The sequence below is a fragment of the Paenibacillus rhizolycopersici genome (assembly GCF_014947195.2).
Classification (GTDB): Bacteria; Bacillota; Bacilli; order Paenibacillales; family Paenibacillaceae; genus Fontibacillus; species Fontibacillus rhizolycopersici.
In genome coordinates, this window is sequence record NZ_JADCNN020000022.1 from 1 (window position 1) to 57,671 (window position 57,671).

The window sequence follows — 57,671 nt, forward strand, 5'->3', positions numbered from 1 at the left end:
AAACACCCCAAAAAGTGAAGCGAGGCTTCGAAGAGTATTCCTAATACTTTTCGGGGACCCCGATAAACCAAGTAAGGGCTAACACGCAAATACGTTTCGTATCCAGTTTTCAGGGAGCAAGCATGGATCTGAAGTGACTCAAGTAGTTACTTCAGTGAAGTAGGCTCACGGCATTTGGCGATGCTGTTTCCTGTTACATATTTTTACCCGTTTGGTGGCGATGGCGGAGAGGTTCCACGCGTACCCATCCCGAACACGACCGTTAAGCCCTCCAGCGCCGATGGTACTTGGACCGAAGGGTCCTGGGAGAGTAGGACGCCGCCAAGCAATCCAAAAAGAGCACTACCGTTCATTCGGTAGTGCTCTTTTTGGATTTGTAAATAAACGCACTGAAGCAATTAAAACGAGGGATATTTACGTAAGAAATATTATGTCAACTTTGACCCCTTCATCCTTAGGCTTTCACCGCTTGAATGACCGCGGAGATGAGATAATCCTCAAGTTTCACCCCAGGCACCCACTTTTTGATGAAGGTTTTTGAATCGTCCTTTGGTTGGATGCTGATGTTGGTGAAGCCGCATTGGACTAGCATCTTCTCCAGTTCCGGGATTGAGGAAGCGCCGGATATACACCCGGCATACAGATCTTCAAGATCATTCTTGATCTCGGGAGGTAGTTCCGCTGTCGTAACGACATCCGAGATGGCGAGACGCCCGCCAGGGAGCAGCACCCGATAGGCTTCCCGGAAGACCTGTTCTTTGTCGGGGGAGAGGTTAATGACGCAGTTGGAGATGATCACATTGACGGTTTGATCGGCAACCGGTAAGTTTTCAATTTCGCCTAACCGGAAGTCCACATTCGCAAACCCGCCTTTAAGCGCGTTTTGGCGGGCACGGCTTACCATTTCCGGTGTCATATCCACACCGATGACCTTTCCCGACTCTCCGACTTGCCGCGAGGCGAGAAAACAATCGAAACCACCGCCGCTCCCCAAATCAAGGACGACCTCTCCCGGAGTTAGTTGAGCGATCGCTTGCGGATTTCCGCAACCAAGACCTAAATTGGCGCCATCGGGTACGGCGTTTAATTCCTCGCCGGAATAACCCAAACTGGCCGAGATATCTTTGAAATCGGTAGGGGTACTACAACAACCGGCGGTATTCGGAGAACAGCAGCTCGATTCAGTGGTGCTGGGCTCGGATACTTGCTGAACCGCAACTTGCCGATAACGCTGGCGGACGTTTTGACGGATTTCGTCATGGGTTAATTTGGTCATTGTTATTCCTCCTTAGGTTAACTAGCAGCAAACGGTACAGCAAGAATCGCTTCTTACCTGACGAATACGAAACGACTCGGAAATTCGAGTGAGCCAGCGTTTTTTCGGTGGTTTTGGTACAATCCACATCCAGGCTTCACGATTAATTTTTTGGAGCTCTGACGCTTGTAATTTCATTAACACTTCAGCGGTATACACTTCACTCAACACGGTCATCCCTCACTTCTAATTTGATATTTGCAAGTAAAAGTTTACATGACTATCCGTATGGATGGGGAGGTTGATCAAACAATAACGACATTCACACCTTTGTTAAGACATTGTCGCTTTGTTTATCCAATTCCTGCCTTGTTATAGTTATACTCCGTTAACTTGCAAAATGCAAATAAAATTTTGTGATACTTAACAAATAAGCAATTGATTATATAATTATATTCGATTAAGATTGAATAAGGATCATTAACATGAATAAGAGGAGGTGCATTCTAGTGGATGCGGATCAAACGATCGATGATATGGCTGAGACATTTAAGTTGCTTGGCGATAAAACTAGACTAACGATAATGGCATTTCTGAAAGAACGTGAGCTTTGCGTCTGTAATATAGTTGATTTAATTCAAATGTCGCAGCCCAGCGTCAGCCAACATTTGCGAAAAATGAAGGCAGGAGGATTGGTCACGGAAGTTCGCCGCGGAAAGTGGACCTACTACTCCCTAAGATTAACGGAGAAGCCGTACGTCGAAGAACTGCTTAAGCACCTGCCATCCCAGGCATCGAAGGTGAAGCAGTTATTGGATTGTGAATCGGCATCCTCTTGCGATGATTAGTTTACCAATGATACAAGGATGGTGAGAAGTTTGTCAGGCAAACAAACACGAAGATTATCTTTTCTTGATCGATACTTGACGATATGGATTTTTGCTTCAATGGCCATGGGGCTTCTACTTGGAAGGTTTGTACCGAGTTTTTCTGAGTATCTTTCTCGCTTGCAAGTGGGAACAACCTCGATCCCGATCGCCATCGGGCTGATCGTCATGATGTATCCTCCATTGGCTAAGGTGAAATACGAGAAATTGGGCCGCGTCTTTAAGGATGGGAAGGTGTTACTCCTTTCCTTACTGCAAAACTGGGTTATCGGACCAATCCTGATGTTCCTCTTGGCGATTCTGCTGCTTAGTGACATGCCGGAGTATATGGTGGGCTTAATCATGATTGGCCTGGCTAGATGTATCGCGATGGTACTAGTATGGAGCGATTTAGCTAAAGGTGACCCGGAATATACCGCTGGATTGGTCGCGTTTAACTCGATTTTTCAAATTTTGTTTTACTCGGTATTCTCTTACGTATTTATCACGGTTCTCCCCGAATGGTTTGGTATTCAAGGCGCCCGAGTGGATGTGTCAATGGGAGAGATTGCTCGCAGCGTATTGATTTATCTAGGAATTCCGTTTGCGGCCGGGCTGTTGTCTCGGGTTATAGGGATTCGCTGGAAAGGAAAGGAGAAATATGAACAGGAGTTTGTGCCCAGAATCAGCCCGTTAGCCCTCATTGCCTTATTATTCACGATTGTGCTGATGTTCTCATTGAAGGCCGATCTGATGATGAAACTGCCTTTAGACGTGGTTCGCATTGCCATCCCAATGATCATTTATTTCGTGGTCATGTTCCTTTTGTCGTTCTTTCTGTCCAAAAAAGCGGGTACGACTTACCCCGTTGCCACTTCGTTGTCTTTCACGGCGGCGAGCAACAATTTCGAACTAGCCATTGCCGTGGCCATCGGCGTTTTCGGTATTGATTCCGGTGTTGCATTTGCAGCGGTCATCGGGCCGCTTGTGGAAGTGCCTGTATTGATAGCGCTAGTGAATGTTGCTTTGCGTTTCAAACGGAAGCATTTCGATTCGTTCTCGGCTAAACCTAATTAAGATGCTAAAGGAGATGTTCTGATCCAATGGAGAAAAAAACGATTTATTTCTTGTGTACCGGTAATTCCTGTCGAAGTCAAATGGCCGAAGGTTGGGCGAAGAATTATTTACCGGAAGGTTGGGAGGTTTATAGCGCCGGGATCGAGGCGCATGGTTTGAATCCGAATGCGGTTAAGGCTATGACCGAGGTTGGCATTGATATCTCGGAGCAAACTTCGGATCTAATCGATATGGAACGCTTGAACCATGCGGATATGGTCGTCACGCTGTGTGGAGACGCTGCGGACCGCTGTCCGATGACACCGCCTCAGGTTCGCCGCGAGCACTGGGGATTTGACGATCCGGCAAAAGCCACGGGAACAGATGAAGAGAAGTGGGCGGTATTCCAGCGCGTCCGTGATCAAATTGGCGAGCGGATTCAGCGTTTTGCAGCTGAAGAAGCGAATGAATAGGATATTTCATTATAATCCAGACCGGCCGTTTCGCGAATCGCCGGATTTATATTTGTGTTATTGGGGAAAAGAAAAGTGCGCTCCACTTCATTCCTTTGGTCCAGGTGTCCGTGACATCTATAAAATCCACTTTATCCATTCGGGACGGGGGATTGTAAAGGTTGAGGGTGAAACCTACGAGTTGACCGGAGGACAGGCGTTTATCGCGTATCCCGAGCGGGTTATATTCTATCAAGCCGATGAAAGTGACCCCTGGACGTATTCCTGGATCGGCTTCCGTGGAGATCAAGTGGCGGAAGTTTTAGACCGAACCCGGTTAAGTCCGGCATTCCCCGTGTTTCCAATGGACACACGATTGATGCCTCAATTATACGATTTGCTGGGGGATGCGGAGGATACAGCCGCCACCCGCGATTTACGCCTTCAAGCGTTGCTGCACGAATTTTTAACGTTGTTAGTGGAGCTTGTCCCTGCATCCGGAAGTTCTAACGCTGCAAGCACACAAGCAAAAGATGCGTATATCCATCACTGCCTTGATTTCCTGCATAGTCATTATAGCGAAGAGATTACCGTTGGCCAGTTAGCCGCGATCGTAGGGCTAGACCGGAAATATTTATCATCACTGTTTAAGCAGGTTACAGGAATGCCGCCGCAGCAATATCTGTTGAATTACCGGATGGAGAAGGCCTGCTTTTTGCTGGAGAAGGCCCACTATTCAATCGCCGAAGTTGCGCGCTCGGTCGGATATCAAGATGCTTTGCTATTCTCCAAAATGTTCAAGAAAAAGAGGGGTGTCTCACCTACCGATTATCGTGGGAAATTGCAATAATCAGACATTATGCCATAGGAATCATCCGTGTTGATATAGGTGTGCCGCTCCCGGTGTATTATATTGAACATATAAAACACTAAAGGAGGACAAACATTCATGTATCAAGCAGCTGACAACAGATACGAAACGATGACATATAACCGTTCGGGACGGAGCGGATTGAAGTTACCGGCCGTCTCACTCGGCCTATGGCATAATTTCGGCGGGATCGATGTGCTCGAGAATGGGCGTGCCATGCTGCACCGAGCATTCGATTTAGGGATCACGCATTTCGATCTGGCCAACAATTATGGACCGCCGGCAGGCTCTGCCGAGGAAACGTTTGGACGGGTGCTTCGCGAGGATCTTCGTCCCTATCGCGACGAGATGATCATTTCTACCAAAGCGGGTTATTACATGTGGCCAGGACCCTATGGAGAATGGGGTTCGAAAAAATATCTGGTCTCAAGCCTGGATCAAAGCTTGAAGCGGATGGGACTGGAATATGTTGATATTTTCTACCATCATCGTCCGGATCCAAACACGCCGCTGGAAGAAACGATGGCCGCACTCGACCTCATCGTACGCCAAGGGAAAGCGCTATATGTGGGACTGTCCAACTATCGTCCGGAAGAGACGCGGGAGGCGTCACGGATCCTGAAACAATTGGGTACACCAGCCGTCATCCATCAGCCAAACTATTCGATGATGAACCGCTGGATTGAGGAGGGGCTGCAGGATGTACTGGAGGAAGAAGGCATCGGCTCGATCGTGTTCTCCCCACTCGAGAAAGGTATTTTGACCGACCGTTATTTGAACGGAATTGCACCGGACTCCCGTGCTGCCGGACCTAGTGTATTCCTTCGTCCGGAGGACTTGAATGAGGAACGGATCACGAAAATCAAGCAGTTGAATGAATTGGCAGCCACAAGAGGACAGAAGCTATCGCAGATGGCCTTGAGTTGGGTGTTGCGTGGAGGTAGAGTGACCTCCGCACTGATTGGCGCCAGCAAGGTGAGCCAAATCGAAGATGCGGTTGGCGCTTTGACCAATCCGACGTTTACGTCGGAGGAGCTTCGTCGAATTGACGAGATTTTAGGGTTTTAAGAAATTTCAGCACACAAGCGTCGCCCGAAGGAGATTCGGGACGGCGCTTTTTTTTCTACTAAATTTCCCCGCCGTATTGAGCTTTGCCCCGATTAACCAGTATAATATGTCGAGTGTACCCTTTTTGCTTAAATCGAGAGTTACCAACCATATTTCCTATAGAAAAGGTGTTAAAATTCAATGAGTATTTTAAACGTAGAACGGTTAAGTCACGGTTTTGGGGATCGGGCCATCTTTAATGACGTGTCCTTCCGCCTGTTGAAAGGTGAGCATATCGGACTAGTCGGAGCCAATGGCGAGGGCAAATCGACGTTCATGAACATTATTACGGGGAAGCTGCAGCCAGACGAAGGCAAAGTCGAATGGGCTAGACGCACGCGTGTCGGTTATCTGGACCAACATGCGGTGTTGGAGAAAGGGATGACAATCCGCGACGTGCTGCGCGGAGCCTTCCAATACCTGTTTGACTTGGAACAGGAAATGAACGATATGTATGGCAAAATGGGCGAGGTGTCGCCGGAAGAACTGGAGCAGTTGCTCGAAGACGTGGGCACGATACAGGATACGCTCACGAATCAGGACTTTTACCTGATCGATGCGAAGATCGATGAAACGGCCCGTGGCTTGGGATTAACCGATATCGGACTCGATAAGGATGTCAATGACCTCAGCGGGGGGCAGCGGACCAAAGTGCTGCTGGCCAAGCTTCTGCTTGAGAAGCCTGACATTCTGTTGCTTGACGAGCCAACCAACTATTTGGATGAACAACATATCGAATGGTTAAAGCGATATTTACAGGAATATGAGAACGCATTTATCCTGATTTCGCACGACATCCCGTTCCTGAATAGCGTCATTAACTTGATTTACCATATGGAAAATCAAGAGCTGAACCGCTACGTTGGCGACTATGATAATTTTCTGCAGGTGTACGAGGCGAAAAAGCTACAGTTGGAGTCCGCCTACAAACGCCAGCAGCAAGAGATCGCTGACCTTAAGGACTTTGTGGCGCGCAACAAAGCCAGCGTGGCGACACGCAACATGGCGATGTCGCGGCAGAAGAAGCTCGATAAGATGGATATCATCGAGCTGGCAAAGGAGAAGCCGAAACCACAATTTAACTTCAAAGATGCCCGGACATCCGGCAAGCTGATCTTTGAGACAACGGATCTGGTGATCGGGTACGATTCACCGTTATCGAGACCGCTCAATCTGCGGATGGAACGCGGGCAAAAAATCGCCCTTGTCGGTGCAAACGGGATCGGTAAAACGACGCTCCTGCGCAGCATCCTGGGTCAAATCCCGGCGATCTCCGGCTCGGCACGCCTCGGCGATTTACTGGAGATCGGCTACTTCGAGCAGGAAATGAAGGAAGCTAACTACAATACGTGTATTGAGGAGATCTGGAACGAGTTCCCTTCATATACGCAGTTTGAGGTACGTGCCGCCCTAGCCAAATGCGGTCTGACAACCAAACATATCGAGAGCAAGGTTGCCGTGCTGAGTGGCGGCGAGAAAGCAAAAGTTCGGTTATGCAAACTGATTAACCGGGAAACCAATCTGCTGGTGCTCGACGAACCTACGAACCATTTGGACGTTGATGCAAAGGATGAGCTGAAACGTGCCCTGCAAGCCTACAAGGGCAGTATTCTGTTGATTTCTCACGAACCGGAATTCTATCGCGATGTCGTCACAGAGACGTGGAACTGCGAATCGTGGACTACGAAAATGCTGTAGGAGATTTTGTATATGGATGCAAACTAGTAATAAAAATGTCCTGTGTTAATTCATAGGGCATTTTTGTTGTGGGCGGCCGATCTAATTTAGCTTTATGGCCTCTTTGCATGATTATCCCGTTTAATCAGGAGCAGACAGAGCAATACTTCCACATTTGAACAAAGGTATATCTATTCCCAAATCAAGAAGATGAATACTAGATTTGATTTTCACTACATGCTGAGTGAACGGGATAAGAGTGAAAAGGCGCTCAAAGGGTAACTGGGAAAGGGACTCTGTCATTCATTGCCGCGAAATCAGTTGTTGGTTATAATAGTTAGGTAGATTATTAAGAAAGTGGGAACAGTATGGGCCGCAAATGGAACAATATTAAAGAGAAGAAAGCTTCGAAAGACGCCAATACCAGCCGGATCTACGCGAAATTCGGCGTCGAAATTTATGTTGCCGCCAAGAAAGGCGAACCGGATCCGGAATCGAACCGCGCTTTGAAGGTCGTTCTGGAACGGGCAAAAACGTACAATGTACCTAAGGCGATCATTGACCGCGCCCTCGATAAGGCCAAGGGCAGTTCGGACGAAGTATACCAGGAGTTGCGTTACGAAGGCTTTGGGCCGAACGGCTCCATGGTGATTGTAGATACATTGACGAATAACGTGAACCGTACCGCACCGGAAGTACGTTCCGCTTTCAACAAGAATGGCGGGAACATGGGCGTAAGCGGATCGGTTTCTTATATGTTTGACGCGACAGCGGTCATCGGGATGGAAGGCAAGACCATCGATGAAGTGTTTGAAATCCTGATGGAAGCCGATCTCGAGGTGCGTGATATCGTCGAGGAGGACGAGGCGGTCATCGTTTATGCCGAGCCGGATCAATTCCATTCCGTTCAGGAAGCGCTCAAAAACGCCGGAATCACGGAGTTTACGGTTGCGGAATTGACCATGCTGGCGCAAAACTACGTTACTCTACCGGCGGATGCCGAAGCGCAATTTGAGAAACTGATTGACGCGCTGGAGGACTTAGAAGACGTGCAGCAAGTGTATCATAACGTGGAATTTGCTGAGTAATTGAATATGGACAAAGGGGCTGAATAGGATGAAATCCTTTCAGCCCTTATGTTTGATACTTCGGCATTCATTCGCGTATTTGCAACCTTTATTCGGCTAACTTGATGCAATACTCTGTGTATTATTAACATATATAAAGAAGTAAATGAATTCAACAAAGAAGGTTTGTACTTTGCAAGAAAATGAAACGAGTCGTATCTTGTCCGTTTGGTTTAATTTTAAGTTTCGCCTGCTTGCTGGCGGAATCGCGGTGGGGCTAGCAGCAGGAATCGTCGTTGTATTGTACCGTTATGTACTTGAGAAAACTTTGGAACTTATTTTGGGTTTGTACGATTTTCTCAATCATCATCTGTTGCTGATTCCTGTTTGGGCCTTATTTCTGATAGGGGCTGGTTGGTTGACGGGAAAGCTAGTAAACATGCAGCCGATGATTTCCGGCAGCGGTATCCCGCAAGTGAAAGGAATTTTGCAGAACAAGCTGCAAATGAACTGGTGGAAAACGTTATTAGCAAAATTTCTTGGGGGGACGCTAAGCATCGGTACTGGTTTGTCCCTGGGCAGAGAGGGTCCTTCGATCCAAATCGGGGCTAGTGTCGGACAGGGAATTAGCGAATGGCTGCGTCGTTCGAAAACCGAAACACATATGCTGATAACTTGCGGGGCAAGCGCAGGGCTAGCCGCGGCTTTTAACGCTCCGATCGCTGGGGTCATTTTTGCCTTGGAAGAAGTCCATATGAATTTTTCTCCTTTAATTATGATCGCTGCGTTAGGCTCCTCGCTGGTTGCTGATTTTGTATCCAAGGAGTTTTTTGGTTTAAATCCAATCTTCCATTTTTCGTCGATTAGCACTCTGCCGCTTAATCAGTATCTTCACCTAATCCTATTGGGTTTTGTTGTGGGAATCGCAGGGATGGGGTTTAACAAAGCAATCTACGTTTTTCAGGATTTATATCGAAAAATGAATCGTGTACCGGCTGAATATCGTCCTATACTCCCCTTTCTCATCTCCGGTGTACTTGGCTTAAGCCTGCCACAGGTTCTTGGGGGTGGGAATCATCTGGTCAATGAGATGATCTCTGGCAACTTCCCACTTCGGTTTTTGATCATCATCTTTGTTGTGAAATTTCTATTTACCATGTTTAGTTATGGCTCTTCGGCTCCTGGAGGCATTTTTCTACCAATGCTGGTCATTGGCGGGATGATCGGCGTGCTGTACTGCAAAGCTGTGAATGGAATAACCGGAGGGGCTCTTAGTGAAAGCGGGTTTCTAATCCTGGCCATGGCTGGCTATTTTACGGCCAGCGTGAGGGCACCCATCACCGGTATTATCCTAATTACGGAGATGACAGGTTCCTTTACCAATCTGCTTTCGACAGGCGTGGTATGTCTTGTTGCTTATATGACGGCGGAAATGTTTCGTTCGCACCCCATTTATGAGGTATTGCTCAGTCGGTTTCTACGTCAGGATAGAAGGGAAGAAGACAGAACACCATCGGAGAAAATCATTATGGAATTTCCTATTCATAAAGGTTCATCGTTGGATGGACTACAAATTAAGGAATTCCATTGGCCCGGCCATTGCCTCATTGTTTCCGTAAAGAGAGGTTCTCAGGAATTGATACCCGCTGGGGATATTACTATACAAGCTGGAGATTATTTAACGGTATTAACGGATGATAAGTACGCCTCGACGGTTCGGCAAAGGTTGCATCAGGTGTCCGTTTCAACCGTCTTCTAAGCTCCTTAAAATTACATTATAGAATAGGAAATTGTTAGGAAGGTGCTTATTATGACAAGCTGGAATTTAACCGGACTGCGGACGGAGCAAGCCTTGTCCCGTTACTCGACCTATGAAATCGGGGGAGAGGCCCGCTTCGTTGGAACGCCTCGATCGCAAGAACAACTACGGGAGCTGCTTGAGCAGGCGTATCGCCGCGGTATAGAGCCGACTTTTTTTGGCGGGGGCTCAAATATGCTGTTTCCCGATCGGCCTGACCCCGATGCCTTATTTCTCACGACTCGGGAAATGGTAGATTTCAAGCTCGAGGGGGACCGATTGGTTGTTTCGTCGGGAATGCCGATGTCGATGTTGGCCGTGATTGGATATGGACTGGGGATTTCCGATTTTGATTTTGCCTTTTTGCTGCCGGGAACGGTTGGCGGCGGAGTTTACATGAATGCCAAGTACTTTGACCGCCATATCAGCGATACGTTGGTCAACGTTCATTATGTTGATTTACAGCGGCCGAGCGGGATCCAAACCCTAGGGCGGGAAGCCTGCGGATTTGGGTATAAACAATCCGTATTTCAAGACAACTCCAGCAACTGGTTGATCGTCGGAGCGGAGTTTAAGTTGAGCTCGATTAGCCGAGAAGCTGTGTCGTTGTTGGCGTTACCGGAATGGATTGCTCTTCGGGAAGGGAAGCTTCCACCCACTCGGTTACCTGAATTTGCTTTGCACTTCATCGGTTGGTTGGAAGATAAAGAAGGGGAAAAGGGAGAAGACTCGGCATTAGCCCCGTTGCGAAAGGTCGTACAGGATCGTGTAGGGAAAATGCATTTTACTTATCCTTCCTGCGGGTCGGTGTTCAAAAACGATTATACCGTTGGCGAGCCGATCGGCAAACTGGCAGACCGACTTCATTTGAGAGGTGTTCAACGGGGCAATGCCCGAATTTCGCCCGTTCACGGCAATGTGATTCAAAATATAGGAGGGGCGAAAGCAGCGGACGTGATCGAGTTAATTCATCACGTACAGGATGCCTTTGATCGACATTATGGTTTTGTTCCTGAGCCGGAAGTTGTCGTTATCGAAGGGAAGTCTTCTTCGTACCGGCGTTAAAACTTCAAAGCCCGTCTCCGGCAGTTGCCGGGACGGGCTTGTTTAAGCTTATTGGGATTTATAAGGTTACCGCTACCGGGATTTGATTAGTATAACCTAATCTCCGGGAGATTTCGTTGGCTGCTTGCTGCACGTCCTTCACGAGCTCGGCGATGCGCCCCTCCTCGAACTGAACCTCTAACCCGGCAGCGCTGAGTGCTGCAATGATTTGCCCGGTATGATCGAAGATCGGTGCACTTAACTCGGCAGTGTAGTTCTCCAATTCGGACCGACTGAAGCAGTAACCATCCTGCCGAGAACGTTCCAGGATCTTGCGCAGCTTGGTTTTGTCAGTGATCGTGCCGGTGGCGATGAGTTGCAACTCAGTGGCATCCAGGTACTCCTCGCGCTCTGCCTCAGGCATAAAAGCTAAAATAATACGTGATGACGCTCCGGCGTACAATGGGGCTTTTCGGCCGATTTTGGTAAACAGTCGCACGGGGTGATCCGTATCCAGTTTTTCAATATAAATACATTCGTCGCCGTCGCGCAGCACCAAATGGATGGCCTCCTGGATCTCGTCCCGTAACTGCTGCATGACAGGCAATGCGACATGTCGGATGTCCAAACGTTCCGCGACCAGATTGCCGTATTGAAGAAAGAGTAATCCTAGGGAGTAAGAGCCTTCCGTATCTTTTTTTAAGAACCCCATCTCTTCCAAGGAGCCGATCATACGTAGAACCGAAGTTTTAGGAATTCCCGATAACTTGGCCATCTCGCTGATATTCAGCTTAGGATAGGTCAGGAATAATTGGAGTAGATCCATTGACCTGACCACGGTTTTGTTCTTGTGTTTATTGGTGGTTTGCACGTTATGCCTCCTGCATGGCCTCTAGTTCATTCTGTATTAGTATACAACGAATGGAAGAAAGTTGAAAACCAGCAAACGGTTACGGAAATTTATGCTTGATTTTTGTCTAATTCCTACTATAATGATCGTATATATGGGCATTCGAAATTCGGTAACTGCGTTCCGAAATTCGGAACCTCAACGAAAATCGATTCAATTTTTTAATGAAAAAATCTTGATTTTTATGGAATTCTACCTAACAATGATTTTAAGTAAAAGTTTCGCAATTCGGGATTTAAAGTCCGAAATTCGGATGGGAGGACGAACATGACTTACTCGCAGTCACCCGAAGAAATTCCCATCACTCCACTCGGAGATTCGGCGTTGATCGTGAAGTTCGGTGATTCGATTCTTAAAGACACTCATCTCAAGGTCAGACAGTTGGCAGAACATCTGGATCAGCATCCTTTTTCTTGGATGGTCGAGGTGGTTCCGACATTTACTTCGGTAACGATTTACTATGACGTGATGAAGTTGCTTGCAGAAACCGTGGAACAAGAGGATCACGTTCGTATCGTGAATCCGTTCCAGCTGGCCGCGGCGAGCGTGTCTGAGTTTCTTCTCACACTGCGTGACGTTAATGCATCACCAGCCAGAATCGTTGAAATTCCCGTCTGTTATGGCGGGGACTTCGGGCCGGATTTAGAAACGGTTGCCTCCAGCAACGGACTCACGCCTCAAGAGGTGGTCGAGATTCATCGTTCAGCGGACTATCTGGTTTATATGCTTGGGTTTGCTCCCGGTTTTGCTTACTTAGGAGGGATGTCCGAGCGGATCGCAACCCCGCGGCGGGAAACGCCCCGCTTGTCTATTCCGGCCGGAACCGTCGGAATTGCCGGAGATCAGACCGGCGTTTATCCGATTGATACCCCGGGAGGCTGGCAGTTAATCGGCAAAACTCCGATCGAGTTATTCAAGCCGCAGCAAATGCCGCCAACCTTACTGCAAGCTGGAGATATTGTCCGCTTCTATCCGATCAGCCGTGAACAATTTGAGGCATGGGAGGAGAAAGTGCGATGAGCCTCTTGATCGAAAAACCCGGCTTGTTAACCACGGTTCAGGATCTAGGAAGGTTTGGCGTCCAGAAATTCGGCGTGATTGTGAGTGGAGCAATGGATGCCTTCGCATTACGTATTGCGAATTTGTTGGTCGGCAATGAGGAAGAGGTGGCCGGACTTGAAATCACGTTGCTGGGTCCGGTGATCCGATTCGAGCAAACGGCACTGATCTCGCTCTGCGGCGGCGATCTGTCGCCCAAGTTGAATGGGGTGCCTATTCCGTTGTGGAGAACGGTGCTGGTGCCTAAGGGCAGCTCGCTGACATTTGGTCCGATGAAACTCGGCTGCCGCGCTTACCTGGCAGTAGGAGGTGGGATCGATGTTCCGGCTCGTATGAACAGCCGTTCTACTTATCTAAGGGCAGGCATCGGAGGTTATGAGGGTCGCGCACTTACTGCAGGCGATCGGTTGACGTTGGGGGAAATGACTTTGCGCGGCTCCCATTTGTTTGGCTCACTCGCCAGGGAGGCGAGCAACGAAACCGGCGCCGTTAGCCGTTGGGCCGTATTTCCGGAGATGCTTCCCAAATATGCGGCGAATCCCATCGTACAGCTGATTCCTGGGGAGGAATACGAGTTGTTTCAAGAACAAAGCCACCACGATTTATGGCATGAGGAATTTGCGGTTTTACCGCAGTCCGACCGGATGGGTTACCGTTTTAAAGGCCGAGCATTGCAGTTGAATCATTCGAAAGAGATGATTTCCTCGGCCGTGACGATGGGAACTGTGCAGGTACCCCCTGATGGGAACCCGATCATTTTGATGGCTGATCGCCAAACAACCGGAGGATATCCTAAAATTGCGCAAGTCGCAAGCGTGGATTTACCGCTGTTAGCCCAAACCAACTTAGGTGCACGGGTTCGATTTCGGGAGGTCACCCTGCAAGAAGCGCAACGGCAATTGATTAACCGGGAAAACGCGATTCAAACGCTGCGGAAAGGTCTGGATCAGTTGGAGACTTCCGTACGTAAATTCGGATCGGGCGACTTGGACTGGCATGCATAAACAGACAGCAGGATTGGAAAATTCAGTATGGAGGAAGTTAACTATGGAGAACAAAAGCCATCCAAAACTCGAGATTCGGGATTTGCGTGTGGAATATGAGTCCAAGGGTCAGCGCACCGTCGCTTTGGAGGATGTCCAGCTCAAGGTGGAGGACGGCGAATTCGTGTCCGTTGTTGGCCCAAGCGGTTGCGGCAAATCGACCTTGCTGAAGGTTGTTTCCGGGCTGCTCAAGCCGGCCGCCGGGAGTGCTTATCTGGATGGTCAGGCAATCCAAGGCGTGCCGAGCCAAGTCGGAATGGTATTTCAAAATGATGCACTGCTCCCATGGAAAAGCGTTATCGACAATGTCCGCCTCCCGCTGGAGATCAAGGCACTTTCCAAAGACGAGCAATTATCCGAAGCCAATCGGCTGCTGAAAATGGTCGGACTCGAAGGTTTCGGCGCTTACCATCCGAAAGAATTGTCCGGCGGGATGCGCAAGCGGGTCGCATTGGCGCGAACCTTCGCTTACGACCCTGAGATTTATTTAATGGACGAGCCATTTGGACCGCTGGATGCCCAGACCCGAGTGAAGATCGGGGAAGAGTTTTTGCAATTGTGGGAAAATGTCGGGAAAAGCGTGCTGTTCATCACTCACGATATCGAAGAGGCGATTGCGCTTTCCGACCGGGTCATCGTGATGACCTCCCGGCCGGGACGGATCAAAGCAGAGTTTAAAGTGAATCTGGAGCGGCCGCGTCCTTTTTACGACATCCGCTTCGATCCTCAGTTTAAGGAGCTGCAGAAAGAAATTTGGGCCCAAATGTCAGACGGGGAATAGAGAGAGGAGGATACCACCATGGCACCAAAAACAACGACATCATCGGCCAGCTCTCCTTCCTCTAAGGCAGGGCGGGGGAATCGCAGCGCGGCCGTGTGGATCGGCAGATTGGTCGTATTTATCGTTCTTATCGGATTATGGGAGTTGCTCTCGGGCACGGCGTTTAATTCTTTTTGGCTGAGCAAGCCGTCCTTGATCATGAAGCGAATCATTGAGATGACCGCAAGTGGGGATCTATGGTTCCATATGAGCATCACGCTTCAGGAATCCATCGTCGGTCTCATTATCGGGATGCTCGGAGGGACGTTGCTGGGGATTCTGCTCGCGTTTAGCGGTATTTTTCAAAAGTGGGTCTACCCTTACATTATGGCCTTGTACAGCTTACCTCGGGTATCGCTGGCTCCTTTGTTTATCGTCTGGTTCGGGATCGGAATGACCTCGAAAATTCTGATGGTCGTGGCGATGGTCATCTTTGTCGCTTTCTACAATGCTTACGAAGGCGTGCGCAACATCGACAAAGACTTGATGGATATGATGAGCACCTTTAAAGCCAAATGGACGCATAAGCTCCGCTGGGTGGTGCTGCCATCGATTACCGTATGGATTCTGACGAGCTTGCGTCTGAACATCGGCATGGCTCTAATCGGGTCCGTTATCGCCGAGTTGGTTGGTTCCAACCGGGGGCTTGGCTATTACATCACGTATTCGTCCAACATGCTGGATACGACGGGGATTTTTACAGGCTTGGTCCTCATCATGATCATCGCTGTCGTGTTGGAACAGATCATCGTGCAAGTCGAACGGCGATTGCTGAAATATCGTTAAGGGATGAACTCCAATTTATTTAATGAGATGAAGTAAATTCGGAGAAGCCATAAAGCTAGAAAGATAGCTAACCATTCAAGGAGGGGAATCTTATGAAAAAAACAAAAACAATACTGGCTTCGCTATTGGTCCTGACGATCGCTTTGCTCAGCGCTTGCGGAAACAACAATGCGGCCGCACCAACGGAAAATAATGGTGGTGCTGCCGGCAACGCCAATCAGCCGGAAAACGTCAAGATCCGCGTAGGTCTGGTCGGCGGCGGCATGACTCCGATTATTGCACAAATCGGCATTAACGATGGTTCCTATGAGAAAGCCGGAATTACAATCGAAAAACAAAGCTTTACGTCGGGTGCCGATATGGTGCAAGCCTTGGTCGGCGGCAGCTTGGACATCGTATTGGGTTCTTACGAGCATGTGTTAAGACAGCAAAAGAACGGTCTTGGCGTTAAAGCCTACGGCGAAATTTACAATGGAGTCGGCTATTCGCTGGTTGTGAAGAAGGATGCCCCGTTCCAATCGCTTGAAGATTTGAAGGGAACGACGTTGGCCGTTACCAAGGTGGGCAGCTTGTCCGACACCGGGCTGCGCGAAGGCTTGAAAACCGCCAATATCGATGCGGACAAAGAAGTGCAAATCATCAACGGCGGCAGCGGCGCTACCATGTTGGCAGCGATCGAAAGCGGCAAAGCTGCCGGCGGCATGGTTTCCGAACCGACGATTTCCCAGATGGTAGCGACCGGAAATTATCGGGTGCTGTACGATCCGCCGTATGATTTTGCCGGGATTACCGTCATGGCAAAAACGGATTGGGTCGACAAAAATCAGGATGCCATGAAGCGGTTCCTTCAGGTCAGCAATGAAGTGAACGAGCGTGTGCAGAAGGATCCGGCCTCCGCAGTAGAAGCCATGCTGAAAGAGTTTGACCAAATTCCGGCCGATGTCATGGAGACCGCGGTGAAAAACCAACTGGCTAAAGTACCGGCAGGACTCAAGGTATCCGAAGAGGGCGCGAAAAACGTAACGAATACCCAAATCGAAGCGGGCGTCCTTGAAAAAGAAATTCCGTTTGCCGATACGGTAGACCTCTCATTGCTTCCTTAAGCTAGATCTATAGATCGGGTGAATCGCGAGGATTTTCGGTTCGCCCGATTCATTTCACGACCGACGATACTACGGAAAGAAGGCGATCCGCACATGGCTAAAGATTTAAGAACCTATCTCGGGCAATTGAACCAATTCGATTCAAATAGTATCAAGCTCGTCGACACGGAGGTGGATCCGCGGTTTGGTATCACCGCATATGCAGCGGCACTGGCGGAGAAAGGCGATTACCCCGCTTTGCTGTTCAATAAGGTGAAGGGAGCTCAGATGGCGTGCGTTTCCAATCTGTTGACCTCCTACGAACGTATCGCTCTATATCTGGGATGTGAGGTACAGGACATTCCGCGGGTATACGGCGAGAAATTGCAGCAGCCAATTGAACCGGTGGTCGTGGACCGCGCCGCTGCCAGAGTCAAAGAGAACGTCATCGAAGAAGCGGACGTCGATCTGGCCAAACTGCCGATCCCGGTGCACAACGAGATGGACGGCGGGCCGTATTTATCGGCCGGTGTGATGATCATCCGCGACCCCGAATCCGGGTTGATTAATGCCGGAATTTATCGTCACCAAATCTTCAATGAGCGTGATATGGGCGTTTGGTTCCTTGGCGCACACCATGGCGGACTGATCTATAAGAAGTACAAAAAGCAAGGTAAACCGGCTCCCATTGCGATTGCTCTTGGACATCATCCCGGCTTTATTATGGGCGCCGTATCCCGGGTTCAAGGCATCGGGGGCGAATATGAAGCGGCTGGCGCGTTGATGGGTGAACCGCTGGAGCTCGTGCAGGCGGATACCTCCGATTTGCTCGTGCCGGCACATGCCGAGATCATCCTCGAAGGCGAAATTTTGCCGGATAACGACCACAGCGAGGGGCCGTTCGGGGAATGGCCAGGCCATTATCTCGGCGGAGGATCGGTGCCGACCATTCGCATCAAACGCATTACCTATCGGAATCACGCCATATTCCAGGATATTGTCGCCTCCGGACGGGAGCATTTAGTTGTGGGCGGGGTTCCGCGGTCGGGCAGTATTTATCAAACGGTGAAGAAAATCGTGCCGGGTCTCAAAACGGTTAACGTTCCTTTTTACAGCCGAATGAACTGTTATCTCTCGATTCTGAAGGAAAAGGATGCGGATGTGAAAAAAGCGGCTTTTGCGGCACTCAATACCGAACCGGAGAATTTGCGTCATATCGTGGTCGTGGATGAGGACATCGACGTCTTTAACGGAGAAGAGGTGGCGTGGGCGATTGGTACGCGGTTCGATGCGGAACGCGATTTGCTGGTCATCCCGCGCTGGAACGGTCCGGGCGGATTGCTGCCGACCAACTGGGAGTACAATGCGGAAGGCAAAAATACGCCGCGCATGTCCAGCGCCGTGATTGTCGATGCCACGAAACCGGCGCCGCCGGTCGTCTTTCCAAAGCGTGCCGTCGTTCCTAAGGATAAGGTAGAACTGGCCGATCTGGCTTCGCTCCGCGAGCTGAATTCGGACGAGAAAAACAATTGGCAAATTTAATGCATGTTAGCCTCAACCGGCCGGGGACGGATCTAAGGATCTTAAAATTTCCACGGGCCGCTTGAGGCTGGCTTGTTTCTTCATTTCCATGATGATTTATGCCATGAACTATTTGTGAGAGGAGCATCAACATGAATAACGTAGTGGATTTGAACTGTGATATGGGGGAAAGCTTTGGCGCTTATAAGCTGGGCAGAGACAGCGAGGTTCTGAAATTCGTGACTTCGGCAAACATCGCTTGCGGGTTTCATGCGGGTGACCCAGCGACGATGCGCCAAACCGTCAAGTTGGCCTTGGATCACGGGGTCGCTCTGGGAGCGCATCCCGGCTTGCAGGATTTAGTTGGCTTCGGGCGTCGCGATATGGACCTGTCCCCACAGGAGGCTTACGACATCGTGGTTTATCAGATCGGTGCGCTATGGGGATTCGTACGCGCGCAAGGGGCGAAGCTGCAGCACGTGAAAGCGCATGGTTCCCTTTATAATATGGCGGCTCGGAACGCCGGTTTGGCTGAGGCTATTGCTGAAGCGGTCTACAAAGTAGATCCGGAGTTGATTTTGTTTGGCCTTGCGGGCAGTGAGTTGATCCAAGCCGGGAAGAAAGCAAGTTTACGTACAGCCAGCGAAGTGTTCTCCGACCGTACCTACCAATCTGACGGTTCGCTTACCTCGCGTCGTTCACCGGATGCCTTAATCACAGATGAAGAACAATCGGTGAAGCAGGTGATCCGTATGGTCGCTGAAGGTAAAGTATTGTCGCAGCAAAACGTCGATGTGGCCATTCAAGCCGATACGATTTGCATTCACGGCGACGGCATCCATGCGTTGGAGTTTGCCGGTAAGATCCGCAGCTCCTTATCTGCTGCAGGGATTACGGTGCAATCGGCAGGGATCACGCTGGGGCAACAAGCATAAGCGCAAAAGGAGGAGACAGCAGGATGGGACCATTGCATTTGCAAACCGATGTGCTCGTTGTCGGTTCCGGCGCCGCCGGATTGATGGCAGCAAGAGCGGCGGCTGATGAAGGCGCACGTGTGATTTTGACCGATAAGAGCTTGATTAGCCGGGGCGGGGCCACGATTTTAGCCCAGATGACCGTGGCTGTTGCATTAGGCGAAGCAGAAGAGGATAACCCGGAGGTCCACTTCGAGGACACGATGAAAGGGAGCCGGGGATTGGCGGATCCGAACATCGTCCGCGCCGTTGTGGAACGGGGGCCGGAAGTGATCCTTGAAGCGGAAGGTTATGGCGTGAAGTGGGCCCGGACGCCGGATGGCAAACGTTCACAGGCTTTTGCTCCGGGGCATTCTAAGGCCCGCTGCGTGTATGTTGATATTTTGAATACGGGTGGCGCAACGGCAGCTGGCTTAAAGAAGGCGATCTGGAAGGACGAGAAGATCCAGCGCCTCAAAAACGTGATGATCACGAAAGTCGTAGTCGAGGAAGGCCGGGCGGTTGGCGCGATCGGCTTCGAGATGGAGGCGTATCGTCCGATCAGTATTGCTGCTTCGTCGGTTATTTTGGCTACGGGCGGATTGACGGAGGTCTATGAACGGAATAGCGCGTCCGCGAACATGACCGGTGACGGATTTGTGCTGGCGGCTGAGGCGGGAGCCGAGGTGCGTGACATGGAGATGGTTCAGTTCTTCCCGATCGCCCATCTGTTTCCGCCGCTTGTCGGCATCGATCCGATTATGTGGGATCCGTTCCGCTACAAGTTGGGCGGGCGTCTGCTGAACGGGCAGATGGAAGAATTCATGGACAAGTACAACGGGGAAGTCGCAGGCAAGTATACGGCGGCGCGCGATCAAACGACGCTGGCGATCTTCCGCGAGGTGGAAGCCGGGCGCGGGACGCCGCATGGCGGGGCTTACCTCGACTTCACGATGGTGCCCGAGGAAAAACTGAAGGAAGCGTTTGGCCCGGTCATCGATATTTTGCGGAACCAGGGCGTCGATTTGACCAAAGATATGGTGGAAGTCGCCCCAATGGCCCACTTCATGCTGGGCGGTGTACGTGTGGATGAAGCGATGCACACGCGGGTACCGGGATTGCTGGCGTCGGGCGAGCTGATCTACGGGATGCATGGCGCTAATCGCTTATCCGGGAATGCGATCACGGAAGCGCTGGTAACGGGACGCATCGCGGGCGAAACGGCTGCACGGGAAAAACGCAACGAGCTGGATGAGGCGGCAGTACGGCGGGCGTTTGACCGGGAGATGGAGCGATTGACCCAATTTTGGCACCCCGTACCGGTGGATCGGGATACCGCTTCGCTTCAAACGTTTAAGCGTAAGCTGCAACAGATCATGTGGAAAGGCGCCGGCCCGCTGCGTACCGAGAGTGGCCTGCAGGAAGCGCTGGAGGATCTTCGTGCGCTGCGTGAGGAGCTTAACAGCATTTCATTAGCGAAACAGGACAAATTTGCTTTGTCTCTGTTCGAGAAGCTGGAGGCCGCCAACATGCTGAAGGTCAGCGAGGCGATTGTGCTCGGCGCGCTGGAGCGGAAGGAAACCCGCGGCGCGCATGTGCGGCTGGACTATGACGATACGCTTACCCAGCCGTCCAGCTACAGTTATGTCTTGAATGAGGCGGGGGAATGGGTCGTTTCTGAAATTCAGCTGCCGGTTGGCGTGTAAGTGGAGCGGACGAGCCTTAAGCGAGTTGGGTAAGTCGAGTAAGTCTGGTAAGTCGGTAACGAAAGAAGGGAGACAGTTCACATGGCAGTTGTTACATTAAACGTAGTTCGCGGCGATGCCGAAAGCGGCGCTTCCCTGGAGAAATTTGAGGTTCCGTTCCGAGACGGCATGAGCTTGCTGGACGCGATTTTTTGGATTCGGGAGCATAAGGACCCGTCCTTCTCGGTGCGTTATTCCTGCCGGTCCGCGAACGCCTGCAAAGAATGCTCGGCGTTTGTTGACGGTAAACCCGGATACTTGTGCAGCATTCGCGCCGTCCCGGACAGCGAAGTCAAGATCGAGCCGCTGACCGGCCGTCCGTGGATCAAGGATTTGGCGACGGCGCTGGAGTAGAGACAACTATATTCACATGAAGGAGGGGCAATTATGGCCTGGCTACAGCCCCGCAGTTTAGACGAAGCGCTTGAGCAGCTTCGGGAGCGCAGTCCCCGCATCGTGTGCGGGGGAACCGATTTGTTCGTGAACGCGCAGCGCAAATCGTACGAGTCGGAGCATACCGACTGGCTCGACATCCGGCGCGTGCCGGAGCTGCATTTGACCCGCCGGACCGAGGCGGGTCTTGAGATCGGCGCCGCGGTGACGTCGGCCGAAATTTGGGGCAGCGACGTGTTCAGCGTCGTGCCCGCACTGCAACAGGCCGCCCGCATCGTCGGCGGCTGGCAGATCCAAAACCGCGCATCGCTGGGCGGCAACGTGGCGAACGCCTCCCCGGCAGCCGATATGGTCGTTCCGCTCGTGGCTTACCGAGCGGAAGTCCGGCTGGCCGGGGCGGACGGCATCCGCAGCGTGCCGATCGCGGACTTCATTTCCGGGCCGAAGACGACCCAGCTTCGCGAACGCGAGCTTATCGCGTCGTTGTTCATCCCGGCCCGAATGCTGGAGGTGCCGCAAGTGTTTCTGCGGCATGATCAGCGCGCGGCAACCGACATCTCGATCGTCTCCGTCGCCTTGCTGCTGCAAGGCAAAGGGAGCGAGATCGAGTGGGGGACCGCCGCGGTGGGCGCAGCGGCGCCCAAGCCCTTCGTGCTGGGCGCGGAGGACGAGCAGCGGTGGAGCGGCGAACTCACCTCCGCCAAGTTGGATGAGCTCAGCGATTTGTACACCCGGCGCAGCTCACCGATCACCGACGTGCGCGCCAGTGCGGATTACCGCCGCGCATTAGTTGGAACCTATATTAAACGGGCCGCGAACGCTCTGCTCGCAAACGGCCTGTAACGAGGGGGAGGGTATCAATGATGACGGGAACTAAATTGACGGTGGCGATGTCGGAAAGCGACCGCACCTTAAGACTACTAAACGGTGTTAAACCACTGACTGGTTTTGAACTGGACGTTCAGCAGGAGTCGATCGAAGAGATTTTTGTAAAGCAAATTTCACAGGCCTCCTATGATGTATCCGAGCTTTCACTCGCCTCTTACCTGATCGCCAAAGGCGGCGGAGATACGCGGTTAACGGCGATTCCAGCATTTCTTTCACGGTCGTTCCGGCACAACGCGATTTATGTGCGCTCGGACAGTCCATACACGCATCCCTCCGAACTGAAGGGAAAACGGTTTGGCTTTCCGGAGTTTCAAATGACGGCTGCCGTATGGGTACGGGGCATGTTCCGGCACGAATGGGGCATTGCCAATGAGGAGATGGAGTGGTTTACGTTCCGTCCGGAGCGCGTACCTGTGGACATTCCGGCGACCTTGACGGAAGGCGATATTTTTGAGGCATTGGCCGAAGGCAAGGTGGATGCGATCATGACGGCTCGTCGGCCTCCGGCCAAGCTGTTCCCCGCTTCGGGCGAAGGCGGCGTATTACGCCGGTTGTTCCCCGATGTCTGGAACGTGGAGCGGGAGTATTACGGGCGCACGGGGATTTTTCCGATTATGCACTTGGTTTCTCTGAAGGCGGAAACGGTCGAGCAATTCCCCGAGCTGCCAAAGCAGCTGTACGAGCTTATGCGGGAAATCAAGGACGAAGGCATCGCCGGGTTGCTGGAGACGATTCGCAACGCAACCTCCAACCCGTTCGTTTGGGAATCCGTCGAGCAATCGGCCAAGCTGATGAACGGCGATATGTGGCCGTACGGCGTTAGCGCCAACTGGGCGCAAATCGAGACGTTTATTACTTATCTGCAGGAAGACGGCCTGCTTGATCGCAGCTTCACGCCGAAGCCGCAAGAGGTCTTCCATTCCTCCGTACAAAACACATAAGCATAAGCAAGGAAAGAAGGTGCTGCCAGATGAACGGCGGACTTAACCATAACCCTAGCATGACGTTAACAATCAATGGCGAGGAAGTGACCTGGAACGGCGAAGCTACAGCTAGCCTGGCGGATGTCATCCGCGAAGGGCAAGGCCTGACGGGGACGAAAATCGGTTGCCGGACCGGCGAATGCGGAGCCTGTACGGTGCTGCTTGACGGTCAACCGGTCGTCTCCTGCTTGGTTCCGGCCGCTTCGGCGCAAGGACAAACGATCGAAACGATCGAGGGCTTGGCTCGGCATGCCGAATTTCGGGAGTTGGAACAGGCGATGCAGGAGTACGGCGGCGTGCAATGCGGCTTTTGTACCCCGGGGGTCATGATGACGACTTGGGCCTGGCTGCAAAATCCCGCTTTATTCGGCGGCGACATTGGAGCGGCGCTGAAGAACAATCTGTGCCGGTGTACCGGTTACCGCGGCATCATTGAAGCGGCGGAGCACGTTCTGGCCTCGAAAGGAGCCGTGCGATGACGATGAACCGCATGCAGCAGCCAAGCAAATCGACGGACGCCAAGGTCATGAATCCAGCCGACCCGAATCAGTCGAGCAAGCAGGTCAATCCGGCGTTAAAGCAGAAGCCGCTGGATCTGAAGTCGAAGCTGGAAGGGCAAACCCGTTACCTTCACGACATGAATTTTCCCGGCCAGTTGATCGGGGCGATTTATCGCAGCCCTTACGCGCATGCGCGGATCAAACGGATAAACGTGGAGAAAGCGCGCCATGTGGAAGGCGTACATGCCGTCATTACCGCGGACGATGTGCCGAACCACAAGTATGGACCAACCAAATTCAAGGACTGGAACATCCTTGCCAAGGATCGCGTGCTCTTCATCGGCGATGAAATTGCCGCGGTTGCTGCGGAAACGAAAGAAGCCGCCGAGCAGGCGCTGGCGCTGATTGAGGTCGAGTTAGAGCCGCTGGAGGGGGTCTTTGATCCAGAGGCCGCGATGGTTTCAGGAGCTCCGCAGATCCACGAGGAGGTGGAGCTCAACCGGCCGATGAAAGTGGATGTTGCGCGCGGCGACCTGGAGGAAGGCAAGAAGAAAGCGGCGATCGTCAAAGGCGGACGTTACGTGTCCAACCGGATCTATCAAGGGCATTTGGAGCCGGTCGGAGCGATCGCGTTTTGGTCGGAGGAGGAGGGCATCACCATTTGGGCGCCTTCTCATATTCCGTACCGGGCACGGGAAGCCTATGCCGCCGGGTTTGGTTTGCCGGAGGATAAGGTGCGGATTATCGTACCGCCGATTGGGGGGTCTTTTGGCGCGAAATACGTCCTGAAGGTTCATGTGATTGCCGCGGCGCTGGCGATGGTGACGGGACGGCATGTGAAGATCATTTTGGACCGCTATGAAGATATGATTACCGCCCATCCCCGCGTACCGCTGACCTTCGATATTGAAATCGGCGCGGATGCGGAAGGGAACTTCGTATACAAAGACTTGACGGTGTACGCGGATGCGGGGGCTCGGGTTTATTGGAGTCCAAACGTAATCGCAACGGCCTGCACTCGGGCTGACAACATCTATCATTTCCACAACGTGAAGTCGACGGGTTATCTGGTATACACGAACAATAGTCCAACTACGTGCATGCGCGGATTCGGTAATGCGGAGATGTTATTCGCAGTGGAGAGCGTCATTGATGAAATCGCGCTGGAGATGGGGATGGACCCAGCCGAGCTGCGTCTTAAGAACATCGTCCACTCCGGGGATACGACGCTGCACGGTTATCGTCTGGACACCTGCAATTTGGATGAGTGCATCGAAAAGGTCAAGGAATTGTCCGGCTGGAATCGGCGGAAGGAGTTGCCACCTTACCGGGGGCTCGGCCTTGCGGTGGCCAATCACGTCTCGGGCTTTCGCGCCATCGATCCGCGCTTTGACGGCTCGACGGCGGTGATTCGCGTCAAACCGGGCGGATTTGTGGAGGTGGAAACCGGCGAAATTGAGCTTGGCCAAGGGATGACATTGACCTACGCTCGAATCGCCAGCCGTGTGCTGGGGATCCCCGAAGACGAGATCCTGGTGAAATCCGGCGATACGGGACGGTATCCGTTTGGCATCGGGACGCTAGCGTCTCGAAGTACGGTGATGGGCGGGAATGCGGTGCAAAAAGCGGCGGAATCCTTGCTGCGTGAAATTCAGCAGTTGGCGGTTCAGGCGCTTGGCGAAGGAGCGGTGTTTGAGGAAGGTGTCGTGAAGCACGATGGGAAGACATTTGCGCTTGGCGATGTCGTCGATTGGTTCCGTGCCCGCCATGCCGGCGAGGAGCTGACCGTCAAGGAGACTTACGTACCGGATACGGAGCTGCCGGATGCCACTTATTTTGGGCACCCCTCGCCCAACTATCCGTTTGCCGCTCATGTGGCCGAGGTTGAGGTGGATCCAGACACCGGTCGAACGAAAGTGGTCGGTTACTGGGCCGTGCATGACTCAGGGACCATCCTACACGAGACGATGGCCAAAAGCCAAGTGCTAGGCGCCGTGGCTCAAGGCATCGGTTGGGTCACGATGGAGGATCTGATCGTACAGGAAGGTAAAGTGATGAATCCATCGATGATGGATTATCGGATGCCGGGAGCTAAGGATATGCCCGATGTGCAGGTACATTTCGTACAGGAAGCGGATCCCCATGGCCCGTTCGGCGCCAAATCGCTGGGCGAGGTGGCACTGGACCCGGTTCCGGGCGCGATCGCCAACGCGATCGCCCATGCGACGGGGCGGCGCGGCCAGGTGCTGCCGCTGTCGGCGGAGCGGGTGTGGATGTCGCTGCAATCGCAAGGTTAGAGTTTGCTGGAGGAAATGTTGTAATAAGTACAACATTTTTAGGCGAGAAACCCGTGCAGAGGGAATAATGCTGCAGAAACTGCAACAAATTTGAGCTTGTTTCTCGAAAATCACGGAATTTGTTGCACTTTAGTCAGCATTTGCGCCCGGGGGTTACTTCACCCATCGAAAATGTTGACCTTTATGCAACTTTATAGCCTCTATGAAGAAGGCCGGTTCTGAAGGGGAACAACGGACAAGAACGAAGACAGGAGATGACGAGAACATGGAGGAGCTAAGCCGTGAGCTGAAAGCGTGCCTATCGGAGAGCCGGGCTTGCGTCGTCGCCACTATCGTCGATGTGGACGGTTCGGCTTATCGCCGAGAAGGAGCGCGCTGCCTCATCCATGTCGATGGTGAGGTAACGGGCATCTTAAGCGGCGGGTGCATCGAAGAAGACCTGCGCGAGCATGCGCAAGAGGTACTTCGGACGCTCGAGCCGCGCAAGCTGTTCTACGACTTCCGCATCGGGGAAGACGAGGTATGGGGAATCGGCCTCGGGTGCAACGGGGCGATCACGGTGTGGCTCGAGCCGTTTGATCCGGTCCGTTCGCCGCACGCGGCGGACCGGATCCTCGGCGATTTGCGGCGGCGCGTGGAGACGCGCGAGCCGTACGTGGTGGCGACGGTGATCGGTTCCTCCGATCCCGCCGCCGTGCCGCCGGGCGCGCGCCGGACGCTCGCCGCCGCGGCGGAGGAAGCCGGCCTGCTGGGCGCGGGCCGGCGGGCCGGGCTGGTGCGACTCCCCGAGGGCAGCACGCAGCTGGAGCTGCTGCTGGAGCGGGTCGCACCGCGCCCGGAGCTGGTCATCGTCGGCGTCGGCGACGATGCGCGCTTGCTCTGCAGCCTGGCTCGCCGGCTGCAGTGGCGCGTGACCGTCGCGTACCATGCGACGGACAAGGCAACGCGGGAGCGGTTCCCCGCAGCGGACGAGCTGCGGGTAATCCCACGTTATGCGTTCGAACAAGTCGACGTGAAAGGGAAATACGTCGTCGTCATGTCCCATAATCTTGATCTGGACCGGGAGGCGGTCCACCGGATGTTAACGCCGGAGGTCGCCTATCTCGGACTAGTCGGTTCTCGTTACCGGTTGGAGAAGATCCTGGAGCCGAATTCGAACGGAGGCGGGTCGGACGGCAGCATAGACCCCCAGTTGCTGGCGAAGTTGTATTCCCCAGTGGGCCTGGACATCGGCGCGGAAACGCCCGAGGAGATCGCGATGAGCATCCTGGCGGAAATGACCGCCGTCAAAAACGGCCGCAGCGGGGGATTTCTACGCGATCGTAAAGCAGCAGGAAGCGGAGCTCGCACCCCAACCGCCACCCCTTCACAGTCTTCGTTCCTTGACGAGCCGATCTTCCCGGAGTCTTGTCGTGTGTGAACGCGCAGCAGATAAAAGGGACATTTGGGCGCTGATTCTGGCCGGCGGCGCTTCTCGGCGGATGGGACAACCTAAGCTGTTGCTGCCAGCACCGCACGGAAATCTGCTTAAGCAAACGGTGCATCAGGCGCTGGGGGCCGGGAATGTTCGGGTGGCCGTCATAGCCCCCAAGGACGGACCGCTTCGACGCGAGCACGTCGATGGTTTGCCCGTTGAATGGTTGACAACGACGCGTGCCGACCGGGGGCTAGGTGCCTCACTAGCGGCGGGAATCCGGCAGCTGGAAGAGTGCCATTCGCCGTCGGCGGTCTTGATCCTGCTGGGAGATCAGCCGGGAATTTCGCCGGAGGCCATACGACAGGTGGCTGAAGCGTTCATCCATACCGGCGCCGGGATCGTTCAATCGCGTTATGACGATCGTCCGGCCCATCCCGTATTGTTTGCCGCCCAGTTGTTCCCCAAATTGATGGCTTTGGACGGTGACGCCGGTGCCAAGGAGCTGCTGCACCTCTATCAAGATCACCTTTACAGTGTGAGAATTCCAGGTAAAGCGCCTCGCGATATCGATACCCCCGAAGAGTACGAGCGGTACCGGTTAACCGTATTTTCCAAAGTTGACTTTGAGGAAGAGACACGGTATCCTTAGGCCATCCAAGCGTGAGGGGGACGGGACATGCCGCTAAAATACCGTATCGATTCGGAACGAGTCCAGATCCGTGAGACGGCAAACGATGTGGACGTGGAGTTCGAATTGACATTTCTTCAAGAGGAACCGCTATTATCTAACATGCGGGAAGTGCAGAAAAGGTTCGAAGATAACGATGTCTATACCGATGTCTTGTTTTACTTGAACCAGGATCAGGAGCGTCAATATAAGATCATCGTACGCAAAGATTATTACGAGGATTTCCTGCTTGCGTTATTGAAATATCGAATCCTGGAAGGGCTTGAGTGGACGGAATAAAAAATAATCCGTACGGGTGTCATCTTACACCTGTACGGATTTTTTATGGATTACGTGGATCGGACCTGCTCGCGTCGCACCGCCCGTCGTGCGGACCAAAACCGCCAGCCCGTCAGGAGCGCGGCTACTAGACAGATGGAAGCGGAAGTCATAAATACGACATGCATTCCGGTTAGAAATAAATCGGGGCGATCCGGCACCAATCCGGTCACCCGGCGGCCTGCCCGGCTGCTCATGACGCTGAACAGCGTAGTGGTTGCGACCGTAATGCCAACGACCATCCCGATGTTGCGGACGAGCGAGTTGATGCTGCCGGCGATGCCCAGCTGGGTTTTCGGAATCTTCGACATCACGAGCGAGTTGTTCGGCGATTGAAACAAGCCACTGCCGAGACCCAGCATGGCGATCCATACGCCGACTAGCGCGATGGGACTGCTGTCATGCAGCCGGGCTAACCCGATCTGCGCGATGACCATCACGATCAGCCCAGCGAACGTCAGCAACTCGGAGCCGATCTTGTCGGATAACGCGCCGCTGAGCGGTGCCACGATGACCATAACGATCGGGAATAACATCATCAAGAATCCGGCATGGGAAGGCGAGAGGTTTAAAATGCTTTGCGTATAAAACGGCGCAATGATGTTAAAGCAGAAATTGGCTACAAATACTAAGAATCCGGTCAGGATACTTAAGCTGAACAACGGATTGCGGAATAAGGTAAGCTGGAGCATCGGGGCTTCACTGCGTTTCTCGACCCAGAGAAACACGATGAACACGATGGCGGCCAGAGCGAGCGCGCCGATGATCCGAATATCCTGGTATCCGATCTGCTGACCCAGCAGCAGGCCGGAGAACAGAGCGAGGATAAAGACCGGAAACAGCAGGCTGCCGGCTTTATCGATATTCACCTTCAATTTGGTACGATCCGCAGGGAGCATTCTCCAGCCGATGCCAATAGCAATGAGACCGACAGGAAGGTTCACCCAAAAGATATATTCCCAGCCTAAACTCGATACAATGACGCCTCCCAGGCTCGGACCGGCGATACTGCCAAGGGAGACGAAGGTGCCGATAAGCCCAAGCGCTTTCCCCCGCTCATTGGCCGGGAAGATATCGGTCACAATCCCTTGGCTGTTGGCCATGGTCATCGATGCTCCAAGCGCCTGCAGAAGACGAGATCCGACGAGAAGCGGCAAGCTGAAGCTAAAGCCGCATAGCAGGGAACCTACGGTAAAGATCACCATTCCCCATTTGAACACCTTGATTTTCCCAACGATATCTCCCAGCTTCCCAAAGAAGAGAATGGCAGCGCAAATCATCATTAAATACGCCGTAACGACCCATTCCGCCTGGGCCACGCTCAGCTTCATCTCCTTGGAGATCACGGGCAAGGCAATGTTAACGATACTGCCGTCGAGAGTCGACATAAAGGTAAATAAATTCAGCACGATCAGGATCAGCCAACGTTTCCGCTGGATGTCCGGGTCTTCCTGATATGAAGTCATCCGAAGGTCAGAACTCTTGGAAGACATGGCACTACACCTCACTTTATCTAGATCCGAATCACTTTGTTGCGACCGCAACTAATTTGAGCATCATCAGTTTACTCCAATTTAGTTGCGAGCGCAACTGATATCGGGTAAAATTTGCGTAAACCAGATCATCGCAAAGAGGTGCAGGGGAATGAACAACCCTTCCGTTGGCAAATTGATCGCGTATCTTCAGCGGATCAATCAAAAAGAGCTGGCCACGTTATTGAAGCCGTACGAAATCGGCGGCGGTGGGAATCACAGCTACTTGTTGGCCATATTAACGACTCCCGGTTTAAACCAAGACCAACTAACGAGTCAGATGAAATTTGACAAGGCGACCACGACCCGCTGCGTCAAGCAATTGGAGGAGGCCGGGTTCATTGAACGCCGGGTAGACGAGCATGATCGCAGGTCGATCCTGTTATATCCTACGGAAAAGGGCCGGGATTTCGAGCCCACGCTTCGGCAAATCTTGGCGGATTTTAACCGTCGGTTGACGGCTGAGTTAAGCGAAGCGGAGAAACATCAGCTTGAGGCATTGCTTACGAAAATTTACGCAAGCAAGCAAAAAGGACATTAGGGACAATAGGCCCTTTAAGAGAATCTATTGTCCACGAAACGATTGATGATGAAATGAAGTGATATCCCGAAAGAGCGATTTACCGTCGTCTCTCAAAGTGAAATGGTCACTTAAAGGGAGATATAAAGCCCGGTAAGGTTCGGGAACCCAGATATATTGATGGACATAGGATGTGGCGATAAATCCGCAATGAATCCAAAATCGCAGTCGCTCCCGGTTCATCTCCGTGTCCTCCGCTTCGGTCTCGATCACGATGGCCTCGGCTTGGTGTTCCCGCTCTGCATAGTCGCGGATCTGTGAGAAAAAGAGGCGACCGAGTCCTTGCCCCCTTTGATCTTGACGGACCGCCATGTAATCAAGGATCATGCGTTTGCGGCCTTTCCCGCCGCAGAAGCCGGTGACAGCCATCGCAACCGCTTCGCCTTCTTGAAGTCCCGCATGCAAGCTCGCGATCCCCCGATCCAGCATGCTCCGCAGCACTTTCTCCGGCTTGGCCCCGTGCGGAAATGCCTCTCGATAAATCGGTCTAAGCTTGTCCCACCAAACCTCATCCCATTCTGTTAAGGTGTTGAATGTCCATGGCATGCCGTGTCCTCCATATGTGATTCCGTCGATTTATTTCTATTTTAACCGCTTTTTCATCTTTCAGGACATATGTCCTTTTCAAACGGCAGAAGATATCCTTTAATAAGGTATTGACATAAAGGATCGGAAGATCCATTAAGAGGAGAGAGAGAATGAGGGGATTGCTATTTGCGTTTTTGGCCGGGGCGTTCATCACCCTACAGGGGGTGGCCAATACCCGAATCAGTGCGGACATCGGCACTTGGCCGGCGGCGGCGCTGACCCAGTTTACCGGCTTTGTGGCGGCGCTGCTGATTTGGCTGTTCGTCCGCGATGGAGGGTTTACAGATTTGCGGCGAGTTCGTCCGCTGTATGTCAGCGGCGGTGCCTTGGCGGCGATCATTATTTTTACTAACGTTACGGCGATTCAGCAAGTTGGGGTGACCTTGACCATTTCCGCGGTATTGATCGCTCAGCTGTGCATGACCTTCTTCATCGATAGCATGGGATGGTTTGGCGTGCCAAAGCAAAAAATGCGTCTGCCGCAATTTATTGGTATCGGCATGATGATTGCAGGCGTCGTCATTCTTAAGTTTTAGTAGATTCGGGCCTCGGGGAGAGAACGGTCATGAAAGAAATTGCGGATCCGGCTTTATTGGCCGATTATATGGACATGTACAAACTCCGTAGTGTGTTTCCCGAAGCGCTGCTGCCTTACTTGACGCTTTATGGATATGATCAAGGTGAACTGATCTGCACGCAGGGGGAACCCTCTCATTCGTTGTACGTACTGGTCCGAGGGAAAATCAAAATTTTCAATACGTCTCCGGAAGGCCGCACATTGGTCATCTCCTTCAAAAATCCGCTAGAAGTTGTAGGGGATGTCGAATTCATCCGGAATGGAGACATCATTAATACGGTTGAAGCGGTGTCCCCGGTCCATATGATCGGGGTGGAATATCGCTGGTTGCATAAATACAGTGCGGATCATTCGCCGCTGCTGCATTTTTTGCTGGATATCATCACGAAGAAATTCTATATGAAATCCAGTTCGATGAGCTTTAATTTGCTGTATCCGGTTGAGATTCGCCTGGCGAGCTATCTCTTGTCTGTTTCTTATGACGAAGCGGATGCTCTGTTCCTGGGGAAGCTTGGGACGTCCGATCTGGCCGATGCGGCCAACTTGATTGGCACCAGCTATCGGCATTTAAACCGGGTGCTCCAGAAATTTGCGGAGCTAGGCTTGATTGAGCGAAGCCGGCAGGGGATTACGGTGACGGACCGAGAAGGCCTTCGTAATCTGGTCAGCCGGAATATTTACGAATAGGGGGCAATCTAGGTGCTGTTGGGAATATTGTTTGCGTTAACCGCAGGCGCACTGGTTGGGATGCAAAACGTGTTTAATACCAAAGTCAATGAACAGACGGGAAATTGGACGACGACGACCCTGGTGCTAGGTTTGGGGTTCGCCGCTTCCTTTGGGATCGGCTTGATTGTCGAAGGCAAGGGAATGTTTACGTCGTTACCCGGCATGCAAACCTGGTTTTGGTTCAGCGGCTTGATTGGTGTTGGCGTCGTCACCAGCATGGTACAAGGGGTGAAAATGCTGGGACCAACCTACGCTGTAGCCATTGTGATGACTTCGGAGCTGGGATTCGCTTTGTTATTTGATTCTCTAGGCTGGCTAGGTTTGCAAAAGATGCCGTTTACGCTTCATCAACTGATCGGCGTGCTGATTATTGTCGGCGGAATCTTCGTGTTTAAATTAGGAGGGGGCCGCGAGAGCGAGAACAGTCCTGTTCGAAATAGCGAAGCTTTGAATGAGGGATAAAGAGAGGGGAGGCGTTAGGTATGGACGGGAAAAATATCGATAAAATCGCCTGGATCTCCTTACGGGAGGGACGGATGTTAAACGTACGCTCCAAGGGGAAGGAGCTGTTTTATGTTCCGGGCGGCAAGCGAGATCCCGGCGAGACTGACCGTGAAACGCTGCAGCGGGAAATTCAGGAAGAGTTGTCCGTTGCCGTCACGCCGGAGACGATTGCGTTTTTTGCGACGTTCGAAGCCCAAGCCGACGGCAAACCGGAGGGTGTGCTTGTTCGAATGACCTGTTATTATGCAGAGGCTGAGGGAGAACTCCAGCCGGCTTCCGAGATCGAGGAAATGGCGTGGCTCAGCTACGCGGAACGCGAGCGTACGTCGCTGATTAGCCGGATGATTTTCGACCGGTTGCATGAGATGAATTTGCTGTGACGGAAGGAAGGACACCCGATGATGATTAGATCTTTGCAAGCGGATGATAACGCTGCGATTGAAGCCGTGATTCGCGATTGCCTGATCGAGTTCGGCGGCAACCGGGAAGGCTTAGCCTGGCAGGATGACAGCCTTAGTGCTCTGTCGCGGTATTATGAGGTTGAGGGAAGAGCCTACTGGGTTGTGGAGCAGGACGGGCGGGTCGTTGGCGGGGCGGGAATTGCCCCGTTTGCCGATTCCTCCGAGGTGTGCGAATTGCAAAAAATGTACCTGCGAGGCGATATCCGCGGTACAGGCATCGCGGCTCGTCTTCTGGAGACATGCTTGGATTTCGCGAAACGTCACTACGAGAGATGTTATCTGGAAACGCTGCAGTCGATGCAGGCGGCGAACCGCTTTTACCTCAAACACGGCTTTCAACCGTTGAAAGCGCCGCTGGAGGGGTCGGAGCATTTCGCCTGCGATGCCTGGTATATAAGGGATTTACGACAATAAATGATCGAATGAACCCAAAAACGCCATCCGGCGTTTTTTTGTCGTTATAGGGCATTCTCCGGCAGGCTAAGGGAATTCCCTGATGGGAAGCGGGAGCGAAGAGTTTCATAATGGAATCAGAAGCTCGAATACCATTGATTCCCCGTCAAAGGCATTCATTTGAGCGATGAAGGAGTGAACACTTCCGTGAAACGAAGATCAGGACTTAGTTTTTTTAAGAAACCGGAGACGATTTCAGGAAATTGGACGAAAATCGAAGAGAAAAGCCGGGAATGGGAAAATATGTACCGCGGCCGCTGGTCGCACGATAAAGTGGTGCGGACGACGCATGGCGTGAACTGCACCGGTTCTTGCAGTTGGAAAGTATTTGTGAAGAACGGCATTATCACCTGGGAGAACCAGCAGATTGATTATCCGTCCTGCGGACCGGACATGCCCGAGTTCGAACCACGCGGCTGCCCGCGGGGGGCATCGTTCTCGTGGTATGAATACAGCCCGCTGCGCGTGAAATACCCTTATATGCGCGGTCGTCTTCTGCGTCTGTGGCGAGAGGCGATGACCAGGCATCACGGGAACCCCCTGGAGGCCTGGGCCAGCATCGTCGAGAATCCCGAAGCTTCCCAATCCTATAAACAGGCGCGCGGTAAAGGCGGCCATGTGCGCGTGACCTGGGAAGAAGCCACCCAACTGATCTCGGCGCAGTTACTTTATACCATTAAGAAATATGGACCAGACCGGATTGCCGGGTTTACACCGATTCCGGCCATGTCGATGATCAGTTACGCTTCGGGCGCACGGTTTATCTCCTTGCTGGGCGGCGAGATGCTCAGCTTCTACGACTGGTATGCCGACCTGCCGCCTGCTTCGCCGCAAATTTGGGGCGAACAAACCGATGTGCCGGAGTCGTCCGATTGGTACAACGCCGGATACCTGATCATGTGGGGCTCCAACGTTCCGCTGACGCGGACGCCGGATGCTCATTTCATGACCGAGGTTCGCTACAAAGGGACGAAGGTGGTATCCGTAGCGCCGGACCATGCGGAGAACGTGAAATTTGCCGACAATTGGCTGGCTCCGCATCCGGGAACGGACGCAGCGGTGGCTCAAGCGATGACGCATGTCATCCTGGACGAATTTTATGTACAGCGCCAAGAACCGATGTTCTTGAACTACGCCAAACAATACACGGACATGCCGTTCTTGATTTTGCTGGATCCGCACGAAGGCAGCTACAAAGCCGGCCGGTTCTTGCGGGCAAGCGATTTGGGGCAGGCATCGGAGCATGCCGAATGGAAGCCGGTTATTTATGACGAAGCGGCGGGAGAACTGGTCGTACCGAACGGAACGATGGGCCAACGCTGGGAGAAGGACGTCAAGTGGAACCTGATCCTCGACCAGGAAGACGGAAGCCGGATTGAGCCGGCTTTGTCGGTCGAGTCGCACGGCGGAGAATGGACAGAGATCGTATTCCCTTTCTTTGACGCAGACGGCAACGGTACGTTTACCCGGTCGATTCCGGCCAAAACAGTTACTCTGGCCGATGGATCAACCCGTCTGGCCGCAACGGTTCATGATTTGATGCTTAGTCAATACGGAGTAACCCGTCCGGGCAGTACCCATACAGCCAAAGGATATGATGACGCAGAGTCGCATTACACTCCAGCTTGGCAAGAGCGGATCACTGGCGTCAAAGCGTCGCTCGTGGTACAAATCGCTCGCGAGTTTGCGCAGAACGCACTGGACACGGGCGGGCGTTCAATGATCATTATGGGCGCCGGGATCAACCACTGGTTCAACAGCGATACGATCTACCGCTCGATTCTGAACTTGGTGATGCTGACGGCTTCGCAGGGGGTTAACGGCGGCGGCTGGGCTCACTATGTAGGGCAGGAGAAATGCCGGCCGATCGAAGGCTGGTCGACGATCGCATTTGCTCGCGACTGGCAAGCGCCGGCGCGGCTGCAAAACGCGACTTCGTTCTTCTATTTTGCCACCGACCAATGGAAGTACGAGGAGATGAGCGCGGAATCGTTGAAATCGCCAACCGGCGGTGATATCCCGTACCGTCATCCGGCGGATTACAATGTGTTGGCAGCTCGGCTGGGCTGGTTGCCCTCGTATCCGCAGTTTAACAAGAGCAGCTTGGCCTTCGCCGAAGAAGCGGCGGCTCAGGGCAAGACGGACAACGCTGAGATCATCCAACACGCATACGAGCAAGTGGTATCCGGTGAAACGAAGTTCGCTGTGGAGGACCCGGATGCGCCGGAGAACTTCCCGCGTTCGCTGTTCGTTTGGCGCTCGAACCTGATCTCCAGCTCGGCGAAGGGTCAAGAGTTCTTTATGAAGCATTTGCTTGGGACGCATAACGGATTGTTATCCAACCCGAACGATGAGGAGAAGCCGGAAGAAATCGTTTGGCGCGATGAGGTGGAAGGCAAGTTGGATCTGCTTGTAGCGCTTGACTTCCGGATGACGGCGACACCGATGTATGCCGACATCGTTCTCCCGGCGGCAACCTGGTATGAGAAGGTGGATCTCTCCTCGACCGACATGCACCCGTTCGTGCATCCGTTTAACCCGGCGATCGATCCGCTCTGGGAGTCGCGCACCGACTGGGATATTTACCGGACGCTCGCCAGCGTCTTGTCCGAAATGGCCAAGGAGCATATGCCAGGCGTATACAAAGACCTGGTTTCTTCGCCGCTTGGACATGATTCGATGGCTGAAATCGCCCAACCTTATGGGGAAGTGAAGGATTGGAAACGTGGGGAGATCCAGCCGATCCTCGGCAAAACGATGCCTGGCTTTACCGTGGTCGAGCGCGATTATACGAAGATTTATGACAAGTACATCACGCTGGGTCCGAACCTGGAAACCGGCAAAGTTGGCGCACATGGAGTCTCGTTCTCCGTCAAGGAAGAGTATGAGGATTTGAAGAAGATCAACGGCTCTTATATCGATGATACGATCAAAAACGGTCGACCGAAGCTGCGTACGGCGAGACAAGCGGCCAATGCAGTACTGCATTTGTCTTCGGCTACGAACGGGAAGGTATCTCAACGCGCCTGGGAATCCGCAGAACAGGATACGGGCGTAGAATTAAAGGATATTTCCGCCGACCGCGCAGCCGAACGGATCACGTTCGCGAATATCACCGCTCAACCGCGGGAGGTCATTCCAACGCCGGTATTTAGCGGCTCGAACAAATCAGGACGCCGGTATTCCCCGTTTACGACTAATATCGAACGATTAGTGCCATTCCGGACGTTAACCGGACGCCAGCATTTTTATCTGGATCACCAAATCTTCCTGCAGTTCGGGGAGGCGTTGCCGGTCTACAAGCCGACGTTGCCGCCGATGGTGTTTGGTCCGCGAGACAAGCAGGTTGAGGGTGGCAAAGATGCATTGGTATTGCGTTACCTGACGCCGCACGGCAAATGGAACATCCACAGCACGTACCAGGATAATCTGCACATGTTGACCTTGTTCCGGGGCGGTCCAACCGTGTGGATCAGCAACGAGGATGCGGAAGCGCACCAGATTAACGATAACGATTGGCTGGAGGTCTATAACCGCAACGGCGTCGTAACGGCCAGAGCGGTGGTCAGCCACCGGATGCCGAAGGGCACGATGTTTATGTATCACGCTCAAGATAAACACATCAACGTACCGGGTTCGGAAATCACGGGAGAGCGAGGCGGCAGCCATAATGCTCCGACGCGAATTCACTTGAAGCCGACGCAGCTCGTCGGGGGTTATGCCCAGCTCAGCTACGGCTTCAACTACTACGGACCGATCGGCAACCAGCGTGACGTCTACGTTGCCGTGCGCAAACTGAAGGAGGTCGACTGGCTTGAAGATTAAAGCGCAAATCGCCATGGTGTTGAACCTGGACAAATGCATCGGCTGCCACACTTGCAGCGTGACCTGCAAGAGCACTTGGACGAACCGGGAAGGCGCCGAATATATGTGGTTTAACAATGTCGAAACGAAGCCGGGGATCGGTTATCCGAAACGGTGGGAAGATCAAGAGCACTACAAAGGCGGCTGGACGATGCGTAACGGCAAGCTGGAGCTGAAATCCGGCAGCAAGCTGTCGAAAATCGCCCTCGGTAAAATTTTCTATAACCCGGATATGCCGGAAATGAAAGATTACTACGAACCTTGGACTTATGATTACGAGAAGCTGACGAATTCGGGAGAGAAGAAGCACCAACCGGTCGCCCGGCCGAAATCCGCCGTGACCGGCGATAAGATGGACCTGGAGTGGGGGCCGAACTGGGAAGACGATCTAGCCGGCGGCCATATTACCGGACCTAAGGATCCGAACATCGAGAAGATCGAAGAGGAAATTAAATTCAACTTCGAGCAATCGTTTATGATGTACTTGCCACGATTGTGTGAGCACTGCCTGAATCCAAGCTGCGTGGCGTCTTGCCCATCGGGCGCGATCTACAAGCGTGATGAGGACGGGATTGTCCTTGTCGACCAAGAAGCCTGCCGCGGCTGGCGTTACTGTATGACGGGTTGCCCTTACAAGAAGGTCTACTTCAACTGGAAAACGAATAAAGCGGAAAAATGTACGTTCTGCTTCCCGAGAATTGAAGCCGGACTTCCAACGGTGTGCTCCGAGACGTGTACGGGTCGCATTCGCTACCTTGGCGTATTATTGTATGACGCTGATCGTGTGCAAGAGGCGGCTTCCACGCCGGACGAGAAGGATTTGTACGAAGCGCAGCTCGGCTTGTTCCTCGATCCGCATGATCCGAAAGTAATCGAGCAAGCCCGCAAAGACGGCTTGTCCGAGGAATGGATCGAAGCGGCCCAAGATTCGCCGGTTTATAAACTTGCGATCGAATATAAGCTGGCGTTCCCGCTCCATCCGGAATACCGCACGTTACCGATGGTGTGGTATGTACCGCCGCTTAGCCCGATTATGAGTCATTTTGAAGGCAAGGATTCGATTCAAAATCCGGACCTGATCTTCCCAGCGATTGAAGAAATGAGAACGCCGGTTCAATATTTGGCCAATCTCCTGACCGCAGGGGATACTTCGACCGTCAAAATTGCCCTGCAACGGATGGCGATGATGCGCCAATACCAACGTGCACAATTCTCCAAAAAGCCGTTTGACGAAAACCGCTTGGCCCGCGTCGGATTGAACGCTCAGCAGATCGAGGAAATGTATCGTTTGCTGGCCATCGCGAAATACGAGGATCGCTTTGTGATCCCAACTTCGCATAAGGAAGGATACATGGATCCGTACCGGTCCCAAGGCACCGAAGGATTCGGTATGGATTGTGACGGATGCGGCCCGGCAACTCCAATTCCGGCTAATCACGGCAAAAGTGGCCGGGATCTGTACGAACAAAACTTCTACGGGGGGATCTGGCGTGATTGATCTGGCGAAACTGGATGAAAACCGCGAGTTGTTCGGCTTCTTTGCCGGGCAGCTCGTCTACCCTGATAAAGAGATGTTCGCATCGATCCGCGAAAGCGGGGATGAGGTTCTGCCATCGACGGTGATGGAGCCGGTAACGAAATATCGGGAGCAGATGCTTGCGCTCAGCATGGAAGAGATCGAGGAGCTTTACGTGGACACGTTTGATTTTGAAAAGTCGTCTACGCTGTATATGACATTTTTTAAATACGAGGATTCCAAAGATCGCGGTCAATTGCTTACCTCACTTAAAGCGGTTTACGAAATGTTCGGCATGGAAATGATCGACCGGGAATTGCCGGATTTCCTGCCGCTGATGTTGGAATTCTTGTCTGCAGCGAATTGGCAGGGACATCCGCATAGCGAGACAGGGATGTTTACGGTGTTAACGATTCTGGAGGATGGCACGTACCAGTTGATGAAATCGCTGGAGCAAAAGGGAAACCCTTATTATGAGCTCGTCAAGGCCCTCCGGGAAACGTTTAAGTTGTGCTTGTTACAGGAGGTGAAGGTTCATGAGTCTGTTTGAGCAATTTCTATGGGTCATCTTCCCGTATTTATGCGTGGCAACGTTCGTGGTAGGACATCTATTCCGCTACCGTTACGACCAGTTTAATTGGACGGCGAAATCCAGTGAATTTATGGAGAAGAAACGACTCATGTTAGGCAGTATGTTGTTTCACATCGGGATCATTCCGGTCATCATGGGACATGTCGCCGGTTTAGGCATTCCTAAGGAGTGGATGGCCGCTCTAGGCGTCAACGAGCATATGTATCACCTTGGCGCCATGTATGGAGGAGGGATGTTCGGCGTAATCACGTTTGCCGGGATGCTGATCCTGACCATGCGCCGTTTGACCATAAAGAACGTACGCCACCTCAGTTCTGCCTCGGATATGATCGTGAACGGACTGTTGCTGTTTATCGTATTTATGGGGATGTTCTCCACGCTGGTCACGAATAATGTGCAGCCGGATTTTGATTATCGGGAGACGATCTCTATTTGGTTCCGCAACCTGCTTATCTTCCGGCCGGAGGCCTCTTATATGGCAGAGGTGCCAATTTCGTTTCAAATCCACATTTTGGCGGGGTTTCTGATCTTTGCCTTGTGGCCGTTTACTCGTCTCGTCCATGTCTGGAGCGTGCCCTTGAATTATGCCCGGAGAAGCTATATCCTTTATAGGAAGAATCGCTCGCATACTGCGGGACGTTAAGGATTTTGAAGTTTAGGGAGACGAATACATGAATCCAACCTCCAGTTGCTACCAGGTACTTATTGATCAATTAAGAGAACAGATGGGGTATGACTTCGTGTCGCTGGCGTTTGCCGAGTCGGCCGTTAACGATTTCGTCCTTACCTGGAAGTATGCCTCGGGCAACTTGAACAATCGATATAAACGCATCGTTCTCCAGTCGGGTAAAGGGATTGCCGGCATCGTATTCAAAACCGGCAGTCCCATGCTGGTTGCAAATGTCACCGACGGGCTCGAACCCCAAGAGATGTACAATTATCCGATATTAATATCGGAACGGTTAACCAGCTTGGCGGCGATCCCCTTGTATTTGACGGATCGGGTCGAGGGTGTGCTCTTGACTGGTTATCGGGAAGAGAATCGAATGTCGCACGAAGAGTTACGCCGGTTGTATGAATGGCTTCAAGGCAGGTTTGGCGATTTTGAAATCAAGGAGCTGAACCCATGAATCCTTCATCCTTGAATATACCGATCGAGCTGCTTCAGAAACAATTTGAACACAGCTCCGATGCTATTATTTTCTTTGATGCCGGACATCGGGTCATGGCGATGAATTCTCGGGCCGAACGTCTTCTGGATCGCCGAGTGCTGGAGGAACCAGCCGGACCGGACAGCAATTCGTTTTGCTTCTCCTGCCGGGGCTACACCAGTGAAGAAGAACCGATGTCTTGCTTAAATTGCTATCTGTCCAACACGGAGAAGGACTTCAGCTCCTTCCAGCTCTATCTGGAGACGAAAACCAAAGGTGTGCTGCCGTTCTCCGCCAGCTTTCAAACCGTAGATACGGCGGCGGGCATCCGGGTGCTTACCTTGCGCGATTTGACGAATCAACTTATGACGCAGCAGTTGCTCAATCAGAACACGATGATGAAGAGCGTCATTAAGGCCCAGGAAGACGAACGTAAGCGGATTTCCCGCGAACTGCACGACAGCGTAGCGCAAGAGTTGATTAGCTCGCTGGTGGACCTGCGGGTGCTCAAATATTTGAACGTACAAGAAGAGGCTCTGCAAAAAATCCAGCAAACCGAAGCCTCGCTCACCCGGTTGCTGGAGCAAATCCGCAACCTGTCGGTGGAGCTGCGGCCGGCTTCGCTGGATGATCTCGGCCTAGACGCGGCCTTCCGTTCTCATTTTAAATGGATTGAGAAAAATTATGGCGTGCTGGTACGATTTGTTGCGGAGCTCGGCGGTCAGCGTTTTAACAGTGAAGTGGAAACGGTCGTTTACCGGGTATGCCAGGAATCGGTACTTAATGCCTTGAAATATGCCGATATTGACGAGATTAACGTGCGTCTGTTTGCTTCGGCGCATTTGCTGGAGCTCATGGTTTCCGATCAGGGAAACGGATTCGACGTGAATACGAACGATCCAAAGGGAACCGGACTTGGGATCTATGGGATGAAAGAGCGAGCCGAGCTCGTAGGCGGCGAAATCTCCATTACCTCTAAACCGGGGGAAGGCACAACGGTCCATTTGCGAGTTCCGTTCGGAGCGTTCTCTCTGTAGGCGGCCATAGCGCCCAGTAGGTAGGGTTAACTTTCGAGGGCAAGGGGGAAGGTTCTGTGAAGGTGGTAATCGCGGATGATCACGCTGTCGTCCGGAGCGGTTTTACGATGATCATCAATTTTCAAGAGGATATGGAAGTGGTGGCGACGGCCGCCGACGGGATTGAGGCCTACAAAATGGTGGCTAAACACCGCCCGGACATTTTGCTGATGGATCTCAGCATGCCTCCGGGAGAAAGCGGCTTGATTGCAACGGCCAAAATCCACGAGGATTTTCCCGAGACCCATATCATTATCTTGACGATGCACGATGACGAGGAGTATTTATTTCATGTGCTTAAGAAAGGCGCACGCGGATATGTCCTGAAGAATTCCCCGGACGAACAGCTTGTCTCGGCCATTCGTATGGTGCATCAAGGTGGCGTTTATATCCATCCGAAGCTCGCGTCTTCCCTTGTCCGTGAATTTGTAAACCACGATCAGCAGGCAGATGAGAGTAACCCGTATCAACTGTTGTCCACCCGTGAAATCGAGATCTTACCCCTGGTTGCCAAAGGGTATGGAAACAAGGAGATCGCCGAAATGCTGCACATCTCCGTGAAAACCGTTGAGGCCCATAAAGCCAAAATCATGGAAAAGCTAAATTTGAAATCAAGACCCGAGCTGGTGGAATATGCCATTAAGAAAAAGCTGCTGGATTTTTAACGGAGGCTGGTAATATGGAACAAAGAACACTGCATAGCGAATTGCCCGCCATGCGTATTTTAGAGAATGAACACCGGTATTTGGCTAGTTTAATGAACGAATGGCATACGATCGTACTGGATTTTCAGAACGATCGCTATTCCTCGGACCAGGCCAAACTACAGTTCACGCGTTTGTGTGAATTGATCCGCGAATTCAAATCACCTTTGCGCAAGCATTTTCAAAAAGAAGAGACTTATTTTTTTCCGCGATTGGGGAAACATATAGGATATGATCAAGGTCCGATTGTTTCGATCGAACAGGAACATGAGGAGATTTTCGCATATATCGACCATTTCCTTCATTATGCTAACGGTGAGTTTTCGCTGGAGGAAATGAAGGCTCTGTCTCGGGACGCGGGGGAAGCATTTGAAATTTTGACCGTGCATTTCGTCAAAGAAGAGACGGTGTTGTTCCCGATGACCAGACAGGTCATGAAGCCGGCAGAACGAGAGCAGTTGAATAAGGAGCTATACACCCTGATTGTTGAATAGATTCCCATTCAATGAGCAGCCCATAAACATCAACCGGTGCTTATGGGCTTTTTTGTGTCCAAATTGGACCGGTAGGGAGTTTCTCGGAGCAAATGGGGGAAAACCCTATTCAGGCCCGCTTAGGGAATCAGCTAAAATACGGGTGGGGAATTCGATGGTCATTCCGAAGTCATTTGAAAAAGGTGATCTAATTTGATTAGAAAAGTTCAATTGCCACTGCAAACATTAAATCTGATTGTCGGTTTTATGGTATGGGTGATCATTTCGTCGCTCCTTTCTTTCATGGGTGACGATATTCAGGTTCCCGCCGACAAGGTTGCGATCATTACGGCAATTCCCGTCGTATTGGGTTCTGTTTTGCGTATCCCGATAGGGTATTATGCTAACATCTTTGGGGCGCGGATCGTCTTCTTGATCAGCTTCATCTTGCTGCTGTTTCCCGTGTATTACATTAGTGAAGCCAAAACGTACGTTGATTTGATCATCGGCGGGTTGTTTCTCGGGATTGGCGGGGCTGTGTTCTCCGTAGGCGTTACTTCACTGCCAAAGTATTACCCGAAAGAGCGACACGGTTTGGTCAATGGCGTGTATGGTCTCGGAAACTTGGGGACCGCGGTCACTTCGTTCTCCGCCCCGGTCATAGCAACGCAAATCGGCTGGTCGGCCACCGTCAAGTTGTATTTGATCCTTCTGCTGGTCTTTGCGGCGTTGAATCTCTTCTTTGGTGACCGTAAAGAGCCGAAGGTGAAGACCGCTATGATGGAACAAATCAAGGGCGTGTACAAGAATGAAAAGCTCTGGTTGTTCTCGCTGCTGTACTTTATCACGTTTGGGTCGTTTGTGGCGTTCACCGTATATCTGCCGAACTTTTTGGTGACGAATTTTGAACTGACCAAAGTGGATGCGGGCATGCGTACGGCCGGATTTATTGCTCTTGCAACCTTTATGCGTCCGATCGGCGGCTGGTTGGCGGATCGGTTTAATGCCTTGATGTTGTTGATCATCGTATTTGCAGGCTTTACGCTGGCGGCCATCGTGCTGGCCTTTTCTCCGACATTTACGCTGTACACGGTTGGCTGTTTGGTGATCGCGATGGTTGCCGGCGCGGGGAATGGGGTCATCTTCAAGCTGGTACCACAGTATTTCAATAAGCAGGCTGGGATCGTGAACGGGATTGTCTCGATGATGGGCGGACTAGGTGGATTTTTCCCGCCGCTGTTGTTGTCCTATATCCACTCGGTGACGGGTCAGTATTCCATTGGGTTCATGCTACTGTCCCAGGTAGCTTTAGCCAGCCTGATTCTCGTGCTCTGGATGATCTATTCCGACAAGCTGAGCTTGTCCTCGGAAGTATTCAATAATACGGCTCAGGGCATTCTGGTGACGGATCCCAAAGGCACCATTGTGGCGATCAACCCGGCGTTCACCTCGGTGACAGGGTTTGAAGAAGAGGAGGCGGTGGGGCAGAAGCCAAGTATTCTGCGGGCAGACCGTCAATCCCCTGATTACTATGCGCAGATGTGGAAGAGCATCAAAGAAACCGGTATGTGGCAGGGCGAAATCTGGAACAAGCGTAAAAACGGCGAAACTTATCTGCAATGGTTAAATATCAGCGCCGTGAAGGACAAATCGGGGGAAGATATTCGTTATGTCGGGACGTTCTCTGAGCTTCCGGAAGGAAAAGCGGAGAAATAAGAAATGGTTTAGATTTAATTAGGGGGAGGGGAAATTATGCCGGTTGGTCCATCATTACGGCAACGGCACGCTCATCAAGCCATTCACGCCGGAGGTTTGGCTGGAGCTCGGTCGAAAACGGAGGAAGTCGAAAGTCTGTACACAAATGGGAACCTGGAGATGGCAGATCAGGCGATGGTAGAATTGCTGGATTACTGGGAGTCACGGATTCTAAGCCATGCGGATGCGGAAGAGGACGGTTTCTACCAAGAAGTCGTCGAGAAGAATCCAACGCTCCAAGAAACGGTACTGCAATTGAAACGGGATCATGAGTTGATGAGAATTGTGGTAAAAAACATCCATCAGCTGCGTGAATCAAATGGATTCAGTAAGATTCTTCTCCATAAGCTGTATGCCTTACTTGAGATTAATGAAGTTCATAGTCAGGAAGAGGAACGGTTGTTGTTCTAACCCCTTGAGAAATGGAAAGGGATGGGGCAACTAAGCCAACAAAGAAAATAATCGGCCAGGTGGGCTCTACCTGGCCGATTATTTTTTGCTAAATCACATAGATACACTCTTCGGCCGGCTTCTGCCGGAGGCCGAATTCGAACGTGTCCTGACGGAGTCCCCGCCGCATCGTTTCGAGCGACAGAATATCCGGCGGCTGGATGTTGCCTAGATGTACGCCCGCGCCGAATTTGCGAAGCAGCAGCACTTGCTGATGTTTTAGCGGGGCTTCCCACATCAGTCTGGTTGAATCGGGTACGAATTTGAGGATATTGTCCAAAATATCCTGGCGACATTCGCCATGATCATCAAAAATGCCGACGCCCATCCCCGATTCGCGTGCTTCCACAGTCATCAGCTCGGCTCCGGCTTTGAGATCGGCTTCCTGGGTCTCTGCCAGATGAGTGGCATCGATAAGGGAACCGGTTAGTTTCTTGCCAAATTCGGTGACGACTCGAAGCCCCCGGTTTTTACCTTCCTGAATCAGCTCGGTACGGCGTTTACGAGGGAGCTCAATCGTGCCGTCAGACACTTCGATGCCATTAAAGCCAAGCTGGCAAATGGTATTGAAGAAGCCCGAGACAACTTCCTGCTGAACCGCCGTCTCTAACAGCGTCCCGCCAGGCATCACCATAATCCCATGCTGCTTGGCAAGGTTAATTTTGTACATCAATAACTCCGTGCTGTAGAGCGGGGCTGTACCAAAGCCGAATTTGATGCAATTTACGTAACCCGCAGCCAGTTCAATGAAATCTGTGAAGGCGGTCCGCCCGAGTCCTTTATCGATCACCATCGTCAGGCCGGGACCGGTAACCTGCAATTCGGGCAAACTTCCTTCCGGCTCGATGGTCTGACGTAGTCCGCTCGGATCAAATAACTCGGCAGGCCAGACGGCACGTAAGGTACTCTTCATACTGGAATCTCCTCGTTTCCTTGTTAACTTATCGTTTCACCGATGACATAGGCATCATATGCGAATTCATCGCAGCAGGTGCCCATGGAATTAACAAATATTGGTGAAAGATCAGCTGATTTGACGAGGAGGTTTGATCAGGAAAAACACCAGCCCCAAGGTGACCAGGGATAAGCAAGACACGGTGATAAACACGACACGGTCGGAAATGTCCATCATCCATCCGAACAGGGGCGGACCAAAGGCAACGCCTAAAAACCGCAGGCTATTGTACAGCGACGTGATCATGCCGCGTTCGCTCTTTTGCACCGCGCCGGTAATCATCGTATTTAAGCACGGCAGGAGAAGGCCGGTTCCGATACTGCTGACTGTGAGTAAGCCGATAAATACATAAATGTTCTTGAAGAAGAATATCGTCGCCGCCAGCGCAAGCGTCATCATAATCAGCCCGATGTTCATCAGCCAGCGGATTAACAGGCCTTTCTTCTTGATCAGGCTGCCCGTCGTATAAGAAGTGATGACCATGCCGAGCAGGGGGATGGCTAAAACCGCGCCTTTTAGGACTCCGTCGATATGGTAAGGAGCCTCTTCCAAGGTATTGGATAAGTAAAACAAAACGCCAAACAAAATGAACAGCCCTAAAGAACCTGCGAAAAAGGAAGTGATCAACCAGCTCCCTTTTTTACGGAAAATTTGACCGATTTTATGGATGTAGGACTTCAATGGCTGTTTCTCGCCCAACTGAGGTTCCTTGATCAGAAACATCACGGCGAACAGCGAGAGGGCACAGAATACGGGGAACGCGAAAAAAGAAGCATACCAAACGATCAGCACCAGCAACGAACCGATAATTGGGCTAAGCACTTTGCCAACGCCGTTAGATGCTTCAATCAATCCCAAAGCTTTACTTTCCGTTCCGCCTTTATACAAATCGCCTACTAACGCCATGGCAATGGGTGCTGTACCTGCAGCCGCCATGCCCTGAATGGCCCGCGCCGTGATAATGACGGTATATGAGTTCCATATCGCCCCGAATCCCGCCAAAACCCCGGCACCTCCGTAAACGATCAATGCGGGAATGATGATTTTCTTACGTCCAAACCGGTCGGATAGATAACCAATTACCGGGATGAACAAGCCCGCCGCCAAAGAGAAAATCGAAATGATCAAGCTGCTTTGAAATTTACTGATTTGCAACTGCCGTTGCATTTCCGGAAGGACGGGCACCAGCATCGAGTTACCGAACACAAGCACAATAGGGATGGTAGCGATGGCCATGAACTCCCATATCCGCCCTTTTGACCCGCTCTGCTCCGAGGCTTCCGCTTTCTCCTTGGCTCCCTCTGTCGACTCCTCCTCGGGAAACGAAATGTCGCTTTGGAATGTGATTTGCAGCCTTTTCCTCGTTTTGGTGTTATTCATGGGTTTAGCTCCTCATGATTGAATTCGAAACACAATGAATACGTTCATTATTTGTCATTCGGAAATCGGGTATGCATCCATTAGCACGGCTTCCCACCCATCAGGCATAAGCTGGTAATGTTCAAAACAGAAAGGGTAGGGGAACCATGATCCAAATCATACAGGGAAATAACCACCGGCTGGCGGATGCGGAGGTCCATGTGGTGATCGATGTGATCCGGGCTTTTACGGTGGCCCATTACGCTTTTATCCGGGGAGCTCAAAGGATTATATTGGCTGGTTCGCTGGAAGAGGCGTTTCATTTCAAACGGGACCATCCCGATTTCTTGCTGGCGGGAGAAATTAATGGCTTGCCTATTCCGGGTTTTGATTTGGATAATTCGCCTGCTCGGATCGCGCTAGCTGACCTAGCCGGAAAAACGTTGATTCAAAAAACAACGAATGGCGTAGAGGCCACTTTGAACTCTTTGAACGCCAAGCACATTTTTGTAACGGGGTTCTCTAATGCGGCCACGACGGCGGCATGGATCAAAAGCCGGCTCATGAGCTCGGGCCCCGAACTGTCGCTGCACTTGATCGCTTCGCATCCGACGGGGGATGACGATCTGGCTTGCGCGGAATATATCGCCGGGATATTAAGTGGAGACGGTAGACCAACTGCGGCGCAAACCTTGGAGCGCATACGCGGATCGTCGGCAGCGGCCAAGTTTTTCGATCCGGAGCAGCCGGCGTTTCTACCCGAGGATTTGGAATTGTGCTTACAGGAGCGATCTGCGGAATTCGTCATGAAAGTAGCGATTCGCGACGGAATCCCGATCATTGAACGGGAGGATGTAAATTAAGGGAGAGTCGCAAAGGATTCTCCCTTCATTAGTGATTACTCGGGTTTCTTGACTTGCAGCGGGGGAGGAATCAGCCAGCCTTTTTCCTTGCTCATACGCAAGATTCTTAGTCCCAGCGCGGTTTTGGTTGCATGGTATTTGGCGAACAGTGCGCCGATATCCTCACGGATCGACAACCCCATCGCCCCGCTGCAGCCCGCTAATGAAGCGGCGGTATCCATGGCAATCTTCGCCCCGATTTCCGCATCGGCAAATCTAGCGCCTGGCGGGATATCCTCCAGCTTTGCTTCCGGCCGTTCCGGCAGCATCGGGGAGGGGGTAATCCCATTGTCCGTTAACAACTTGTCCAATTCTTTGATTTCCAGCTTGGCTTGATCCATCAGATCCTTTAAAATCTCTTTTAAATCTTTGTCACCGGCATGATACGTGAACAGCTGGTAGCAGGACAAGATCATCTTGGCCGCCATCGAGCTTTCCCATAGGGTGAATATTTCGCCGTAATGCATCGGCTCATGCTTCGGATTACCATCTAACACACCCATGAAAGAATCTCCTTTGCTTCGTCATATTGATTTGCTCGTCCGTAGTATGTCTCCCGTTCATGAGTTGTATGATTCGGTTTGTAAACGTCGTAACTTTCTCCACCATTCGTCGTCTATACTAAATAGATTGAGGTGAAAGGAGAAACGAGAATGAAATTAGGCAACATTCGGCTGCGACCAGCGGTTTACGGTGTTCTAGCGACAACTTTGGCCTGGACGATGATCGCAAGTACGGCAGCTGCCGCGGATGCGGCGTTTTACCATGCCTATACGAACCCGGAAACCAAAGAAGCATACTATAATGGCTATTTAACAACGGATGACGGCAAATCTGAACGGAAGGTCCTCTCCCGGACCGAGGACGGAAATTGGTATGTGTTGCCCGATACCGTCCGCGAGCTGTGGGGAGAGGAAATGAGTCCCTATGTGCGTGTCATGACGCAAGGCCTAACTCCCCAACCTTTCGGCGAAGTCTATCTGGATACGGCCGGAGACCGGTTGGTGGGGAAAACAGGATATCAGAACTCACCCAGCGGGAAATTCGGGACTCGTAAGGTGATGCATTTCGAGGGGGGTTCTAAGCAGGTTGCCCTTTTCGTGAAAAACAACCAGAACGGAGTCATCCGTCAGGTCTCCGACAGTGGAGAATGGCCTGTGACCTATTGGCTTCCGGACGGCTCCTTGCTTATGGAGCGGTATAGCGAGACGGCCAAGCAGAACGAAATCGTTCGCATGAATCCCGATACACAGGAAACGCATCGTTTATTGCTGGCTTCTTTGCTGGGGTATGACGAACAGCGAGGAGAACTCTTGCTGGCTTATAACGAATCTACCCGGAAAACGCATCTATACGATGTGCATACTCGGAAGGTTCGGAGCGTAACCGATCAAGAGGTTCAAGCTTTCTATGATCGAGTACAAGGCTCGGCCGCGACAAAAGCACCTGAAGTCCCGGACGAATTGGAAGCCAATCAGCTGCCGGTCAAAACGCTGGAATACGTTCAAGAGGGGGAGGCTAATTTGACAGTAAACGATATGAAAATCGCTTTGCCGTTCGTTTTTTTTGGCCTTAACCGAGAGCTATATGTTCCTCTTCGACCCGTGTCCGAAAGTCTGAAGTGGAAAGTTGAGCGGAGTGCAGGTAGCGATATGAAAACCTACCGTTATACGGTTTCCACGGGAACCCAGTCCATTCAAGTCGACCGTTCGAACTCGAAGATCATGGGGGATCGGTTATATCTCAATGTCCATGCTTTAAACCGTCTGATTTCCGACTGGGGGATCGAATGGATCCCCGTCAAATAACCTGAATCGCAACAAAAAAGCAGGCCGTTCACTTGGAATGGCCTGCTCTTCATTTTAGATTAACGGTGCACCGTATATTGATTTGCTATACTCAAGCTGCGAATCAACTCAACTTCCTGGGCGCTTAGCTCGGAGATGTCGGCCGCGGTCAGATTCTGCAACAGCTGTTCACGAGAGCTGGCTCCGGGAATGGCCACGGCCACTGCCGGATGGGATAGCGAGTAACGGATGGCCAGCTGCGTTAGGCTGCGTTCCGGGGTTTCCAGCTCCTGCAGCTTTCGGCGCAGTTCACGAAGCTCGCCCAGCTCGTAATCCAGCACGCCTTTGGAAGGTACTCGGTTCGCTGCCAGCGCTCCGCTTGATAGCGGCCCACGGGCGATCACGCTGATCCGGTGCTCCTGAAGCAGCGGAAAGGCAGCCTCTTCACCACGCCGATCCACGATACTGTATTGATTCATGACGCTGACGATTGAGGAACGAGAGACGTATTCGCGAATCACGTTCGGACGAATGGAAGAAATTCCGTACTCCCGGATGACGCCTTCTTTCTTCAATTGTTCAAACGCTTCGATCGTGTCGTCGATCGGATCCTCGATCGTTCCGCCATGAAGTTGATACAAATCAATATAATCCGTGCCCAGCCGACGCAGGCTGTCTTTGACCGCCGACAGGATATGCGCTTTGGACGGATCCCAGCTCCAGCCATCTTGACCGGAAATCCGTCGGTTGCCGACTTTGGTCGCTAGAATGACTTGATCCCGGCGTCCCTTGATCGCTTTGCCGACGATTTCCTCATTGGTTCCGGCATCGTAAAGATCGGCGGTATCAAGAAAGTTAACTCCTCGGTCCAGCGCCTCGTGGATCAGGGCGATCGCATGCGACTCATCCGTTCCCAGCGACATGCAGCCTAGTCCGATTTCGCTAACCATTAGGTCGGAGGAGCCCAAACGGTTCATTTTCATCTGCAGAACTCCTTTCGATAGAAGGATGAGTTTCTTTGAACTATAAAAGACATCATAGCATGTTCAATTCGCCCCTGCTAGAATGAAAGCCAATCGCTTGCCTAAGGAGGAGAACAACATGAAGAAGCTTGGCCTTGGAATCGCTGCCTTCGTATTGGTGATGGGGATTGGTGCGGCTGGAGTTTATGCGGCTGGTGCGAGCAACGGTGCAGAGAACGATCCGAATGGAGTTTGGGATTGGATGCTACCCTATGCGAAACAGATGCATCCCAATCTGACGGATGAGCAAATTCAGGATCGGATCAACAACTGTCACGGTCAAAGCGGAACGGGAACGTCCAGAATGATGAACCCCAACCTCCGCGGAGGTATGATGAATTTTTAAGCCTCTTTACACAGAAAGGGCCCTCTGCAATAGCAGGGGGCCTTGTTTTTGCGTTTACACTTACATGTACATGCTGGCCAGTAAAATCCCTAAGCTTTCCTCATAAATCTCGTCAAATTGAGAGAGCGGCAGCGGGTTGACGCCGGTTCCCAGCTCGATCGTAAATCCAGGACGCCGGAAATCATAGATGAACCAATCTTTATATCCGGCATAGCTCTCCACGTTACGGATGGCCTCGTAACCGCTGACCCGGGCGAATTCATTCGCGATCGTTTCGGCATAAGCCGGCTCGCGGTTCTCGAAGCCCCAATAGATGACTTGGCCTTGGGTATGGAACGCGAGAACATGATCAAAGTCGCTCTGCCGGGTCAAGTTGGCCATGGCGATCGCTTCAGGTTCGGTCAGCGGGGCGGTGCCCGGATAATCCCGAGGCCCGCGCTCCACCGGATTCCTAGCAACCTCACGTTCCCATAAAGCCGGGAATTGGTCATTTAAGTCAACCCCATTGATGTTGGCTTTCCACCCTTGGAAGTCGGTGTTGCCACCGTTGTAAGACAGCACGTTGCTGTGGTAAGGCTCCTGATTCGGCAATCCATGGATAACGAGGTCTACACCGTCCAGATTCACCATGGGCACCATCGAGAAAGTAACCTCTTCGTAATAAGGCCACATCGGCAGACCGCGAATCGAGCTGCTATTCGTAAGCGCAAGCAGATACTGATTCAGAAATTTGATTAACACCGGCGTCGTAATCCATTCATTCGCATGAAAAGCTCCGTTGACATGCACCTTTTTCTTTCCTTTTCCGATGCGTAGTTCAGGGATGGGTTTGTTCATGACCGTATTTCCAATATTTTGGTAGGCTACAAACGGGTAGATGTCCATCAACCGGTTCAAATCTTCCCGCAATGCGGCGGAATCGTACGGTTTACGGATGTCGACCACGAACCAGGTGACTCGCAGCGGAAGCTGCAGCCGCTGACCAACCGCAAGCTGATTGGGATTCACCGATTGGTTCAGCAAAAGGATCACATCCATCGAAACCCCGCGGTCCCTGGACAGCTTCCAAACGGAATCCCCGGCTTTCACCTGATATTCGCTGGACAGAAAACCGGGAATGTGGATGGTTTGGCCCGCGCTAAGACTTTCCGCTTGAATACCCGGGTTGGAATCCACGATCAATTGCAGCGGAAGTTGAAAGATCTGGCTGTAATACCATAACGTATCCCCCGAACGTACTTGTATACGCATAACAAATCCCTCCTGCACATTTTTGCCTTATAACAACCTATGTAGGGGCAAGCGCGCTCCATGCCAAATGGAATGAAACCTTCACAACATCCAAACTTTCAGGTAGAATCTAGAAGGTTAATTGTTAACCATAAATTTATATTAAGGTTAACAATAGGAGCTCATTTGCTGTAGAGCTAATCAGGCATAGAAAGCTGGGATGATGGATGAACCAACGCAAGACGGAAGGACAGAGCTGGGATTCGCTAGCCGATAAAGCCCTAAACGGAGTGGTTTTAACTTGGGAGGAGGGGCTTTCCGTATTACAAGCCGAGAATGATCAATTGCTGCCGCTGATGGAGGCGGCGTATCGGGTCAGACGGTATTACTATGGCAACAAAGTGAAGCTGAACATGATCATCAATGCTAAAAGCGGACTATGTCCCGAAGATTGCGGGTACTGCTCGCAATCCTTGGTCTCGACAGCTTCGATCCCGAAATACCCGTTGCTCGACAAGGAAACGCTGGTGGCTGGAGCTCGCGAGGCGTTGCAGCGCAAGGCGGGAACGTATTGCATCGTAGCCTCCGGCAAGGGGCCAACCGACAAGGAGTTGGAGCAGGTCGTAGAGGCAGTCGCCGAAATTCGCGCAACGATGCCGCTGAAGATTTGCGCCTGCCTGGGCATCCTTAGGGAGGAGCAGGCGCAGAAACTGAGTGAAGCCGGGGTTCACCGCTATAACCACAATTTGAACACGAGCCGGACCAACTATCCGTCGATTACGACGACCCATACTTACGATCAACGCGTGGCGACGGTCGAGACCGCAAGAGCGCACGGGATGTCTCCCTGCTCCGGCGTGATCATCGGAATGGGCGAATCGGATGAAGAAATCGTGGAGATGGCTTTAGCGCTCCGCGATCTGGATGCCGATTCGGTTCCGATCAATTTCTTGAACGCCATCCCGGGCACACCGTTGGAACGGGGGGGACGGGTAACGGCGCAAAAAGCGCTTAAAGTGTTGGCCTTGTTCCGTTTCATCTGTCCATCGAAAGAAATCCGCGTGGCGGGCGGCCGGGAGGTCAGCCTCCGGACACTGCAGCCGCTATCCTTATATGCGGCGAACTCGATCTTCGTAGGCGATTACATGACGACAGAAGGCCAAGATGTATCCTTAGATCACCGGATGATCGAGGATCTGGGCTTTGAAATCGAACTAACAGCGATTTAACGGAAGGATAGCGAAACGCCTCGTAATCCATTAAACTGAATTAGGTATAGAATCCTAAAAACGTGGTGATTCGCTTGTTTCAAATCATGTTAATCGAAGACGATCCGTCCTTGTTTCAGGAAATCCGCGAACGGCTGCAGCAATGGTCCTATGGGGTACATGGCGTTCGGGATTTTGGCAACGTCTTGGAGGAATTTACGGCCATTCGCCCGGATCTGGTTCTGATCGATATCCAGTTGCCCAAGTTCGATGGGTTTCATTGGTGCCGACAAATCCGCGCCCATTCCAATGTGCCGATCATTTTCCTGTCTTCGCGCGACCATCCGACCGACATGGTGATGTCCATGCAGCTAGGCGCGGATGATTTTGTACAGAAGCCGTTCCATTTCGAGGTGCTCATTGCCAAAATCCAGGCGACGCTTCGCCGGGTTTACAACTATAATACCGAACGCGTTGAGCTGAGGACGTGGCGCGGAGCAACGATCGAATATGGACGCAACGCCATCACGGCAGAGCGAGGGACCATTGAGTTAACGAAAAATGAAATGCTCATCCTCAAGCTGCTTGTAGAGCAAAAAAATCGCATCGTCAGCCGCGAGGAGCTGATCCGAAGCTTATGGGACAACGAGCATTTCGTCAGCGACAATACCTTGACGGTAAACGTAAATCGGTTGCGCAAAAAGCTGGAGGACCTCGAGCTTGACGCTTATATCGAGACGAAGGTCGGGCAAGGTTATATGGCAACCGAAGAGGTTCAGACGTTATGATCGGAAAATATTTGCGTGAGCGCCTAAGCTGGATCCTGCTCGTGATCGCCCTGCAGCTCCTGCTCCTCTCCGTCGCCGCGATCGATCGGACGATTCCGTTCCTGCCGATGTTATATATTGTTTTCTTATCGATATTGTTATTTGCGGCATTTTTGCTGATCCGTTATTCGAAGGAAACCCGGTTCCATCAAAGCCTAGCCGCCTGGGAGGATACGTACGATTTGAACGTGATCGCTGCGCCGGAAAGTCCGTTTCAATCTATCGTGATGGATCGATTAAACGAGCAAACGGACAAGTTTCGCAAGGAAACGTCGCAGCTTGTCGCCCAGTTGGAAGAGGAGAAGGATGAGCTGATGTCCTGGATTCACGAGGTGAAAACCCCATTAACCGCCATGCGACTCATGATCGATCGGATGGGCGACGAGCCGCTGAAGGAGCAACTGCGGCTGGAGTGGTTGCGCATTCACCTGTTGCTGGATCGCCAGTTGCACCAGAAACGCATTCCGTTCATCGAAAACGATCTATATATCGAGCAAGTGAAGCTGGAGCCCTTGCTAATTAATGAGATTCGCGAGCTGCGAGCATGGTGTTTGCAAAAAGGCATCGGTTTTGATGTCAACCTGCCTGTCCAGGAAGTGCTCACGGATGCGAAATGGTTGGCGTTCATCGTACGGCAACTGTTGACCAATGCGGTGAAATACAGTTCGGCCTCTGATATCGTCGTGGGTTCTGGAATATCGCCGGATGGACAGGCCTGGCTTTGCGTCCGCGACAGCGGTCGGGGGATTGAAGTGAAGGACCTGCCGCGTATATTCGAGAAAGGATTTACCTCTACGAAGAACCATGATGATCACGCTGCCACCGGAATGGGGTTGTATTTGGCAAAGAAGGTCGCGGACTCCCTGTCGATTCGGATGAGCGTTGAATCAACGCCCGGTGTAGGAACCACCATTACGTTGTATTTTCCGAGGAGCAATACTTACGTCCATACCCTGGGCATGTGACAACAATGTCACATGCTCGTTTGCTTTGTTCGGTGAAACGCAGGAAACTCCATTCCGGGCAAGTTAAGATTAGGGTAGGACAAAGGAGTGATCAATCATGGCGATACTCGAAGCCAGCAAAATTCATAAAAGCTATGGCAACAAATTCAATCGTCAGGAAGTGCTGAAAGGGATTGACCTGGGTGTGGAGAAGGGGGAATTCGTCAGTATCATGGGGGCGTCCGGCTCCGGCAAGACGACTTTACTAAACGTGCTTTCTTCCATCGATAAGGTCAGCCTTGGCAGCATCAAAATCGAAGGCAAAGAGTTTACGGGACTAAAGGAGAAAGAGTTGGCTGAATTCCGCAAAACCCATCTCGGCTTTATTTTTCAGGAGTACAATTTGCTGGATACGTTAACGGTCAAAGAAAACGTCCTGCTGCCGCTCTCGATCAAAAACGTCTCTCGTAAAGAGGCAGACCATAAGTTTCAGGAGATCGCCACGGAACTTGGCATCTACGACATCAAGGACAAATACCCGAACGAAATTTCGGGCGGGCAAAAACAGCGAACCTCGGCTGCACGGGCGTTCATCCACGATCCGAGCATTATATTCGCCGATGAGCCGACAGGCGCGCTGGATTCGAAGTCCGCTTCGGATTTGTTGAACAAGCTCAGCGAGCTGAACCGCAAGATCATGGCAACGATCATTATGGTGACCCACGATCCGGTGGCGGCGAGCTATACCAGCCGCGTTGTTTTCATTAAGGATGGACAAATCTATTTGCAGCTAAATAAAGGCGACGAGCCAAGGCAGGCGTTCTTCAACGACATCATCAAGGCTCAGGGCGTTTTGGGTGGGGTGCAGGAATGAGCTTGACCCATCTGATTTACCGCAATCTGAAAAAAAACCTGAAAAACTATTACTTGTACGTGTTCGCCTTGATTTTCAGCGTTGCGTTATACTTCGCATTTGTCACCTTGCAGTACGACCCGGCGCTGGACGAAATGAAGGGCTCCGTGAAAGGAGCGGCCGGATTAGCCGCTGCGTCAGTGCTGCTCGTTGCGATCGTCGCTATTTTCTTGCTCTATGCGAATACCATCTTCATCAAACGGAGAAGTAAGGAAATTGGCTTGTTTCAATTAATCGGATTAACGAAAGGAAAGATCTTTGGCATCCTCAGCAGCGAAAACCTGATTCTTTATTTCGGCTCCATGCTGATCGGCATGTTCGTCGGGTTTTCCTGCTCCCGGTTGTTGCTTATGATTCTGTTTCAGATCATTGGCGTGGATGCCGAGGCGACATTGCGATTCTCCCCGCAGGCACTGATACAGACCGTCGTTGTTTTTGCGGCGATCTACCTGTTGATCATGCTGATGAACTATTTGTTCATCAAGCGTCAAAGCATCCTGTCGCTGTTCCGGGTGACGTCTACCACGGAGAACGCTTACCGCAGGATGCCGTTGTCCGAAATCGTCTTCGGTATTCT

The 57,671-nt window shown here is 52.0% G+C and carries 58 protein-coding genes and 1 rRNA gene (1 of these 59 running past the window's edge); 50 read left to right on the top strand and 9 right to left on the bottom strand.

Annotation, left to right across the window (positions count from 1 at the left end; all coding sequences use genetic code 11):
- Window positions 1–210 precede the first annotated feature (210 nt).
- Window positions 211–327: ribosomal RNA gene (gene rrf, locus IM700_RS18805) — 5S ribosomal RNA — on the top strand.
- A gap of 127 nt (window positions 328–454) precedes the next feature.
- Here the strand turns inward: rrf and IM700_RS18810 are convergent.
- Window positions 455–1,276 (bottom strand): arsenite methyltransferase, encoded by an 822-nt coding sequence (locus tag IM700_RS18810; RefSeq protein ID WP_155606074.1) that lies wholly within the window; start codon window positions 1,274–1,276, stop codon window positions 455–457.
- A 515-nt stretch (window positions 1,277–1,791) separates the two neighbouring features.
- Here IM700_RS18810 and IM700_RS18815 point away from each other — a divergent pair.
- The 9 genes from IM700_RS18815 to IM700_RS18855 all read left to right on the top strand — a co-directional run bounded on the left by IM700_RS18815 (window position 1,792) and on the right by IM700_RS18855 (window position 11,214).
- A complete protein-coding gene (locus tag IM700_RS18815) occupies window positions 1,792–2,103 on the top strand; it encodes an ArsR/SmtB family transcription factor (protein ID WP_239484065.1) in 312 nt (103 codons plus the stop codon).
- 18 nt (window positions 2,104–2,121) lie between these two features.
- Window positions 2,122–3,198 carry an ACR3 family arsenite efflux transporter gene (gene arsB, locus IM700_RS18820; protein ID WP_193418577.1) on the top strand — a complete coding sequence of 359 codons (1,077 nt, stop codon included), beginning with the start codon at window positions 2,122–2,124 and terminating at the stop codon, window positions 3,196–3,198.
- A gap of 26 nt (window positions 3,199–3,224) precedes the next feature.
- Entirely contained in the window at window positions 3,225–3,650 is a 426-nt protein-coding gene (gene arsC, locus IM700_RS18825) for an arsenate reductase (thioredoxin) (protein WP_155606071.1), read from the top strand.
- Window positions 3,643–4,479, top strand: a complete 837-nt coding sequence (locus tag IM700_RS18830) for an AraC family transcriptional regulator (protein WP_193418575.1) — start codon at window positions 3,643–3,645, stop codon at window positions 4,477–4,479. Before arsC ends, IM700_RS18830 begins: the two co-directional genes overlap by 8 nt.
- A gap of 99 nt (window positions 4,480–4,578) precedes the next feature.
- Window positions 4,579–5,568 (top strand): aldo/keto reductase, encoded by a 990-nt coding sequence (locus IM700_RS18835; RefSeq protein WP_193418573.1) that lies wholly within the window; start codon window positions 4,579–4,581, stop codon window positions 5,566–5,568.
- A 180-nt stretch (window positions 5,569–5,748) separates the two neighbouring features.
- The gene (locus IM700_RS18840) at window positions 5,749–7,305 is read left to right on the top strand and encodes an ABC-F family ATP-binding cassette domain-containing protein (protein WP_193418571.1); all 1,557 of its coding nucleotides are present in this window, start codon (window positions 5,749–5,751) and stop codon (window positions 7,303–7,305) included.
- Between the two features lie 347 nt (window positions 7,306–7,652).
- Window positions 7,653–8,372 (top strand): YebC/PmpR family DNA-binding transcriptional regulator, encoded by a 720-nt coding sequence (locus IM700_RS18845; protein ID WP_155606067.1) that lies wholly within the window; start codon window positions 7,653–7,655, stop codon window positions 8,370–8,372.
- Window positions 8,373–8,544: 172 nt separating this feature from the next.
- Entirely contained in the window at window positions 8,545–10,110 is a 1,566-nt protein-coding gene (locus tag IM700_RS18850) for a ClC family H(+)/Cl(-) exchange transporter (RefSeq protein WP_193418569.1), read from the top strand.
- Window positions 10,111–10,161: 51 nt separating this feature from the next.
- Window positions 10,162–11,214, top strand: coding sequence for a UDP-N-acetylmuramate dehydrogenase (locus IM700_RS18855; protein ID WP_193418567.1), 1,053 nt, complete (start codon window positions 10,162–10,164; stop codon window positions 11,212–11,214).
- Window positions 11,215–11,272: 58 nt separating this feature from the next.
- Here IM700_RS18855 and IM700_RS18860 read toward each other — a convergent pair whose 3' ends face one another.
- Window positions 11,273–12,064 carry an IclR family transcriptional regulator gene (locus IM700_RS18860; RefSeq protein WP_244868564.1) on the bottom strand — a complete coding sequence of 264 codons (792 nt, stop codon included), beginning with the start codon at window positions 12,062–12,064 and terminating at the stop codon, window positions 11,273–11,275.
- Window positions 12,065–12,370: 306 nt separating this feature from the next.
- Here IM700_RS18860 and pxpB point away from each other — a divergent pair, with 306 nt between their 5' ends.
- The 16 genes from pxpB (at window position 12,371) to IM700_RS18940 (ending at window position 28,557) form a co-directional block, all read left to right on the top strand.
- Window positions 12,371–13,123, top strand: a complete 753-nt coding sequence (gene pxpB, locus IM700_RS18865; RefSeq protein WP_193418565.1) for a 5-oxoprolinase subunit PxpB — start codon at window positions 12,371–12,373, stop codon at window positions 13,121–13,123.
- Complete coding sequence (locus IM700_RS18870) at window positions 13,120–14,166, top strand: 5-oxoprolinase subunit C family protein (RefSeq protein ID WP_193418563.1); 1,047 nt, start codon at window positions 13,120–13,122, stop codon at window positions 14,164–14,166. The genes pxpB and IM700_RS18870 overlap by 4 nt, the downstream gene beginning before the upstream one ends.
- A gap of 43 nt (window positions 14,167–14,209) precedes the next feature.
- Window positions 14,210–14,986 carry an ABC transporter ATP-binding protein gene (locus IM700_RS18875; RefSeq protein ID WP_155606062.1) on the top strand — a complete coding sequence of 259 codons (777 nt, stop codon included), beginning with the start codon at window positions 14,210–14,212 and terminating at the stop codon, window positions 14,984–14,986.
- 18 nt (window positions 14,987–15,004) lie between these two features.
- Window positions 15,005–15,811: an ABC transporter permease gene (locus tag IM700_RS18880; protein ID WP_155606061.1), complete on the top strand. Its 807-nt coding sequence runs from the start codon at window positions 15,005–15,007 to the stop codon at window positions 15,809–15,811.
- Window positions 15,812–15,903: 92 nt separating this feature from the next.
- Window positions 15,904–16,914 (top strand): ABC transporter substrate-binding protein, encoded by a 1,011-nt coding sequence (locus tag IM700_RS18885; protein WP_193418561.1) that lies wholly within the window; start codon window positions 15,904–15,906, stop codon window positions 16,912–16,914.
- A gap of 93 nt (window positions 16,915–17,007) precedes the next feature.
- Window positions 17,008–18,435 carry a UbiD family decarboxylase gene (locus IM700_RS18890; protein WP_193418559.1) on the top strand — a complete coding sequence of 476 codons (1,428 nt, stop codon included), beginning with the start codon at window positions 17,008–17,010 and terminating at the stop codon, window positions 18,433–18,435.
- A 131-nt stretch (window positions 18,436–18,566) separates the two neighbouring features.
- Window positions 18,567–19,349: a LamB/YcsF family protein gene (locus tag IM700_RS18895; protein ID WP_193418557.1), complete on the top strand. Its 783-nt coding sequence runs from the start codon at window positions 18,567–18,569 to the stop codon at window positions 19,347–19,349.
- A 23-nt stretch (window positions 19,350–19,372) separates the two neighbouring features.
- On the top strand, window positions 19,373–21,073 hold the full coding sequence (locus IM700_RS18900) for an FAD-binding protein (protein WP_193418555.1): 1,701 nt from the start codon (window positions 19,373–19,375) through the stop codon (window positions 21,071–21,073).
- 81 nt (window positions 21,074–21,154) lie between these two features.
- Window positions 21,155–21,466: a 2Fe-2S iron-sulfur cluster-binding protein gene (locus IM700_RS18905; RefSeq protein WP_193418553.1), complete on the top strand. Its 312-nt coding sequence runs from the start codon at window positions 21,155–21,157 to the stop codon at window positions 21,464–21,466.
- Window positions 21,467–21,499: 33 nt separating this feature from the next.
- Complete coding sequence (locus IM700_RS18910) at window positions 21,500–22,348, top strand: FAD binding domain-containing protein (RefSeq protein ID WP_193418551.1); 849 nt, start codon at window positions 21,500–21,502, stop codon at window positions 22,346–22,348.
- Between the two features lie 20 nt (window positions 22,349–22,368).
- A complete protein-coding gene (locus tag IM700_RS18915; RefSeq protein ID WP_193418579.1) occupies window positions 22,369–23,334 on the top strand; it encodes a substrate-binding domain-containing protein in 966 nt (321 codons plus the stop codon).
- A gap of 29 nt (window positions 23,335–23,363) precedes the next feature.
- A complete protein-coding gene (locus tag IM700_RS18920; RefSeq protein ID WP_155606053.1) occupies window positions 23,364–23,855 on the top strand; it encodes a (2Fe-2S)-binding protein in 492 nt (163 codons plus the stop codon).
- Complete coding sequence (locus tag IM700_RS18925; RefSeq protein WP_193418550.1) at window positions 23,852–26,173, top strand: xanthine dehydrogenase family protein molybdopterin-binding subunit; 2,322 nt, start codon at window positions 23,852–23,854, stop codon at window positions 26,171–26,173. The genes IM700_RS18920 and IM700_RS18925 overlap by 4 nt, the downstream gene beginning before the upstream one ends.
- 202 nt (window positions 26,174–26,375) lie before the next feature.
- The gene (locus IM700_RS18930) at window positions 26,376–27,593 is read left to right on the top strand and encodes an XdhC family protein (protein ID WP_193418549.1); all 1,218 of its coding nucleotides are present in this window, start codon (window positions 26,376–26,378) and stop codon (window positions 27,591–27,593) included.
- Complete coding sequence (locus IM700_RS18935) at window positions 27,586–28,239, top strand: NTP transferase domain-containing protein (protein WP_193418548.1); 654 nt, start codon at window positions 27,586–27,588, stop codon at window positions 28,237–28,239. The genes IM700_RS18930 and IM700_RS18935 overlap by 8 nt, the downstream gene beginning before the upstream one ends.
- Window positions 28,240–28,266: 27 nt before the next feature.
- Window positions 28,267–28,557 carry a hypothetical protein gene (locus IM700_RS18940; protein WP_193418547.1) on the top strand — a complete coding sequence of 97 codons (291 nt, stop codon included), beginning with the start codon at window positions 28,267–28,269 and terminating at the stop codon, window positions 28,555–28,557.
- A gap of 50 nt (window positions 28,558–28,607) precedes the next feature.
- On the opposite strand, the gene IM700_RS18945 is transcribed toward IM700_RS18940, so the two are convergent.
- Complete coding sequence (locus IM700_RS18945; protein ID WP_418888795.1) at window positions 28,608–30,062, bottom strand: MFS transporter; 1,455 nt, start codon at window positions 30,060–30,062, stop codon at window positions 28,608–28,610.
- Window positions 30,063–30,240: 178 nt separating this feature from the next.
- Between IM700_RS18945 and IM700_RS18950 the strand changes: the two genes are divergently transcribed.
- Window positions 30,241–30,669 carry a MarR family winged helix-turn-helix transcriptional regulator gene (locus tag IM700_RS18950; RefSeq protein ID WP_155606047.1) on the top strand — a complete coding sequence of 143 codons (429 nt, stop codon included), beginning with the start codon at window positions 30,241–30,243 and terminating at the stop codon, window positions 30,667–30,669.
- 24 nt (window positions 30,670–30,693) lie between these two features.
- Here IM700_RS18950 and IM700_RS18955 read toward each other — a convergent pair whose 3' ends face one another.
- Window positions 30,694–31,254 (bottom strand): GNAT family N-acetyltransferase, encoded by a 561-nt coding sequence (locus tag IM700_RS18955; protein ID WP_193418543.1) that lies wholly within the window; start codon window positions 31,252–31,254, stop codon window positions 30,694–30,696.
- Window positions 31,255–31,406: 152 nt separating this feature from the next.
- Between IM700_RS18955 and IM700_RS18960 the strand changes: the two genes are divergently transcribed.
- From IM700_RS18960 to IM700_RS19030, 15 genes are all read left to right on the top strand, one after another.
- Window positions 31,407–31,832 carry a DMT family transporter gene (locus tag IM700_RS18960; protein ID WP_155606045.1) on the top strand — a complete coding sequence of 142 codons (426 nt, stop codon included), beginning with the start codon at window positions 31,407–31,409 and terminating at the stop codon, window positions 31,830–31,832.
- Between the two features lie 29 nt (window positions 31,833–31,861).
- Window positions 31,862–32,560: a Crp/Fnr family transcriptional regulator gene (locus IM700_RS18965; protein WP_155606044.1), complete on the top strand. Its 699-nt coding sequence runs from the start codon at window positions 31,862–31,864 to the stop codon at window positions 32,558–32,560.
- Window positions 32,561–32,572: 12 nt separating this feature from the next.
- Window positions 32,573–33,064, top strand: a complete 492-nt coding sequence (locus IM700_RS18970; protein WP_193418541.1) for a DMT family transporter — start codon at window positions 32,573–32,575, stop codon at window positions 33,062–33,064.
- A gap of 20 nt (window positions 33,065–33,084) precedes the next feature.
- Window positions 33,085–33,486, top strand: a complete 402-nt coding sequence (locus tag IM700_RS18975) for an NUDIX hydrolase (RefSeq protein WP_193418539.1) — start codon at window positions 33,085–33,087, stop codon at window positions 33,484–33,486.
- 18 nt (window positions 33,487–33,504) lie between these two features.
- Window positions 33,505–33,981: a GNAT family N-acetyltransferase gene (locus tag IM700_RS18980; RefSeq protein ID WP_193418537.1), complete on the top strand. Its 477-nt coding sequence runs from the start codon at window positions 33,505–33,507 to the stop codon at window positions 33,979–33,981.
- Window positions 33,982–34,167: 186 nt separating this feature from the next.
- Entirely contained in the window at window positions 34,168–37,845 is a 3,678-nt protein-coding gene (locus tag IM700_RS18985) for a nitrate reductase subunit alpha (RefSeq protein WP_193418535.1), read from the top strand.
- Entirely contained in the window at window positions 37,835–39,382 is a 1,548-nt protein-coding gene (gene narH / locus IM700_RS18990) for a nitrate reductase subunit beta (protein ID WP_155606040.1), read from the top strand. Before IM700_RS18985 ends, narH begins: the two co-directional genes overlap by 11 nt.
- On the top strand, window positions 39,375–39,950 hold the full coding sequence (gene narJ, locus IM700_RS18995; protein WP_193418533.1) for a nitrate reductase molybdenum cofactor assembly chaperone: 576 nt from the start codon (window positions 39,375–39,377) through the stop codon (window positions 39,948–39,950). The genes narH and narJ overlap by 8 nt, the downstream gene beginning before the upstream one ends.
- Window positions 39,937–40,635 carry a respiratory nitrate reductase subunit gamma gene (narI, locus tag IM700_RS19000; RefSeq protein ID WP_193418531.1) on the top strand — a complete coding sequence of 233 codons (699 nt, stop codon included), beginning with the start codon at window positions 39,937–39,939 and terminating at the stop codon, window positions 40,633–40,635. The genes narJ and narI overlap by 14 nt, the downstream gene beginning before the upstream one ends.
- Before the next feature lie 28 nt (window positions 40,636–40,663).
- A complete protein-coding gene (locus IM700_RS19005) occupies window positions 40,664–41,122 on the top strand; it encodes a GAF domain-containing protein (RefSeq protein WP_155606038.1) in 459 nt (152 codons plus the stop codon).
- Window positions 41,119–42,180: a sensor histidine kinase gene (locus tag IM700_RS19010; RefSeq protein WP_193418529.1), complete on the top strand. Its 1,062-nt coding sequence runs from the start codon at window positions 41,119–41,121 to the stop codon at window positions 42,178–42,180. Before IM700_RS19005 ends, IM700_RS19010 begins: the two co-directional genes overlap by 4 nt.
- A gap of 56 nt (window positions 42,181–42,236) precedes the next feature.
- Window positions 42,237–42,884, top strand: a complete 648-nt coding sequence (locus IM700_RS19015) for a response regulator (RefSeq protein WP_193418527.1) — start codon at window positions 42,237–42,239, stop codon at window positions 42,882–42,884.
- Window positions 42,885–42,898: 14 nt separating this feature from the next.
- On the top strand, window positions 42,899–43,417 hold the full coding sequence (locus IM700_RS19020; RefSeq protein ID WP_193418525.1) for a hemerythrin domain-containing protein: 519 nt from the start codon (window positions 42,899–42,901) through the stop codon (window positions 43,415–43,417).
- Window positions 43,418–43,609: 192 nt separating this feature from the next.
- Window positions 43,610–45,112, top strand: a complete 1,503-nt coding sequence (locus IM700_RS19025) for a nitrate/nitrite transporter (RefSeq protein ID WP_193418523.1) — start codon at window positions 43,610–43,612, stop codon at window positions 45,110–45,112.
- 36 nt (window positions 45,113–45,148) lie between these two features.
- Entirely contained in the window at window positions 45,149–45,562 is a 414-nt protein-coding gene (locus tag IM700_RS19030; protein ID WP_193418521.1) for a hemerythrin domain-containing protein, read from the top strand.
- Between the two features lie 88 nt (window positions 45,563–45,650).
- Here the strand turns inward: IM700_RS19030 and comA are convergent, their stop codons facing one another.
- Both comA and IM700_RS19040 read right to left on the bottom strand, forming a co-directional pair.
- On the bottom strand, window positions 45,651–46,514 hold the full coding sequence (comA, locus tag IM700_RS19035) for a phosphosulfolactate synthase (protein ID WP_193418519.1): 864 nt from the start codon (window positions 46,512–46,514) through the stop codon (window positions 45,651–45,653).
- 111 nt (window positions 46,515–46,625) lie between these two features.
- Complete coding sequence (locus IM700_RS19040) at window positions 46,626–47,936, bottom strand: MFS transporter (RefSeq protein ID WP_193418517.1); 1,311 nt, start codon at window positions 47,934–47,936, stop codon at window positions 46,626–46,628.
- Between the two features lie 146 nt (window positions 47,937–48,082).
- On the opposite strand from IM700_RS19040, the gene IM700_RS19045 reads away from it, so the two are divergent.
- On the top strand, window positions 48,083–48,778 hold the full coding sequence (locus tag IM700_RS19045; RefSeq protein ID WP_193418515.1) for a 2-phosphosulfolactate phosphatase: 696 nt from the start codon (window positions 48,083–48,085) through the stop codon (window positions 48,776–48,778).
- Window positions 48,779–48,813: 35 nt separating this feature from the next.
- On the opposite strand, the gene IM700_RS19050 is transcribed toward IM700_RS19045, so the two are convergent.
- Entirely contained in the window at window positions 48,814–49,320 is a 507-nt protein-coding gene (locus tag IM700_RS19050; RefSeq protein ID WP_193418513.1) for a DUF3231 family protein, read from the bottom strand.
- 150 nt (window positions 49,321–49,470) lie between these two features.
- Here IM700_RS19050 and IM700_RS19055 point away from each other — a divergent pair, with 150 nt between their 5' ends.
- A complete protein-coding gene (locus IM700_RS19055; protein WP_193418511.1) occupies window positions 49,471–50,625 on the top strand; it encodes a hypothetical protein in 1,155 nt (384 codons plus the stop codon).
- Between the two features lie 59 nt (window positions 50,626–50,684).
- On the opposite strand, the gene IM700_RS19060 is transcribed toward IM700_RS19055, so the two are convergent.
- Window positions 50,685–51,587, bottom strand: a complete 903-nt coding sequence (locus tag IM700_RS19060; RefSeq protein ID WP_193418509.1) for an aldo/keto reductase — start codon at window positions 51,585–51,587, stop codon at window positions 50,685–50,687.
- A 118-nt stretch (window positions 51,588–51,705) separates the two neighbouring features.
- Here IM700_RS19060 and IM700_RS19065 point away from each other — a divergent pair, with 118 nt between their 5' ends.
- Window positions 51,706–51,972 (top strand): FAD/FMN-containing dehydrogenase, encoded by a 267-nt coding sequence (locus tag IM700_RS19065; protein ID WP_155606027.1) that lies wholly within the window; start codon window positions 51,706–51,708, stop codon window positions 51,970–51,972.
- 60 nt (window positions 51,973–52,032) lie between these two features.
- On the opposite strand, the gene IM700_RS19070 is transcribed toward IM700_RS19065, so the two are convergent.
- Window positions 52,033–53,223, bottom strand: a complete 1,191-nt coding sequence (locus tag IM700_RS19070) for a M14 family metallopeptidase (RefSeq protein WP_193418507.1) — start codon at window positions 53,221–53,223, stop codon at window positions 52,033–52,035.
- Between the two features lie 206 nt (window positions 53,224–53,429).
- Here IM700_RS19070 and bioB point away from each other — a divergent pair, with 206 nt between their 5' ends.
- From bioB to IM700_RS19095, 5 genes are all read left to right on the top strand, one after another.
- Complete coding sequence (gene bioB, locus IM700_RS19075) at window positions 53,430–54,431, top strand: biotin synthase BioB (RefSeq protein WP_193418505.1); 1,002 nt, start codon at window positions 53,430–53,432, stop codon at window positions 54,429–54,431.
- A gap of 74 nt (window positions 54,432–54,505) precedes the next feature.
- Window positions 54,506–55,198, top strand: a complete 693-nt coding sequence (locus IM700_RS19080) for a response regulator transcription factor (RefSeq protein WP_193418503.1) — start codon at window positions 54,506–54,508, stop codon at window positions 55,196–55,198.
- Window positions 55,195–56,202, top strand: a complete 1,008-nt coding sequence (locus IM700_RS19085; protein WP_193418501.1) for a sensor histidine kinase — start codon at window positions 55,195–55,197, stop codon at window positions 56,200–56,202. Before IM700_RS19080 ends, IM700_RS19085 begins: the two co-directional genes overlap by 4 nt.
- Before the next feature lie 97 nt (window positions 56,203–56,299).
- Window positions 56,300–57,055 (top strand): ABC transporter ATP-binding protein, encoded by a 756-nt coding sequence (locus IM700_RS19090; RefSeq protein WP_193418499.1) that lies wholly within the window; start codon window positions 56,300–56,302, stop codon window positions 57,053–57,055.
- Window positions 57,052–57,671 carry the start of an FtsX-like permease family protein gene (locus IM700_RS19095; RefSeq protein ID WP_193418497.1) on the top strand. The gene runs 1,321 nt beyond the window's last position, so 620 of the gene's 1,941 nt are visible here — the first part of the coding sequence; it begins with the start codon at window positions 57,052–57,054; its stop codon lies beyond the right edge, outside the window. The genes IM700_RS19090 and IM700_RS19095 overlap by 4 nt, the downstream gene beginning before the upstream one ends.

Excerpts from the sequence above, each read along its gene's own strand:
- IM700_RS18840 (WP_193418571.1), top strand. The coding sequence starts at position 5,749 with ATGAGTATTTTAAACGTAGAACGGTTAAGTCACGGTTTTGGGGATCGG.
- IM700_RS18950 (WP_155606047.1), top strand. The coding sequence starts at position 30,241 with ATGAACAACCCTTCCGTTGGCAAATTGATCGCGTATCTTCAGCGGATC.
- IM700_RS19060 (WP_193418509.1), bottom strand. The coding sequence starts at position 51,587 with ATGAAAATGAACCGTTTGGGCTCCTCCGACCTAATGGTTAGCGAAATC.
- pxpB (WP_193418565.1), top strand. The coding sequence starts at position 12,371 with ATGACTTACTCGCAGTCACCCGAAGAAATTCCCATCACTCCACTCGGA.
- arsC (WP_155606071.1), top strand. The coding sequence starts at position 3,225 with ATGGAGAAAAAAACGATTTATTTCTTGTGTACCGGTAATTCCTGTCGA.
- IM700_RS18930 (WP_193418549.1), top strand. The coding sequence starts at position 26,376 with ATGAAGAAGGCCGGTTCTGAAGGGGAACAACGGACAAGAACGAAGACA.
- IM700_RS19055 (WP_193418511.1), top strand. The coding sequence starts at position 49,471 with ATGAAATTAGGCAACATTCGGCTGCGACCAGCGGTTTACGGTGTTCTA.
- IM700_RS18835 (WP_193418573.1), top strand. The coding sequence starts at position 4,579 with ATGTATCAAGCAGCTGACAACAGATACGAAACGATGACATATAACCGT.
- IM700_RS19010 (WP_193418529.1), top strand. The coding sequence starts at position 41,119 with ATGAATCCTTCATCCTTGAATATACCGATCGAGCTGCTTCAGAAACAA.
- IM700_RS19090 (WP_193418499.1), top strand. The coding sequence starts at position 56,300 with ATGGCGATACTCGAAGCCAGCAAAATTCATAAAAGCTATGGCAACAAA.
- IM700_RS18960 (WP_155606045.1), top strand. The coding sequence starts at position 31,407 with ATGAGGGGATTGCTATTTGCGTTTTTGGCCGGGGCGTTCATCACCCTA.
- IM700_RS18815 (WP_239484065.1), top strand. The coding sequence starts at position 1,792 with ATGGCTGAGACATTTAAGTTGCTTGGCGATAAAACTAGACTAACGATA.
- IM700_RS18945 (WP_418888795.1), bottom strand. The coding sequence starts at position 30,062 with ATGACTTCATATCAGGAAGACCCGGACATCCAGCGGAAACGTTGGCTG.
- bioB (WP_193418505.1), top strand. The coding sequence starts at position 53,430 with ATGAACCAACGCAAGACGGAAGGACAGAGCTGGGATTCGCTAGCCGAT.
- IM700_RS18980 (WP_193418537.1), top strand. The coding sequence starts at position 33,505 with ATGATGATTAGATCTTTGCAAGCGGATGATAACGCTGCGATTGAAGCC.
- IM700_RS18940 (WP_193418547.1), top strand. The coding sequence starts at position 28,267 with ATGCCGCTAAAATACCGTATCGATTCGGAACGAGTCCAGATCCGTGAG.
- IM700_RS19020 (WP_193418525.1), top strand. The coding sequence starts at position 42,899 with ATGGAACAAAGAACACTGCATAGCGAATTGCCCGCCATGCGTATTTTA.
- IM700_RS19045 (WP_193418515.1), top strand. The coding sequence starts at position 48,083 with ATGATCCAAATCATACAGGGAAATAACCACCGGCTGGCGGATGCGGAG.
- comA (WP_193418519.1), bottom strand. The coding sequence starts at position 46,514 with ATGAAGAGTACCTTACGTGCCGTCTGGCCTGCCGAGTTATTTGATCCG.
- arsB (WP_193418577.1), top strand. The coding sequence starts at position 2,122 with ATGGTGAGAAGTTTGTCAGGCAAACAAACACGAAGATTATCTTTTCTT.
- IM700_RS18955 (WP_193418543.1), bottom strand. The coding sequence starts at position 31,254 with ATGCCATGGACATTCAACACCTTAACAGAATGGGATGAGGTTTGGTGG.
- IM700_RS18905 (WP_193418553.1), top strand. The coding sequence starts at position 21,155 with ATGGCAGTTGTTACATTAAACGTAGTTCGCGGCGATGCCGAAAGCGGC.
- IM700_RS18910 (WP_193418551.1), top strand. The coding sequence starts at position 21,500 with ATGGCCTGGCTACAGCCCCGCAGTTTAGACGAAGCGCTTGAGCAGCTT.
- IM700_RS18915 (WP_193418579.1), top strand. The coding sequence starts at position 22,369 with ATGACGGGAACTAAATTGACGGTGGCGATGTCGGAAAGCGACCGCACC.
- IM700_RS19005 (WP_155606038.1), top strand. The coding sequence starts at position 40,664 with ATGAATCCAACCTCCAGTTGCTACCAGGTACTTATTGATCAATTAAGA.
- IM700_RS19070 (WP_193418507.1), bottom strand. The coding sequence starts at position 53,223 with ATGCGTATACAAGTACGTTCGGGGGATACGTTATGGTATTACAGCCAG.
- IM700_RS18870 (WP_193418563.1), top strand. The coding sequence starts at position 13,120 with ATGAGCCTCTTGATCGAAAAACCCGGCTTGTTAACCACGGTTCAGGAT.
- IM700_RS19085 (WP_193418501.1), top strand. The coding sequence starts at position 55,195 with ATGATCGGAAAATATTTGCGTGAGCGCCTAAGCTGGATCCTGCTCGTG.
- IM700_RS18885 (WP_193418561.1), top strand. The coding sequence starts at position 15,904 with ATGAAAAAAACAAAAACAATACTGGCTTCGCTATTGGTCCTGACGATC.
- IM700_RS19040 (WP_193418517.1), bottom strand. The coding sequence starts at position 47,936 with ATGAATAACACCAAAACGAGGAAAAGGCTGCAAATCACATTCCAAAGC.
- IM700_RS18845 (WP_155606067.1), top strand. The coding sequence starts at position 7,653 with ATGGGCCGCAAATGGAACAATATTAAAGAGAAGAAAGCTTCGAAAGAC.
- IM700_RS18965 (WP_155606044.1), top strand. The coding sequence starts at position 31,862 with ATGAAAGAAATTGCGGATCCGGCTTTATTGGCCGATTATATGGACATG.
- IM700_RS18810 (WP_155606074.1), bottom strand. The coding sequence starts at position 1,276 with ATGACCAAATTAACCCATGACGAAATCCGTCAAAACGTCCGCCAGCGT.
- IM700_RS18895 (WP_193418557.1), top strand. The coding sequence starts at position 18,567 with ATGAATAACGTAGTGGATTTGAACTGTGATATGGGGGAAAGCTTTGGC.
- narI (WP_193418531.1), top strand. The coding sequence starts at position 39,937 with ATGAGTCTGTTTGAGCAATTTCTATGGGTCATCTTCCCGTATTTATGC.
- IM700_RS18975 (WP_193418539.1), top strand. The coding sequence starts at position 33,085 with ATGGACGGGAAAAATATCGATAAAATCGCCTGGATCTCCTTACGGGAG.
- IM700_RS18855 (WP_193418567.1), top strand. The coding sequence starts at position 10,162 with ATGACAAGCTGGAATTTAACCGGACTGCGGACGGAGCAAGCCTTGTCC.
- IM700_RS18880 (WP_155606061.1), top strand. The coding sequence starts at position 15,005 with ATGGCACCAAAAACAACGACATCATCGGCCAGCTCTCCTTCCTCTAAG.
- IM700_RS19030 (WP_193418521.1), top strand. The coding sequence starts at position 45,149 with ATGCCGGTTGGTCCATCATTACGGCAACGGCACGCTCATCAAGCCATT.
- IM700_RS19050 (WP_193418513.1), bottom strand. The coding sequence starts at position 49,320 with ATGGGTGTGTTAGATGGTAATCCGAAGCATGAGCCGATGCATTACGGC.
- IM700_RS18890 (WP_193418559.1), top strand. The coding sequence starts at position 17,008 with ATGGCTAAAGATTTAAGAACCTATCTCGGGCAATTGAACCAATTCGAT.
- IM700_RS18920 (WP_155606053.1), top strand. The coding sequence starts at position 23,364 with ATGAACGGCGGACTTAACCATAACCCTAGCATGACGTTAACAATCAAT.
- IM700_RS18925 (WP_193418550.1), top strand. The coding sequence starts at position 23,852 with ATGACGATGAACCGCATGCAGCAGCCAAGCAAATCGACGGACGCCAAG.
- IM700_RS18900 (WP_193418555.1), top strand. The coding sequence starts at position 19,373 with ATGGGACCATTGCATTTGCAAACCGATGTGCTCGTTGTCGGTTCCGGC.
- IM700_RS18830 (WP_193418575.1), top strand. The coding sequence starts at position 3,643 with ATGAATAGGATATTTCATTATAATCCAGACCGGCCGTTTCGCGAATCG.
- IM700_RS18875 (WP_155606062.1), top strand. The coding sequence starts at position 14,210 with ATGGAGAACAAAAGCCATCCAAAACTCGAGATTCGGGATTTGCGTGTG.
- IM700_RS19065 (WP_155606027.1), top strand. The coding sequence starts at position 51,706 with ATGAAGAAGCTTGGCCTTGGAATCGCTGCCTTCGTATTGGTGATGGGG.